Below are 56673 nucleotides of genomic sequence, written 5' to 3' on the forward strand. Positions count from 1 at the left end.
AAGAGCAGGCGCCCCTTCAGGGGCGCGGGGCTGTATCAACTTGCGGCTCCGCCGCGTGGGCGCGACCGACCCCCACCGGCCCGCAGCCAACAACTCAACCCGAAACGCCCCGCAAAGCCATACTCACCGCAGCCTCTGTAATCACCGAGGGATCCTCCGCAGCCCCCAGCTCGATCCTCCGCACAGCCGCATCGACAACCCCTTGCAGCAACATCGCCGCCAACCGCGGCTCCGCATGGCCCATCTCCGCCAACGCCTCGACGATCATCGCGACCAGCCCACCGTGCGCGGCACGGATCTTCTCCCGCGCCCCGGCGTCCAGTTCACTCGCCGAGATGGCGACCACGGCCCGATGCCGCCGGTCCCCGACCAGGGCCAGCTGCTGCCGCACATACGCCTCGACCTTGCCCTCGGCGGAGCCGGCCCGCTCCATCGCCGCCGACACGTCCGCCGCCCAGACGGGGAAGTCGACCTCGCACAGCTCCTCGACGACGGCGGCCCGCGAGCGGAAGTACTCGTACACGGAGGACCGTGCGAGACCCGTCCGCTCGGCCAGGGCCGGGAAGGTCAGCGCCTCCGTCCCGCCCTCGGACAGCAGGGAACGAGCCGCGTCCAGCAGGGCGGCTCGCTGCATCGACCGGTGCTCGGCCACGGAGGCCGCTCGAATCCTTGGCACGTCAACCACTCTACGGACGGTCCACCCCCGGCGGGAGTGACCTGGGCCATGCAGGCACGATTCTGCGAGGTCGAGAAGGCGGTACGGCTTTCGCTCAACGGCCGAAACTGGCCAGCTTGGCGCGCAGCTGCAGCACGGACTTGGTGTGGATCTGGCTGACCCGGCTCTCGGTCACCCCGAGCACGTTGCCGATCTCGGCGAGGGTCAGCCCCTCGTAGTAGTAGAGCGTGACGACGGTCTTCTCCCGCTCGGGCAACGTGTTGATCGCGCGCGCCAGGAACCGCCGCAACTCCCGCCCCTCGGCCACCTCCACCGGGTTGTCGGCGGCGGTGTCCTCCAGGGTGTCCATCAGGCTGAGCCGGTCGCCGCCCTCGCCGCCGGCGTGCAGCAGCTCCTCCAGCGCCACCACGTTGGCCAGCGACAACTGGCTGAAGACGGCGTGGAGTTCGTCCACCGCGATGCCCATCTCGGCGGCCACCTCGCCCTCGCTGGGGGTGCGCCTGAGCCGCGCCTCCAGCGTGGCGTACGCCCGCTCCACGTTCCGCGCCTTCTGCCGCACCGAGCGCGGGATCCAGTCCAGCGCGCGCAACTCGTCGATCATCGCGCCCCGGATGCGGGTGATCGCGTACGTCTCGAACTTGATCTCCCGCTCGATGTCGAACTTCTCGATGGCATCGATCAGTCCGAACACCCCCGACGACACGAAGTCCGCCTGCTCGACATTGGGCGGCAGCCCGACGCTCACCCGTCCCGCGACGTATTTCACGAGCGGCGAGTAGTGCAGGATCAGCTGCTCCCGCAGCCGCTCGTCGCCCGTCGTCTTGTACGACCGCCACAGCTCGTCGAGCGTCGAGGGAGCGGGCGGCCGGACGCTGCCACCGTCACGGGCGGCTGGGGGGATAGCCGCCCGGTCGGACCCGGAGGTGTGCTGGGGCATTCGTCGCCTTGTGCCGTTCTGCCGTGAAGTGGGGTTGCCTGGGTGAGCTGTCGGAGTGATGGGGAGTTACCGGTCTGTTTGCCGGTCTGTGCCGGAATCCCCGTGAGCGTAGCGTGACTGGAGTGTCGCGGTGTGCGAAGGGAAGGGCTCGGACCGGCCACGGACGCGTTCGACAAGGTGCCGGAACGGGTCACTCCAGTCGCTCTGCGTGATCATCGGAATGCGCCAACTGCGGGAATTCCCAAGGGTGTCGGGGTTCCCCCGGACGGCCGAACACACTCGGTCAGCGGCGCCCCCGATCCGGCCGGACCGAGATCATCGCCTGGCGTGTCAACTTCCAGCCGTCGCCGTGTCGTTCGACGTAACCAAGTGCTCGGAGTTCGTACAGTCTCGCGACCGCGTCGTCCTCCGTGGTCTGCGCACCGCGCGCGATCTCCCGCGCCGCTGCCGCCCTGTTGCCGGGGAGTGCGGCGAGGATGCGGCGGGCGGCCGGTTCCAACAGGTCGCGCGGGAGCACCGGTCCGCGTCGGTCCGGGGCCAGTTCGCCCATGTCGCCGACGAGTTCGACGACTTCGGCCGCGTCGGTGACCAGCACCGCGTCCCCGCGCAGGAGTTCGTGCACACCGGCGGACAGCCCGCTGGTGGCAGGGCCGGGCACCCCTATGGTGTGGCGCCCCAACCGCTGCGCCGCCCGGGCCGTGACGAGCGATCCGCTGCGGTACGCGGCCTCGACCACCACGGTGCCCCTCGTGAGCGCGGCGATCACCCGGTTCCGGAGGATGAACCTGCTCGGTGTCGGGTGCTCGCCGGGCGGCAACTCGCCCACCACGAGCCCCTGTTCGGCGATCCTGCCGATCAACTCGGTGTGGCCGAGCGGGTAGGGCCGGTCCACTCCGCAGGCGAGTACGGCGACGGTGGCACCGCCCGCGCCGAGGGCGCCGCGATGTGCGGCACCGTCGACGCCGTAGGCACCCCCGGACACGACGATCCAGCCGTCCTGCGCGAGGTCGGCGGCGAGGGTGGCCGCCATGTGGGCGCCGTACTCGGTGCAGGCGCGGGCTCCCACGACGGCGACGGACTTGAGCGCCCACACCCGCAGGCTGGGCCGGCCGCGCACCCACAGTCCGACGGGCCGCGCGTCCCCGAGGTCGTCGAGCTGCGCGGGCCACTCGGTGTCGCCGGGGCACACGAACCGCACCCCGGCCTCCTCCGCGGCCTCCAGGTCCCGCCCCGGCTCGACCGACTCGGCCCGCGCGCACAGCCCGGCCCACCGCTTGTCGGTGACCCCGGTGAGCTGTGGCCCTCCGTCCCGCAGCCGGCGGGCCACTTCCACGGCTCCCAGCTGACGGATCCACCGACCGGCCACTTCGTCGCCTGGTTCGACGACCCGGGCGAGGAGGACACGGGCGTGGAACTCGTCGCCCGTGTCCTCGTGCGCGGTCATACCAGCGCCCCGAGGGTCATCGACGCGCCTCGTGAGATGCCGGTGCGCAGTTGCAGGGCGAGGAGCACGTCGGTGTCGTCGGGCCGGTCGTGACCCTTGAGGTCCGCGACCGTCCAGGCGACCCGCAGGACCCGGTCGATCCCGCGCGCGGTCAGCGCGCCCCGCTCCAGACTGCGTTCGGCCTCGTCCATCGCCCCGCGCACGGCGTGCCAGCGGGTGCGCAGTTCACTGCCGGGGACCTCGCTGTTGGTGTGCCAGGGAGTGTCCGCGAGGCGTGCCGCCGCCCGCTCCCTCGCCGCCCGCACCCGGTCCGCGACCGTCGCGGTGGTCTCTCCTCGGGCGCCGTACACGCTGAGCTCTTCCCGCGTGACGCGGTCCACGGTGACCCGCAGGTCCACCCGGTCGAGCAGTGGGCCGGAGAGCCGGGCCTGATAGCGGCGGATCGACATGGGCGGGCAGTCGCAGAGGTCGTCCTTCTGGGAGTAGCGGCCACAGGGGCACGGATTGGCCGCGAGCACCATCTGGAACCGCGCAGGGAACCGCACCACACCCGCGCTGCGGGCGATCACCACGTACCCCGACTCCAGCGGCTGCCGCAGCGCGTCGAGCGCCTGGCCGCTGAACTCCGGAGTCTCGTCGAGGAAGAGAATTCCCCTGTGCGACAGGGACACCGCTCCGGGCCTCGCCATATGCGATCCGCCGCCGACGAGGGCCTGCATCGTGGCCGAGTGGTGCGGGGCGCAGTAGGGGGCGACGTCGATCAGGGGTTTGCCCGGAGGCAGCAGACCCGCCACCGAGTGGACCGCCGTGACCTCCAGGGAGTCCTGCCGGCTGAGGCGGGGCAGGATCGCGGGCATCCGCTCGGCCAGCATGGTCTTGCCGGCACCCGGCGGACCTTCGAGGAAGAGGTGGTGTCCGCCGGCCGCGGCGATCTCCGCCGCTGTGCGGGCCGCGCACTGCCCGACGACATCGGCGAGGTCGTGACCGGCGTCGTACTGTGCCGCTCCCATGCTGTGCATGCCGGTGGCCGCCCCGGTGCCCGGCATGCGCAGGCCGGCGAGGAGCGGATCGGGCCGTCCCAGGTCGTCCGGTTCCTCGTCGGGGACAGGCTCGTCCGCGAGCACGGCGATCAGTTGCCGCAGGCTGCGGACGCCGAGCACGGACACCCCGGGCACGAGGGACGCCTCGGCGGCGGCGCACTCCGGCACCACCACCTGCTCGTACCCCGCGTCCGCCGCCGCCAGCACCGCGGGCAGGATCCCGCGGACCGGGCGGACCCTCCCGTCGAGTCCCAGTTCGCCGATCATCACGATGTCGGCGAGCACGCGGGGGTCGATCCGTTCGGCCGCGCCGAGTACCGCCGCGGCGACGGCCATGTCGAAGCCGCTGCCGCTCTTCGGTACGGACGCCGGGCTCAGGCCCACCGTGAGTTTCTTCTGCGGCCACGCGGCGCCCGAGTTGACGACCGCGGCGCGCACCCGGTCCTTGCTCTCCGTGAGGCTCTTGTCGGGCAGGCCGACCAGGGTGAACGCGGCGACGCCTGGTTCGAGGTCGGCCTGGACCTCGACGACCACACCCTCGACGCCCACCAGCGCCACCGAGCACGTACGAGCGAACCCCATCTCAGACCACCCCCCGCGCGTGCTCGACGACGGCTGCGCCGCGGCCGGTCACCAGCACGCCCACCAGGTCGATGCGGACACCGCCCGGTGGCGCGCCTCCGTGGGCGTGGATCCAGCATGCGGCGAGGCCGCGCAGGCGCTCCGCCTTCTCGGGGGTCACGGCGGCCATCGGGTGCTCATAGGCACCGGCCCGCCGTGTCTTGACCTCGCAGACGACCAGGACGTCGCCGTCCCGCGCCACGATGTCGATCTCGCCGGTCCTGCCCCAGCGCCAGTTGCGCTCCAGGACCGTCATACCGGCCGCGACCAGCCGCCGTGCGGCCACCGTCTCGCCGTACCTGCCGAGTGCACTGCGTGCGTTCATGTCGGCACCACCTCCGGCGCCAACCGTCACGCAGAACGGTCCACCGAGTGGATCTTGGTGGACCGTTCAGTGCTTGTGGAGAACTCCGTCACCCACACGAGCGACGGATGCCCCGCGAAGAGCCGCCGTCAGCCGCCCGGCAGCTCCAGATCGCTCTTGTTCAGCTCCTCGATGTTCACGTCCTTGAATGTGAGCACCCTGACCTGCTTGACGAAGCGAGCCGGTCGATACATGTCCCACACCCAGGCATCCGCCATGGACACCTCGAAGAAAACCTCGCCCTGGACCGAGTGCACCTGCATCTCGTAGTCGTTGGTGAGGTAGAAGCGCCGTTCGGTCTCGATCACGTATTTGAACAGACCGACGACATCGCGGTACTCCCGGTAGAGCTTCAGCTCCATCTCGGTCTCGTACTTTTCGAGGTCCTCGGCGCTCATGGCATGTTCCCCTTCAGCCGTGCGATCCCACCATTGTGCGCCAGTCCCGTGCGCCCCTAGACGATTTCCGTGTCAAGGGTCACCGGCCCGGCCGGGGGCCCTTCGTCGATCAGCCTGCGGAGCAGCTCGGCGAGTCTGGTCGGATACACCGTCTCATGCGCCCGCTCCAGTTCCCGGCACGTCCACCAACGTGCTCCGGAGACGCTGCGCCGCTCCAGCTCGGTGAGGGCCGTGGCGCCGGGCACCCCGTCAGCCGTGGCGGACGTCCTGGCCAGGTAGTACCACTCGTCCTGGTCCCAGCGGCGGCCCGCGAAGGGGAAGGAGCACGTCCGGGTCCACAGCACCGGGCCGAGCTCCACCCGGGTGATCCCGGTCTCCTCCGCGAGTTCCCGCAGCGCGGCCTCCTCGTGGGTCTCGTCGCCCTCCAGGCCACCGCCCGGCGTGAACCACCAGTCGTCGGCCGGATCGTCCGGCTCGTGGCCGTGGAGCAGCAGGATGCGGTCCTGCGGGTCGAGGAGGATCACCCGGGCGACCCTGCGCAGCCCGCCCTCGTACGAGTCGCCGTAGGAGCCCTCCTCGGTGGCCTCAGCGGGCACCGGCGGGCTCCGTACGGGTGCGGGTGCGGCGGCCGGCCAGCAGCTTGGCGACGGGGCCGTAGGCGCCGCCGCCAAGGACGAGCACCGCGCCCGCGACGATGAGGGCGACGACCGTGCGCAGCGGGCCGGGCTGGGAGATGCCACCGAGTTCCTCGAAGCCGGTGGGGCGCTCCAGCATGCCCTTCATGGGCCATACGACGGCGTCCACGCGGGCGTTCACGGCGCTGCTCGCGACGGTGCCGCTGGCCACGTCCGTGAGGTGGGCGCTGGAGTCCAGTGAGCCCTGGCGCTCGTCGCCGAGCAGGAACAGGCGGCCCTTGGGGACTTTCACCGTCGGGATGGTCTTGATCTCGGCCGGGCTGCCCTTGAGGTAACCCTCGGCGATCTGCTTGCCGTTGACGACCAGCTTGCCGTCGGTGCAGCAGGAGACGGTGTCCCCGCCGACCGCGACGACGCGCTTGACCACGGGCGCGTTCGTCACCCAGGTCTTGTCGGTGAAGACGACGACGTCGCCCCGGTGCACCTCGCTGCCGTCGATGCGCTGCGCCAGCACCCGGTCGCCCATGTCGATGGTCGGCGTCATGGAGCTGGTGGGCACCGTGTACGGCCGGTAGACCACCGCTCCCCAGCCGAATCCGCCGAGGAACAGCACAAGGCCCAGTGCGACGGCCAGCCCGGACAACCGCTGTCCGGTCCGGCTGCCCACCGGGCCCTTGCCAGTGCCACCGCCGGTACGCGGGGCCGTACGTGTTGCGCTCTCGCCACCCATGGGTCCGCACCCTACCCGGCGGTACCGAGGGTGGTCAGCCCTTCCTCCGGGACCAAGGTCACAAGCTCTACAAGGCCTTTACCAGGCCTTGGCGGACCGGGACCGCTTGCGGCGCCACAGGGCCAGCGGCAGCACGCCGACGAGGGCGAGGCCCTCCGGAGCGGCCGTCAGCAGCCGGGAGGCCGAGGCCTGGGTGTTGATGCCGGTCTGGTCGAAGGTGTCCGGGATCGGCAGGGTGCCCCAGCGGTTGATGGGCCAGGCCTTGACGATCGCGCGGCCGACGACCTCCTTCACCGGGACCATGCCGTGGTGCTTGTCGGACTGGTTGTAGCGCGAGTCCCGCGAGTTCTGCCGGTGGTCGCCCATCACCCAGATGTCGCCCTTGGGGACCTTGACGGTGAACTGACCGCCCTGGTCGTCGTTGGTGCACGGGGTGTTGCCCGGGTAGACGTACGGCTCGTTCAGCGCCTTGCCGTTGACCATCAGCGGGCCGGTGCCGCTGCAGGAGACCGTGTCGCCGCCGACGCCGATGACCCGCTTGATCAGGTCCTTCTCCTGAGCCGACGGCATCAGGCCGATCCAACTCAGTACCGTCTGCAGGGCGTTGGGGTTCGCCGTCGGCTCGCCCGCCAGCCAGTCGTCCGGGTCGTGGAAGACGACGACCTCACCGCGCTCGGGCTCGGAGCCGAACCACGGGGTGAGCTTGTCGACCAGGACGCGGTCACCCTGCTGGAGGGTGTTCTGCATCGAGTCGGAGGGGATCGAGAACGCCTGCACCAGGAACGTCTTGATCAGCAGCGCCAGGACGAGCGCGATGACGATGAGGATCGGCAGCTCCTTCCAGAAGGAGCGCGGCTTCTTCACCGGTGGGGTCGAGTCGCCCGACCCCGCTTCCTCGGTCCGGGTCGCGTCGCCCGGCGCCGTACCGTCCTCGTCCGCTCCGGCGTCACTCCCGGAGGTCACGGCGCTGTCCGCGGCCGGGACGGGTGCTTCCACGGGATGTCCCTGGTGCTCCTCGCCGTCGTGTCCGGACCGTGCGCCAACCGCCACATCCCCCACGCCAACTCCTTACTCTGTGCCGCCGCCTGCCCCATCCTCGGCGCAGGCCCACCACTCCCATAACGAGCGGGAGTTCCGCAGGGCTCGGGAGTTGGACCGATCCGTTCGGATCGACCGGGGCAACCCTATGCGACAGTTCGGGACCGGCGGTCGTCCCCGACCCGGAGTTGGAAACCGATGCGAAGGTTTTAGGTTCGTTCAGGCTGGTCCAGTGGCCCATCGGCCAGGCGATCACCTTGGCCCGCCCCACCACCGAGGAGAGCGCGACCGTGCCGCCGTAACTGGTGTTCTGGTGTGCCCGGGAGTCGGCCGAGTTGCCGCGGTGGTCGCCCATCACCCACAGCCGGCCCTTGGGGACGGTGATGTCGAACGCCGTCTCGGAGGGCGCGTTCCCGGGATACAGGTAGTCGGCCTCGGTCAGGGGAACCCCGTTGACGGTCACCCGCCCTTCCGAGTCGCAGCACTTGACGTGGTCGCCGCCGACGCCGATGACCCGCTTGATGAGGTCCTTCTCGTTGTCGGACGGCAGCAGGCCGATGAACTGGAGGCCTTCCTTGAACTGCTTGACCACGACGGGGTCGTTCTTCTTGGTGGTCTGCTCGTCCGCGAGCCAGCCGCCCGGGTCGTGGAAGACCACGACGTCGCCGCGCTTGGGCTCGGAGCCGAACCACGGGGTGAACTTGTCGACCAGGACCCGGTCCCCGATGCGGATCGTCTGCTCCATGGAGCCCGACGGGATCACGAACGCCTGGACGAGGAAGGTCTTCAGGACGAGCGCTATGAGGACCGCGACGCCCACCAGGAGCGGTATCTCCCGGACCGCGCCACGCCTGCGCCGCCGCTTGACCTTGCGCTGGAGCTTGCGCCGCTCGGCCCGGCTGCGGCCGGCACCGCCCGCCGGGGCCAGCGCACCCGCGCGCCGGAAGCCGGTGGGCAGCAGGTTCTCGTTTCCGAAGTTGCCGCCCGGCGCCGCGCCGCGCGGTCGGCCGCGGTTACCCATGGGCGCCGTCCGCGGCGGGTACGCGCGCGTAGGCACCGGGTCGGACGAGGTGGGTCCAGTGCCCGGCGGGCCAGATGACCCAATCGGCTCGTCCGATGACGTCACCAACGGGAATCATGCCTCCGCCCGGGTCGCCCAGGTGATCCCGGGAGTCGCTTGAGTCGCTGCGGTGGTCACCGAGGACGAAGAGTGTGCCGGAGGGCACCACCACGTCGAACGGCACGCTGGACGGGGTGTCACCGGGGTACAGGAACGCCGTCTCGTCGACCGACCGCCCGTTCACCTGGAGCCTCCCCTTCTCGTCGCAGCAGACCACGCGGTCTCCCCCCACACCCACAACGCGCTTGATGTAGTCGGCGTCCCCGAAATAGCCGGTGCCGTCGAACACAACGATGTCGCCGCGCCTCGGATGGGCACCAAAACGGTACGCCAACTTATTTACGAGAACGCGGTCGCCGATCCTCAATCCGGATTCCATGGATCCGCTGGGAATCTGGAAAGGCTGGACCAAGAACGTGTTGAGCAGCAGCAGAAACACCAGACAGACCAGGGCAGTCAGGGTGATCCGGCCACCGGGCAGCCACTCGACGGCACGCGACAGCAACGCGAAACGCGACCGTCCCTCCGGTCCTCCGGTGTCCGAGATGTCCTCGGAGTCGGAAGGGCGGGAGGAGCGGTCGCGCTCTGTCGGCTGTGGTTCGGTGTCCATCGGAGCCAGATGCTATCCGGCCCCGATATGAACTCCGCAGGGCGACTACTTGTCGCGCTTCTCCTTGATCTTCGCGGCCTTGCCGCGCAGGTCACGGAGGTAGTACAGCTTCGCGCGACGGACGTCGCCACGGGTCACGAGCTCGATCTTCTCGACGATCGGGGTGTGCACCGGGAAGGTGCGCTCCACGCCGACGGAGAACGAGACCTTGCGGACCGTGAAGGTCTCGCGGACACCAGAACCCTGGCGACGGATGACTACGCCCTTGAACTGCTGCACACGGGAGCGGTTGCCCTCGATGACGCGGACGTGGACGTTGACGGTGTCACCCGGACGGAAGGCCGGGATGTCGGTGCGCAGCGAGGCGCCGTCGACGATGTCGAGCACGTGGGACATTTCGTCTGCTTTCTTCATCGATGCCACAGGTCACCGACGGGAGATAGGTGAGGTGAAGGATGTTGTCCGTGTCGGGGCGGGCGTCGTGTCCCCCTGTGGCAGGGGCGCACGCCGGACGACGCACAACAGCGACCTATTCTTCCACGCCGTCCGGCCTGCGCCAAAATCGGCCGTACGGCTCCCCCGCCGGGTCCGGGGACCAGCCCAGGATCGAGAGCATCTCGCGGTCCTTCTTGTCGAAGGCCTTGGGCTCGCAGCGCTCGATCAGGTCGGGCCGGTGGGCGGCCGTGCGCTTCAGCGCCTCGTCGCGCCGCCAGCGGGCGATCTTTCCGTGGTGGCCGCTGAGCAGCACGTCCGGGATGTCCCGGCCGCGCCAGACGGGCGGCTTGGTGTAGATCGGCCCCTCCAGGAGGTTGGCCATGGCCCCGGGCGCGAAGGAGTCGTCGCGGTGGGACTCGGCGTTGCCCAGGACACCGGGCAGGAGCCGTGCCACGGCCTCCGTGACGACCAGGACGGCCGCCTCGCCGCCGGCGAGCACGTAGTCGCCGATGGACACCTCGTAGACGGGCACACGGGTCGCGTACTCGTCGATCACCCGCCGGTCGATGCCCTCGTAGCGGGCGGGCGTGAAGACCAGCCAGGGGCGCTCGGAGAGCTCCACGGCGAGTTCCTGGGTGAAGGGCCGGCCGCTGGGCGTGGGCACGACGATCGCGGGCGCGCCGGAGCCCGTCTCGTAGCCGTCGGCCAGGACGGAGTCCAGGGCGTCGCCCCAGGGCTCGGTCTTCATGACCATGCCGGGGCCGCCGCCGTAGGGGGTGTCGTCGACCGTGTTGTGGCGGTCGTACGTCCAGGAGCGCAGATCATGCACGTGCACATTCAGCTGTCCACGCGCGCGTGCCTTGCCGACGAGGGAGACGTTCAGCGGTTCGAGGTACTCGGGGAAGATCGTGACGACGTCGAGCCTCATGCGTCCGCGTCCTCCGAGGAGTCGTCCCGGCTCGACGCGATCTCCGCGCGGTCGTCGATCAGCCCGGGCGGCGGGTCGATGACCGCGCGCTGCTCCTCCAGGTCGATCTCGATGACGATCGACTCCACGAAGGGGATCATCACCTCGCTGCCGTCGGGACGCTCGACGATGAAGAGGTCCTGGGAGGGCAGGTGCGAGATCTCGGTGATCCGGCCGACCTCCTCGCCGTCCTTGGTGACGACGTCGAGGTCCATCAGCTGGTGGTCGTAGTACTCGTCCTCTTCCTCGGGCAGCTCCTCCGGGTCGATCTCGGCGATCAGGAGGGTGTTGCGCAGGGCCTCGGCGCCGGTGCGGTCGCTGACGCCCTCGAAGCGCAGCAGGAGCCGGCCGCTGTGGACCCGGCCGGTCTCGATGGTCAGGGGCCCGGTGGCGGCGGGTTCGGTGGCCAGGACGGCTCCGGGGGCGAGCCTGAGTTCCGGCTCGTCGGTGCGTACCTCGACGGTGACCTCGCCCTTGATGCCGTGGGCGCGGCCGATGCGAGCGACTACCAGCTGCACTGTGCTTGCTCTCCTGTTTGCGACGAGTACGACGACCAGTGCGAGGACTGGTTACGACAACGGGCCGGGGACGGCCCGCAGGCCCTCCCCGGCCCGAGCCGGTTTGCGAAATACGTCAGCGGACGTGATCCACGTCGACGAGGTCGACGCGTACACCCCGGCCACCGATTGCGCCCACGACGGTGCGCAGAGCGCGAGCGGTGCGGCCGTTGCGGCCGATCACCTTGCCGAGGTCGTCGGGGTGCACCCGGACCTCCAGCACGCGCCCGCGACGCAGGTCGCGCGAGGCGACCTGCACATCGTCAGGGTTGTCGACGATGCCCTTCACGAGGTGCTCGAGAGCCTCCTCGAGCATGCTCAGGCCTCGGTCGACTCGGACTCGGCGGCAGCCTCGTCCTTCTTGTCGGCCTTCTTCTTCTGGGTGATGGCCTCACCCTTGCTCGCGTCGTCGCCACCGAGGGCGTCGAAGACGGGGCGTGCGGCCTTCGGCGCGGCCACGAGCAGCGGAGCCGGGGCCGGCAGGCCCTTGAACTTCTGCCAGTCGCCGGTGAGCTTCAGGATGGCGAGGACGGGCTCGGTCGGCTGCGCGCCGACACCCAGCCAGTACTGCGCGCGGTCGGTGTCGACCTCGATGCGCGAGGGGTTCTGCACCGGGTGGTACAGACCGATCTCCTCGATGGCCCGGCCGTCACGGCGGGTACGGGAGTCGGCGACGACGATGCGGTAGTGAGGCGAACGGATCTTGCCCAGACGCTTCAGCTTGATCTTGACTGCCACGGGAGTGGGTTCTCCTGGTTTTGACGTGGTTGGGCACGGCGAGATGGCCGCGTGGGGTTGCGGTACCCGAGTGCCCGATGGACGCGTCAGCCGGAGGCGAGAGGGTTCCTGTGCGGCTGTCGAGTACAGCTAGCCATTGTGCCACACCCTGGCGGTTCGCCCGACCGGGGAGCATGCCCCCGCATGCTCCCGGCCATGCGGAAGCGACACCCGGCGCCGGGAGGTGACCGGCGCGGGTGCACGCAACCCGCCCTGCGGGATGCGGCTGCCACGAGCAGCCGCACCCTCAGGCCGCGCCCACGACCTCCGGGATGCGGAAGGGCTTGCCGCAGCCCCCGCACACGATCGGCGCCTGGGCCAGCACCGACGGGACGACCCGTACGTTACGACCGCAGTCGCACACCGCCTTGACGCGAACCCCGCCACCGGACGAACCGTGCCGGGCGGCCGGGCCGCGGAAGGTGCGGGAGGTGTCCGCGGAGGTGGCGACGGTGTGCGCCTTCAGCGCGCGCTGGAGACGCTCCATCGTCGGCCGGTAACGCCGCTTGGCCTCGGGGTTGAGCTGGACCAGCGAGAAACCGCTGCTGGGGTGCGGTTCGTCGGGGTGGTCCAGGCCCAGCTCCTCGGCGATCGCGAGGAATCTGCGGTTGTGGTAGCGGCCGGCACGGGACGTGTCGCGCACGCCGCGCGCGGCGGCGATGCCATGGACTGCCTCATGGAGCAGTCGCTCGAAGGAGAGCTCGTGTCCGCAGGCGGACGACGACTCTCCGATCAGGGACTCGGGCGCGGCCAGATCGGGCAGTTCGGGGTGGTACCGCTGAATGTCGGCCCACGCCTCTGCCAGCTCTGCGGCGAGAACAGGTGGTGTCTGTGTCGTGCTCACGTAATGACAACGAGCCGGAGTGCCCCTGTGTTCCGATTCCGGGCCATCCCAAATAATTTGCACGTACCCGTCAGTTGGCACTGATGCGTCCTGACGAGGGCAGGTGCGCTGATCTGCGGAGAAGCCTCACAGCTCATACCAAGCTGGTGCGTAGTCCGAGATACGACCCGGCGCGTAGACGGTGTCCGCGCGCCGGGGGAGCTGTTGTCCGCCGTTGCGCAAGAGGCCTTTCGGTCGCTCTGCCGCCGGAGCCCGCTGCTTCAGTAAGCGCGCGCGACGACCGCGACGTTACCGGGTGCCTTGTCGGCGTCCGGTACCGACCCGTCCTCGGCGACCAGACACCGTACGGTGACCGCGTGCTCGGCCAGCTCGGCCTCGCCCTCTTCACCCAGTGTCGCCCACGGGATGCGCGCCCAGCCGCCGGCGGTGGCGGCCTCGACGGCCTCCCCGATCGTGGACACCTCGGAGGTGCGGGACTCGCGCAGCTCGCGGGACTGCTTCAGGAGCAGCGCCTGGTCCTCCTCGAGGATGACGGGAAGCAGCTCTACGAGGGAGTCGATCGCCACCGGCTCCTTGCCTCCCGGGATCCGTCGGGCCAGCATCGCGGTGCCGTTCTCCAGGTCACGGGGCCCGATCTCGATCCGTACGGGTACGCCCTTGAGCTCCCAGTCGACGGCCCGGCGCCCGAAGGGAACGTCCGTGCGGTCGTCGACACGGACCCGTACGCCCGCCGCCTTCAGCCGGGCCCCGAGCTCGCGGACCTTGGCCAGAACCGCCTCGTCGCCCTTGATCGCGAGAACGACGACCTGGATGTGCGCGAGACGCGGCGGCACCCTCAGCCCGTCGTCGTCGCCGTGCATCATCACCAGGGCGCCGATCATGCGGGTGGTGGAGCCCCAGGAGGTCTGCCAGACCAGTTCCTGTTTGCCTTCCTTGGACAGGTACTGGGTGTTGAAGGCCTTGGCGAAGTTCTGGCCCAGCTCGTGACTGGTCGCCATCTGCAGCGCCTTGCCGTCGCCCATCATCCCTTCGAGGGTGAGGGTGTTGATCGCGCCCGCGAACCGCTCCTTGGCCGTCTTGCGTCCCGGTACGACGTCCATCGCGAGGACGTTGACCATGAAGTCCTCGTAGACCTTGCGGTGGATGTGCGCGGCGAAGTCGCGCGCCTCCTCGTGGGTCGCGTGCGCCGTGTGGCCCTCCTGCCAGAGGAACTCGCTCGTACGGAGGAAGAGCCGGGGGCGCAGTTCCCAACGGACCACGTTCGCCCACTGGTTGATCAGCAGGGGCAGGTCGCGGTAGCTCTGCACCCACTTCGAGAAGTACTCGTTGATGATCATCTCGGAGGTGGGCCGGACGACCGCGGGCTCCTCCAACTCCTTGCCTCCGCCGTGCGTGACCACGGCCAGCTCGGGCGCGAAGCCCTCGACGTGGTCGGCCTCGCGGGCGAGGTAGGACTGCGGGATCAGCAGCGGGAAGTACGCGTTCTCGGTGCCCGTCTCCTTGATCCGGGCGTCCATCTCGGCCTGCATCCGCTCCCAGAGGCCGTACCCGTACGGTCGGATGACCATGGAGCCGCGCACCGGGCCGTTGTCGGCCAGCTCGGCCTTGCTGATCAGATCCTGGTACCAGCGGGGGAAATCTTCCGCCCGCGGTGTGAGTACGGGTGCCTTCGCCATGGCGCGATGGTACGGGCCCACGTTGCCGTCATGTGAATTCTCGCCACTCCCACAGAGAAGGCACAAGCCGGGCCACACAAACCCTGGACGCCGTAGCGAGCGCGGAGTTTGCTGGCATACGGGGGAAGTGCGAGCGCACATCACGGGGGCCTCGGAAACGGGCACGGCCACAACTCTCGGCGGATTGGGGCGCTTTCGATGACACCTACGCTCGTGCGGCACTACCTGCCTCATGCGGGGCCCGCGCCCCGTGTGGACCTGGGTGCACGCGCGCGTGACTGGTCCGAGATCCAGGAGCGGATGCTGGTACCGCTCTACGAAGCCGTCTACGAGCGACTCGAAGTGGGGCCCGGCACCCGGCTGCTCGGCCTCGGCTGCGGCTCCGGGCTCGCCCTGCTGATGGCGGCCTCCAGAGGCGCGTCGGTCACCGGTGTCGAGCGCTCCTCCCCCGAACGGCTGGCCCTCGCCCGGGAGCGCCTGCTGCCGGACCCGTGGTCCCCACGCGCGCGTGCGCACACCCGGCTCGTCTACGGCTCCTCCAGGGACGCGGCCGACGCGGAGACGCCCGCGTACACCCTGGTGACCGCCTTCGAGCCCATCGGGTGTCTCGCGGGCGACGCGGAGGGACTCGGCGAACTGCTCGCGTCCGCCACGCCGTCGACCGAGCACGGGGCGCCGGTGGTGCTGGCCGGCTGGGGTCCGCCGGAGCGCTGTGCCACGTCGTCCGTGCTGCGGGTGGCGGCCAGGATGGCGGATCCGCTGCGCAGCGCGGGCAGTTGGCGCCCCGCCTTACGTGACGACCTGGAGGAGGTCGCCCAGCGCGCCGGTCTGCGGCCGGACGGCTCCGGGCGGGTGTCGTGCCCCTTCGGGTACGCCGATGTGGAGAGTGCCGTACGAGGGCTGCTGTCGACCGGGCTCTTCGACGCGGCGATCACCGCGACGGACCAGGTGCAGGTGGAGAAGGAGTTGGCGGAGGCGTTGCATCCGTATCGGCGGCAGGACGGCACGGTGTGGATGCCGAACGTCTTCCGGTATGTGATCGCGCGTACGACCTGAGGAATAGAGAACTACGGCTCTAGGAGTCCTCCTTGAAGAGGCGCGTGACGCCCGCGATGCGGTACGCCTCCGTCTCCTCCAGCGTCTCGTTCTCCAGGAGGGCTTCGGCGAGCGAGTCCAACTGGCCGCGGTGGTCGCGGAGTTTGCGGCAGGCCTCGTCGTAGCACTCGTCGACGATGCGGCGCATCTCGTGGTCGATCACGTCGAGGGTTCCCGGGGCCGCCGCGAGGCCGTAGGCCTGCTGGGCGTCGTTCGGGAGGGCGGAGAGGCGGCCGACGCGCTCGCTCATGCCCCAGCGGGCGACCATCCCGCGCGCGATGTTGGTGACCTGTTCGAGGTCGTTCTCGGCGCCGGTGGTGATCACCCCGTAGACGACCTGTTCCGCTGCCATGCCGCCGAGGGCGCCGATGATCCGGCCGCGCAGATACTCCTCGGTGTACGCATACTTGTCCGAATCCGGCGTCGACAACGTGACGCCTAGGGCCCTCCCGCGCGGGACGATGGTGATCTTGCGGACCGGGTCGGCTCCGGGCTGGAGCATGCCGAGGAGGGCGTGGCCGCTCTCGTGGTAGGCGGTGCGCCGGCGCTCCTCCTCGGGCATCACCAGGGGCCGCTCGGCGCCGAGTTGGACCTTCTCCAGGGCTTCGGAGAGGTCGGACTGGGTGACCTCGCTCTGCTTGCGCTTGACGGCGAGGAGGGCGGCCTCGTTGGCGAGGTTGGCGAGTTCGGCGCCGGTCATGCCCGGGGTCGTACGGGCGACCTGGGCGAGGTTCACGTCCTTCGCGAGCGGGATCTCGCGGGTGTGGATCTCCAGGATCGCCTCGCGACCGCCCCGGTCGGGCGGCGAGACCACGACGACCCGGTCGAAGCGGCCGGGGCGGGTCAGCGCCGGGTCCAGGACGTCGGCGCGGTTGGTGGCCGCGATGACGATGACGCCCTCGGAGCCGGAGAAGCCGTCCATCTCGGTGAGGATCTGGTTGAGGGTCTGTTCGCGCTCGTCGTGACCGCCCATGCCCGAACCGCCGCCCCGCGCGCGGCCGATGGTGTCGATCTCGTCGATGAAGATGATCGAGGGTGCCACCTTGCGGGCCTCCGCGAACAGTTCACGCACGCGTGAGGCACCGACACCGACGATCATCTCGATGAACTCCGAGGCCGAGGCCGAGAAGAACGGCACCCCCGCCTCCCCCGCGACCGCCCGCGCGAGCAGCGTCTTGCCGGTGCCGGGCGGACCCGCGAGGAGCACGCCCCGGGGCATCTTGGCGCCCATCTTCCGGTATTCGTCGGGGTTCTTGAGGAAGTCGACGACGTCGTTCAGCTCACCCTCGACCTCGTCGATGCCGGCCACGTCCTCGAAGGTCGTGCGCTGCTTGCCAGGCTCCAGCTCGACCGGTTTAGGCGGGGCCTTGCGGCCGAGCATGCCGCCCGCGCCGCCGAGCCCCGAACTCATCCGCCGCGCGATGAAGAGCCACAGGACGACCAGGAGCAGCATCGGGGCCAGCGAGATCAGCAGATTGGCCAGAAAACTACGGTGTTGTACGACCGGTTCCGCCGTGACCGTGACGTTGTGCTTGGTCAGGTCCTCCCAGAGCTGGTCGTCCGCGAAGGTCGGCCGCTCGGTGTCGAACTTGGTGTACTTGCCGCCGCCGTCCGGGTTGTCCTGGCCCTTCTTCAGCTGGCCCTGGATCGCGTTGCCCTTGGCGTAGATCTTGGTGACGTTGCCCGCGTCGACCTGCTTGCTGAACTCCGTGTAGGAGATCGTCGGCTCGTCGCCCTCGTTGAAGAAGGAGAGGATGAGGTTCGCGACGAGGTACACCACGAGCGCGGTGAGGATGAGGCTCCACCAGCCGCCGCGCATCTTCTTCCCGCCCGGCGACGGCTTCGGGGGCTCGTCGGGGGTGCCCTCGGTACGCCAGGGCTGATCGGGGGACTTGCGCGGCGGCGCAGGGTTGGTCATATCGGGACGTTACGACACGAACCAACCCTCGGCATGTGCACTCGGTGAACTCAGGGCATGGACCCTGTGAAGGCTCAGCCCATGAACTTCTTGAACTCGTCCGGGAGCTCGAAGTCCTGGGCGCCCTGCTGGGGCAGCCCCAGCGGGTTGCCGCCCTGGGCTCCGGCCTCGCGGCGCTGAGCCTCCTCCAGCTCCTGCTGCTTGCGCTTCATCGGGTTGCCGGAACGCTGCTTGCCCTTGGCCTGCTTGGGCTGCTTCTTGGTGCGGCCGGGGCCGCCACCCATGCCCGGCATCCCCGGCATGCCGGGCATCCCGCCACCCTGCGCCATGCGGGACATCATCTTGCGGGCCTCGAAGAACCGCTCGACCAGGCCCTTCACGGCGCTGACCTCGACGCCGGAACCCTTGGCGATACGGGCGCGGCGCGAGCCGTTGATGATGGTCGGCTCGGCGCGCTCGGCCGGGGTCATCGACTTGATGATCGCGGCCGTGCGGTCGACGTCCCGCTCGTCCAGGTTGTTGATCTGGTCCTTGATCTGGCCCATGCCCGGGAGCATGCCGAGCAGCTTGCTGATGCTGCCCATCTTCCGGACCTGTTCCATCTGGGACAGGAAGTCGTCGAGGGTGAAGTCCTGGCCCTTCTTGGACGCCAGCTTGGAGGCCATCTTCTCGGCCTCTTCTTGGCTGAACGTCTTCTCCGCCTGCTCGATCAGGGTGAGCAGGTCACCCATGTCGAGGATGCGGGAGGCCATCCGGTCCGGGTGGAAGGCGTCGAAGTCGTCGAGCTTCTCGCCGTTCGACGCGAACATGATCGGCTTGCCGGTGACCGAGGCGATCGACAGGGCCGCACCACCGCGGGCATCGCCGTCGAGCTTGGAGAGCACCACGCCGTCGAAGCCGACGCCGTCGCGGAAGGCCTCGGCGGTGTTGACCGCGTCCTGGCCGATCATCGCGTCGACGACGAACAGGATCTCGTCCGGGCTGACCGCGTCGCGGATGTCCGCGGCCTGCTGCATCAGTTCCTGGTCGATGCCGAGGCGGCCTGCGGTGTCCACGATCACGATGTCGTGGACCTTGGACTTGGCGAACTCGATGGAGTCCTTGGCGACCTTGACCGGGTCCCCGACGCCGTTGCCCGGCTCGGGCGCGTAGATCGCGACACCGGCGCGCTCGGCGACGACGCTCAGCTGGTTCACCGCGTTGGGGCGCTGAAGGTCGGCGGCGACGAGCAGCGGCGAGTGCCCCTGGTCCTTGAGCCACTTGCCGAGCTTGCCCGCGAGGGTCGTCTTACCGGCACCCTGGAGACCCGCGAGCATGATCACGGTCGGCGGGTTCTTGGCGAACCGCAGGCGCCGGGTCTCGCCGCCGAGGATCGTGACGAGTTCCTCGTTGACGATCTTCACGACCTGCTGGGCCGGGTTGTTCAGCGCCCGGTTGAGATCGGCGCCGAGAGCACGCTCCTTGACGTTCTTGATGAACGTACGGACGACCGGCAGCGCCACGTCCGCTTCCAGCAGCGCGATCCGGATCTCACGCGCGGTGGCGTCGATGTCCGCCTCGGAGAGCCGTCCCTTGCCGCGCAGGTTCTTGAAAGTGGCTGAGAGGCGATCAGAGAGAGTATCGAACACGGCGCTCGCGGTCCTCGGGGTCGGTGGCTATTGGGGAATCGCCCTCCAGGGTATCCCGGTCGCACAAGACCGGGTCACGGGTCAGCCGCGCAGGGTTTCCTCCAGTTTGCGTGCGACCGCCGTGGCCTCCTCCGTCGGCAGGGGGGTGCCCTCGGCTCCGGTGACGTAGAACGCGTCCACCGCGTTCGACCCCAGCGTGCTGACGTGCATGCTCCGCACCCGCACCTTCGCCTCGTCCAGCGCCCGCCCGATCCGGTGCAGCAGCCCAGGTGCGTCGTGCGCCCGCACCTCGATGACCGTGGCGTGCCGGGAGGCTGCCGGGGCGACCGTGACTCGGGCCGCCGGTGCCACGACGCCCCGGCGGCGCGGGTACGCCGCGTCCCGCTCCGCCAGCCGCCCCGCGATGTCCAACGACCCGTCCAGGGCCCGTACGAGATCCGCGCGCAGCCGGGCCGCCTGGGGCAGGGAGCCGTACTCGGCGGCGACCCGCCAGTTCAGCAAGAGGACCGAGCCGTCCACGCCGGCCGGGAGGTCCAGCGCGCGCAACTCCGCCGTACGGACCGTCAGGCGGTGCATCGCCAGGACGCCCGCCACCGCGGGAAGTACGCCCGGCTGGTCCGGTACGGCGATCAGGAGTTCCACGCCGAGGGGTTCGGGGTCGCCGGAGGGCTCGTCCTCGGACGGGGGTTCGGTCTGGGCGCGGAGTGCGAGCACGGGACCGCCCGTCGCCACGGCCTCGATCGCCAGGCGCTCCTGCTCCGCCGTGGCCGCGCCCGCCTCGGGCTCCTCGGGGGCGTCCCCGGAGAGGACCGCGGCGACCCGCTTCACCAGGTCGGCGACGAGGGATGCCCGCCAGGACGACCAGGCGGCCGGGCCGGTGGCCAGCGCGTCCGCCTCGGTCAGGGCGTGCAGCAGCTCCAGCGTGCCCGTCGTACCGACCGCCTCGGCGACCGAGCGGACCGTCGCCGGGTCCTCCAGGTCGCGCCGGGTGGCCGTGTCGATGAGGAGGAGGTGATGGCGTACGAGCGTGGCGAGCACGGCGACGTCCGCTCGGTCGAAGCCGATGCGGGCGGCCACGTCCTTGGCGATGATCTCGCCGGCCACGGAGTGGTCGCCGGGCCAGCCCTTGCCGATGTCGTGCAGCAGCGCGGAGACCAGCAGGAGGTCGGGGCGGCTGACACGACGGGCGAACTCCGAGGCGCGGACGGCCGTTTCGATGAGGTGCCGGTCGACGGTCCAGATGTGCACGGCGTTGCGCTGCGGACGGCAGCGCACCCGCTCCCAGTCCGGGAGGAGCCGCGTGATCAGGCCTTCCGCCTCCAGCGCCTCCCACACGTCCACCGTCGGCTGTCCGGAACCGAGCAGCGTCACGAGCTGTTCGCGCGCCTCGGCGGGCCAGGGCGTGGGCAGCGGGCGCACGGTGGTCGCCATGCGCCGTACGGCGTGCAGGGAGAGCGGGAGTCCGGCCTGCGCGGCGGCAGCGGCGGCGCGCAGCGGGAGGACGGGGTCGCGTTCGGGGCGGGCGGCGCGGGCGAGCACGACCTCGCCGTCCTGCTCCACGACGCCTTCGGCGAGCGGGGAGCGCTCGGCGGTCGGTTTGGCACCGCCCCCGAGCATGGCGCGCAGCCTCGGCCGCACGGCCCGCGACCGCAGCACGCGCCCCACCTCGCGCCAGGTGACATCACTGGCGTACGACACGACGCGTGCCGCTTCGTAGACCTGGCGCAGCAGGGTGTCCGCGTCGAGGAGGCCGAGTTCGGCGGCGACCTGGTCCTGTTCCTGGAGCGCGAGCCGGTCGGTGGCGCGGCCGGTGGTGAGGTGCAGGGCGTCGCGCACGTCGAGGAGGCGGCGTCTGGCGTCGGCGAGGCCCTCGCGCGGGGCGTCGGCGAGCCACGAGGCCGCTACGGCGCGCAGCGCGGTGGCGTCGCGGAGGCCGCCGCGGGCCTCCTTGAGGTCGGGTTCGAGGAGGTACTGCAACTCGCCCTGGCGCTCGGCGCGTTCGGCGCAGAGTTCCTGGAGTTCGGGGAGGCGTTTGGGCGCCTGGTTGCGCCAGTCGGCGAGGACGGCCGTGCGCAGGGAGGCGGTCAGGCCGAGGTCGCCTGCGATGTGGCGGGCGTCCAGGAGGCCGAGCTGGACCTTGAGATCCTCGCCGGCGGTCTTGCGGGCCTCGGCCGGAGTGCGGACCGAGTGGTCCAGGGCGAGGCCGAGGTCCCAGACGGGGTACCAGATGCGGTCGGCCAGGGCGGCCACCGCGCCGGAGTCGGAGCCGTCGTGCAGGAGGAGCAGGTCGAGGTCGCTGCGCGGGGAGAGTTCACCGCGGCCGTAGCCGCCTACGGCGACCAGGGAGACGCCCTTGAGTGCTTCGTTGCCGGCGGCGAAGAGGCCGGTCAGCCAGTCGTCGGTCAGTTCGGCGAGGGCGGCACGGCGCGGCGGCCCGGACCGCGCCCCCTCAGTGAGGAGGCGCAGCCGGGCCGCCGCGTAGCCGCTGGGTCCGGAGTCCTCTGCATCCTTGCGCACGTCCGTACTCGTCACCCAGCGACTCCTGTTCGTTTCTTTTTTAGAGCGCGTCCGGTCCGCGCTCGCCGGTCCTGACCCGGACGGCCGTCTCGACCGGGAGGGACCAGACCTTGCCGTCACCGATCTTGCCGGTGCGGGCGGCCTTGACGATGACGTCGATCAGCTGCTCGGCGTCGTCGTCCTCGGCCAGCACCTCGATGCGGATCTTGGGGACCAGGTCGACCGTGTACTCGGCGCCCCGGTAGACCTCGGTGTGTCCCCGCTGACGACCGTAGCCGCTCGCCTCGGTGACCGTCAGACCGTGGACCCCGAAGGCCTGGAGGGCTTCCTTGATCTCGTCGAGCCGGTGGGGCTTCACGACGGCGGTGATGAGCTTCATGCGTCCACCTTCTTCGTCTCCGTGGCAGCGGTGAGGGTGCCGCCGCTGAGGCCGCCGCCGGCGCCGCTGAAGTCGTATGCGGTCTCGGCGTGCTCGGCCTGGTCGATACCGGAGATCTCCTCGTCCTCGGTGACCCGCATACCGATGGTCTTGTCGAGGAGGAAGGCGAGGATCGCGGAGGCCACCAGGGAGTAGCCGAGGACCGCGCCGACACCGGCGAACTGCTTCCACAGCTGGGTGAAGGAGTGGTCGCCGTAGAAGACGCCGGTCGCGGCGGACTGGCCCTTGCCGGTGGCGAAGAAGCCGATGAGCAGGGAGCCGAGGATACCGCCGACCATGTGGACGCCGACGACGTCGAGGGAGTCGTCGAAGCCGAACTTGTACTTGAGGCCCACGGCCGCGGCACAGCCGACACCGGCGATGGCGCCGACCGCGATCGCGCCGAGCGGGGAGATCGCGCCGCCCGAGGGGGTGATGGCGACCAGACCCGCGACGGCACCGGAGGCGGCACCGAGCGTGGTGAACGCGCCGTGGCGGATCTTCTCGTAGGCGAGCCAGGCGAGCATGGCGGCGGCGGTGGCGACCTGAGTGTTGACGAACATCAGCGCGCCGACGCCGTCGTCGTTGCCGAGCCACGAACCGGCGTTGAAGCCGAACCAGCCGAACCACAGGAGACCGGCGCCGAGCATGACCAGCGGAAGGCTGTGCGGACGCATGGGGTCACGCTTGAAGCCGACGCGCTTGCCGATGACCAGGATGACGCCGAGGGCGCCGGCACCGGCGTTGATGTGGACCGCGGTACCACCGGCGAAGTCGATCACACCGAGCTTGAAGGCCCAGCCGTCGGCGCCCCACACCCAGTGGGCGACGGGGACGTAGACGACGGTCAGCCAGAGGGCGACGAAGAGGCACCAGGCCGAGAACTTCACGCGGTCGGCGATGGCACCGCTTATCAGGGCCGGGGTGATGACGGCGAACATCATCTGGAAGACCATGAACACGAAGATCGGGATGGTGTAGCCGGGCCAGAGGTCCGTCAGTCCGACGTCGCTCATGCCGAGCCAGTGGGAGTCGTAGCCGATGAAGCCGTTACTCGAACCGAAGGCGAGCGAGAAGCCGTAGAGGACCCACAGGATGGTGACGATCCCGATGCTGATGAAGCTCATCATCAGCATGTTGAGGGTGCTCTTGACGCGGACCATGCCGCCGTAGAAGAAGGCGAGTCCCGGTGTCATGAGCAACACCAGGGCGGAACAGATGAGCATGAAGCCTGTGTTCGCGGAGGACAGTTTGGGTGCCTCCGCGGCAAGCGTGATGGCGGCTGATGCCATCGGCGTCTCCTCGTCGGTTGTACGGCCCCGTGCGGGCGAAGCCTGGATGCGGTCCGGTCAAGGCGGGGGGTCCGGTTATGCGCCATGAGATTGGCGCAGCGCGGTTTCGGTCGAAGCCCCACGTTGTTTCGCCGGGGTGACGAAGGCGCCGTGCGTGTTACGCGTCGATGAACTGCCGGATCTCCGGCCGGGCGATCGTTATCGTCGCGCAACCTTCCCCGGCGGCGGGAAACCGGCCGCGGCCGGAGTTCCGGCGGCGGGCGCGGGGGCGCCGGGGCATGGGGTCCTGGCCCCTTCGGCACGCTCCCCGGGCCCTGTCGGGGGTCCCCCGGCGAGGCCGACGATTCCGGCCGGACCACCGGCGCCGCGCACCACCCCGCGGACGGTCTTTCGAATACGAGTCAGGAAGGGCCGGACGGTCCTGTGACCACCCGGCCCGCACCGCCGTACCGGCCGCCGCGCGATCCGCGGACGCACAAGAAACCGGCCGCGGTCGGCCTTCCGATGACCTGGCATGGGGGAGCCGAGTCGGGCTGTTCGGGAAGGCCGGCCGCGGCCGGGGTCTGGGTGGGTCAGACCGCCTCGGCGGTCTCGGGGAGCTCGATGGCGAGCCGGTCGGTGAGGTCGATGACCTCGGCCAGTTCGCCGAAGTCGCGGACCGCCGTGTCGATCGTCTTTCGGATACGAGTGTTCACGCGCTCGGAGCGCACCTTCTTGGCGACGGTCATCGCCTCGGCCGCGAGCACCGCGCCCTGCTCCGGCTCCCGCTGCAGCAGGTGCACGGTGGCCATGCCGATGAGATTGAGCGCGTACGACCGCTTGTGGTCGTCGTCCTTGGCGAAGAGGTCCACCGCCCGCTGCATGACGGGCTCGGCCAGCGAGGCGTAGGCGGGGCTGCGGCCGGCGACGTAGGCGAGGTCGCGATAGGAGTGCGAGTTCTCGCCGTACAGCTCGGCCTCGGAGAAGAAGCGGATCCAGTCCGGGTCCGGGTCGTCCCACTCGTGTACGTCGGCGAAGGTGTCCTCGGCCATCCGGACGGCCCGCTTGCACTTCCCGGGCTGCCCCATGTTGGCGTAGGCGCGGGCCTCCATCGCATACAGCATCGACTGGGTGCGCGGGCTCGCGCAGTCCCGGCTGCCGTACTGCGCGAGGTGGATCAGCTCCAGCGCGTCGTCGGGCCGGCCGAGGTGGATCATCTGACGGCTCATGCTGGACAGCACGTACGACCCGAGCGGCTTGTCACCCGCCTCCTTCGCGGCGTGCAGGGCGAGCACGAAGTACTTCTGCGCGGTGGGCTGGAGCCCCACGTCGTACGACATCCAGCCCGCCAGCTCGGCGAGTTCGCCGGCGACCTTGAACAACTTGCGGTTGGTGGCCTCGGGTTGGGGCTCCTGGAGGAGGTCGGTCACCTCGTGCAGCTGCCCCACGACGGCCTTGCGGCGCAGACCGCCGCCGCACTGGGCGTCCCACTTGCGGAACATCGCCGTGGTGGACTCCAGGAGCTCCAACTCCGGCTTGGAGAGCCGCCCGACGTGCCGGGAGGAACCCGCCGGCTCGGGCTCCGGCGGGAGGGCCGAGGGGCCGGGGACCAGCCAGCGCTGCATGGGCTCGATGAGGGACGGCCCCGCGGACAGGGCCAGCGAGGTTCCGAGGAAGCCGCGCCGCGCCAGCATGAGGTCGCTGCGCGAGAACTCGCTGAGCAGCGCCACCGTCTGCGGGGCCGTCCAGGGCAGGTCGACGCCGGACACGGACGGTGCCTGGCGGGCGGCGCGCAGGCCCAGGTCCTCGACCGAGACGACACAGCCGAAGCGCTCGGAGAACAGCTCCGAGAGGATCCTCGGGATCGGCTCGCGCGGGTTCTCGCCGTCCAGCCAGCGGCGCACGCGGGAAGTGTCCGTGGAGATGTGGTTGGCGCCCAACTGGCGTGCCCGGCGGTTCACTTGGCGCGCCAGTTCGCCCTTGGACCAGCCGCTGCGCACGAACCACGAGCCGAGCAGCTCATTGGGGCGCTTGTCCGTACTGGCCGCGGTCGTCCCGCCTCCGCCGTTGCCGCCCACTGGAACGCCCCCATCCCTGGAACCACTTGTCGCCGCTGTGCGCCAAGCCCTATCAGAATGCCGGTAAATACGGCTTCCCGTCCCGCACTTGTCACCCTTCGAACGAGATGACGAGTTGCCTCCGGCATACCCACGAGTGCATGTGCCCCGAGGACTTGTGCACACAAAGTAATCCTACGATCACGGGTCCAGCCACGGCGATCCCGGAAACGCCACCATTCGCCACCCCTTCGAATGAACCTACGGTTGCCTCCGCACGATTCACTTGACATAGGACGGCCGGAGGTGGGCGTAGCGGTGCACGCAGGGGCGCGTGCCGCCGAGCACACCACCCGGGATGCTCCTGGGCGCCGCCTGGACCCAGCGGCACCGGGTAGGCGTGGACGCAGAGTGACGATCCGCATCCGTCTCGTAACCACCGGTGCGTCGGACCCGTTGGAGGGGGCATGGGCTTCACGATCGGCAGCAGCCGGGGTATCCGCGACATCCGGTCCGGCACGCGCCGTCGCGGCCGCACCTCGGAGTGCACGGCCGTGGCCGAGTTCACCGGGCTGTGGGGCTGGGACGTGGTCGCGGGCGCGCGGGCCGCGGGCGGCGCGTGCTCCTGCGGCGACACCAAGTGCCCCGCGCCGGGCGCGCATCCCCTCGCCTTCGCCCCCGAGGTACGGGCCGGCGCGACCCTCGACGAAGTCACCGAGGCCTGGGCCGAGTTGCCGGGCGCGTCGGTGATGCTGCCGGTGGGCCGCGCCTTCGACGTCATCGAAGTGGCCGAGCCCGCGGGCCGCCGCGCACTGGCCCGCCTGGAGCGCATGGGCCTCCCCCTCGGCCCGGTGGCGGCGACCCCCGACCACCGCGCCCACTTCTTCGTGGCCCCCGGCGCAGCCGCCGAACTCCCCTCCCTCCTCTACCGCATGGGCTGGGACGACCCCACGTCCCGCGACCTACGCGGCCTGGGCCCCGGCACCCACATCACGGCCCCACCCTCCGACCGAGCAGGCCAGGGCCCGGTCCGCTGGCTCCGCTCCCCCGCGCTCGACTCGGCGACGAGGCCGCCTGCGGCCCGCTTGTTGCTGGGCACACTGGCGTACGTGGCACACAGGTCGCGCGCATAGCCGTAGAACGACGAAGTGCCCGTCCCCAACGGCGAGTTGAGGGACGGGCACTTCTTGGAAGAGGGCCGACCAAAGCGCGCCCTTCAGGGGCGCGGGGCTGTGACCTTTGCGGCTCCGCCGCGTGGGCGCGATCAGCCCCCACCGACCCGCAGCCAACAAACAGCCGATCAGTCCCCAATAAGGGCATCGACAAACGCCTCCGGCTCAAAGGGCGCCAAGTCATCCGCCCCCTCACCCAGCCCGATCAACTTCACCGGCACCCCCAACTCCCGCTGCACGGCAACCACGATGCCCCCCTTGGCCGTACCGTCCAGCTTGGTCAGCACAATGCCCGTGATGTCGACGACCTCGGCAAAGACCCGCGCCTGCACCAGCCCGTTCTGCCCAGTGGTCGCGTCAAGAACGAGCAGCACCTCGTCGAGCGGCGCATGCTTCTCCACGACTCGCTTGACCTTGCCCAGCTCATCCATGAGCCCGGTCTTCGTGTGCAACCGCCCGGCCGTGTCGATGAGGACGACGTCGACCCCCATCTCCTTACCCTCCTTCACCGCGTCGAACGCGACGGAGGCAGGGTCACCGGCCTCGGGCCCGCGCACGGTGTGGGCCCCGACCCGCTCACCCCAGGTCTGCAACTGATCGGCCGCGGCGGCCCGGAACGTGTCGGCGGCACCGAGCACGACGGTACGGCCGTCGGCGACAAGCACCCGGGCGAGCTTGCCGGTGGTCGTGGTCTTGCCCGTGCCGTTGACCCCGACGACCATCACGATGCCGGGCTTGCGGTCCTCGGGCTCGGTCTTCACGGTCCGGTCGACATCCGTGCCGACCAGCTTGAGCAGTTCCTCGCGGAGCAGCGCGCGCAGCTCCTGCGGGGTCCGGGTGCCGAGCACCTTGACCCGCTCGCGGAGCGCGTCGACCAGCTCCTGGGTGGGCGCGACGCCGACGTCCGCGGTGAGGAGGGTCTCCTCGATCTCCTCCCACGTGTCCTCGTCGAGGTGCTCGCGGGACAGCAGCGTGAGCAGCCCCTGGCCGAGCGCGTTCTGCGAGCGGGAGAGCCGGGCGCGCAGCCGGACGAGGCGTCCGGCGGTCGGCTCGGGGACCTCCAGTACGGGGGCTTCCGGTGCGGGCGGTTCCTCGACGGCGACCGGGGCCGACCCGTCGGGGAGATCCACCTCCTCTATGGTCCGGCGCGCTTCGTCGCGCGGCGTCTCGGCCTCGTCGCCGATGTGCGGCTCGGCCGGCGGGGCGGTGATGTCGGGCACGGAGGTGGGCGGCGGGGGCAGCGGCTTCTTGCGCCGACTGCCGACGACGAGCCCGCCGAGCGCACCGAGCACGACCACGGCGATGACTACAGCAAGGATGACGGTTTCCATAACCCACCCAGTATCAGCCATGGGCCTGGCCGGGGCCCAGCGCGGGCGCGCGGCCGAGTGGTCACCGTCGGTGTCGCCACGCCCTGGGCCGGCCCCGAACCGCTGCGGTCATGCCCATGGCCATCTGACATACCGTCAGCTAACGTCCCCCACCACACACGGAAGGGGGACCTCCCATGCCCGTCTCGGTCGTCCGCTTCAACCTCGTCGAACCCGGCGCCACCCCCGCCTCGCTGAGCGCCCGCTACCGGGCCGCCCTGGAGATGACCGCGTACGCCGACGAGCACGGGATCACCACCGTGCAGACGGAGGAGCACCACGGCGTCGCCAACAACTGGATGCCGTCGCCGTTCGCCTTCGCGGGCGCGGTCTTCGGCGCGACCCGGCACATCGCGGTGACCGTCTCCGCGGTCATCGGCCCGCTGCACGACCCGCTCCGGCTGGCCGAAGACATCGCCGTACTGGACCTGTTGAGCGGCGGCCGACTGGTGACCGTGGCCGGGATCGGCTACCGCCCGGAGGAATACGCCCAGTTCGACGTGGAGTGGAAGCAACGCGGCAGGCTCCAGGACGAGTTGCTGGAGACGGTCCTCAAAGCGTGGTCCGGCGAGGAGTTCGAGTACCGGGGCCGTACGGTACGGGTCACCCCGCGCCCCTTCTCCGACCCGCACCCCCTGCTGCTGGTCGGCGGCTCCTCCAAGGCCGCCGCGCGCCGGGCCGCCCGGCTGGGTCTGCCGTTCTTCCCCAGCGCGCATCTGCCCGACCTGGAGGCGTACTACAAGGACCGGCTCGTGGAGTACGGCACCGAGGGCTGGACGATGATGCCGGGCGCGGAGACCCCGCTGCTGCACATCGCCGAGGACCCGGACCGGGCGTGGGCCGAGTACGGCGCACACTTCCTGCACGAGGCGCGGACCTACGCCTCCTGGCAGTCCGGGGAGATCCGCTCGGCGGTGAAGTCGGGGGCCACCACCGTGGCCGAGCTGCGCGCGGAGGGCGTCTACCGGATCCTCACGCCGGACCAGTGCGTGGCGCTGGGTCTCGACAATCTCGTACTGCATCCGCTGGCGGGCGGAATGCCGGTCGACGAGGGATGGCGCAGCCTGCGGCTGTTCGCGGAGCGGGTGCTGCCGGTGCTCGGGGAGTGAGCACCGAGTGACTCTTACCCGTAACCGGTGGACCGGCCGGTCCACCGGTGGTCCACTGCGGTCATGACCTTGGCAGTGGATGTGTTCCTGCGTGACGCGGACGGCCAGTGGAACGTGCTCGACGTTCCCGAGGGGTGCAACGACTCGGCCGGCTTCGAGAACTGGCGCGAGACCGTGTGGGGTTCCCCGGCCGTACGGTCGCTCGGCGCCACGTATCTTCCCGTGCTGGCCAGCAGCGACCTGTACGTCGAGGCCTCGGACGTACCGGAGTTCCTGCGCGAGGTCGCGCTGCTGCGGGCGCATCTCGAAGCCGTCGCCGCGGCCGTGGGAGAGGCTCCCGACCTGGTCGGGAGCCGCCTGGACAACATCGAGTCGGCCGCCCTGCGCGCCCGGGAGATCGGCGGCGGCGTCCTGATCTGGTGAGCTCATCGCCGTAGGACGGAAAGGGATTCGGGGAGACGGGCGGCGGGGGATGGAGCCCGTCTCCCCGAGCTTGTGGGAGGGCTTGGTCAGCCCATGTCCTCCAGCTTCTTGCCCTTCGTCTCCTTCACGAACTTCAGGACGAACGGGATGGAGAGCGCGGCGAAGACCGTGTAGATCACATAGGTCGCGGAGAGGTTCCAGTCGGCCAGCGACGGGAAGCTCGCGGTGATGGCCCAGTTGGCGATCCACTGCGCGGAGGCGGCGACACCGAGGGCGGCGGCGCGGATCTTGTTCGGGAACATCTCGCCGAGGAAGACCCAGACCACGACACCCCAGGACAGGGCGAAGAAGAGGACGAAGACGTGGGCCGCGATCAGCGCGGTCCAGCCCTGCGCGGAGGGCAGCTTGCCGTCGACCAGGTCGTAGGAGAAGGCCCAGGCCTCCAGCGCGAGACCGACGACCATGCCGACCGACCCGATGAGGGCCAGCGGCTTACGGCCGATGCGGTCCACGAAGATCATGGCGATCACGGTGCCGATGATGTTCACGATCGACGTCGTGAAGGAGTAGAAGAACGACTCCGTGGGGTCGACGCCGACGGACTGCCACAGCGTCGAGGAGTAGTAGAACGCGACGTTGATGCCGACGAGCTGCTGGAAGGCCGAGAGGCCGATGCCGACCCAGACGATCGGCTTGAAGTAGAAGCCGCCACCGCCGAGCAGATCCTTGAAGGTCGACTTGTGCTCGCTCTTCATCGCGTGCTCGATCTCGGCGACGCGGGCGTCCAGGTCGATGTCGTCGCCCTCGACCTCACGCAGCACCGCGTGGGCGCGGTCCAGCTTGCCCGCCGAGATCAGGAAGCGCGGGGACTCGGGGATCGCGAACGAGAGCAGGCCGTAGAGGACGGCCGGGATCACCATGACGCCGAGCATGACCTGCCAGGCCTCCAGGCCCATGAGCTTGCCGCGCTGGTCGCCGTCGGCGGCGTTCAGCAGACCCCAGTTGACCAGCTGCGAGATCGCGATGCCGATGACGATCGCGGCCTGCTGGAAGGAGCCGAGCCGGCCGCGGTACGCGGGCGGGGAGACCTCGGCGATGTAGGCGGGGCCGATGACGGAGGCCATGCCGATGGCGAAGCCGCCGATGATCCGCCAGAAGGCGAGGTCCCAGAGCGCGAAGGGCAGCGCGGAGCCGACGGCGCTGATCGTGAACATCACCGCGGAGATCTGCATACAGCGGATACGGCCGATGCGGTCGGCGATACGGCCGGCGGTCGCGGCGCCGATCGCACAGCCGATCAGGGCGATCGCGATGACCTGGGCGAGGGCCGCGGAGCCGATGTCGTAGCGACTGCGGATCGCCTCGACGGCGCCGTTGATCACGGAGCTGTCGTAGCCGAAGAGGAAGCCGCCCATCGCGGCCGCCGCCGCGATGAAGATGACGTGCCCGAGATGTTCGGGATGAGCCGACCCGGCTCCTGACTGAGGTGCCTGCGCAGTGCTGGTCACGTGTAACTCCTGAGGCCACCGGCGTCGCTGCCGGGGTGCGGGGGGCGACCCTTCCAGTGGCGCACAGCTTCCCGCTGCCCACCACCTGAAGGTAAAAGCAACGCTGAAGAGACTATGCCTTCAAGTTTCGAAGTCAACAGGGGGTCTCTTGTGAACTTCAGCGCCACAGATAGCCGCAGGCGATGGCTCTGAATTCAAGACTTGAATGATTGGTGGAGGTCTAGCGAAGGCGCTGGGAGATGACCTTCGACACCCCGTCGCCCTGCATGGAGACGCCGTACAACGCGTCGGCGACCTCCATGGTGCGCTTCTGGTGGGTGATCACGATCAGCTGCGAGGCCTCCTGCAGCTCCTGCATGATCCGGATCAGCCGCTGCAGGTTGGTGTCGTCGAGCGCGGCCTCGACCTCGTCCATCACATAGAACGGACTGGGCCGCGCCTTGAAGATCGACACCAGCAGCGCCACGGCGGTGAGGGACCGCTCCCCACCGGACAGCAGGGAGAGCCGCTTGACCTTCTTGCCCGGCGGACGGGCCTCCACATCGACACCCGTGGTCAGCATGTTGTCGGGATCGGTCAGGATCAACCGCCCCTCACCACCCGGGAACAGCCGGCTGAACACACCCTCGAACTGGATCGCCGTGTCCCGATACGCCTCGGTGAAGACCTGCTCGACGCGCTCGTCGACCTCCTTCACCACTTGAAGCAGGTCGGCGCGGGTCTTCTTCAGGTCCTCCAGCTGCTCGCTGAGGAACTTGTGCCGCTCCTCCAGCGCCGCGAACTCCTCCAGCGCGAGGGGGTTCACCTTTCCCAGCTGCTGGTACGCCCGTTCGGCCGACTTGAGCCGCTTCTCCTGCTCCGCGCGGTGGAACGTACGGGGCTGGTTGCGCGGGTCCTCCGGATCCTCCGGCAGCACCTCGCCCTCGGCGGCGAGCGAGGGCGGCACGAGCTGATGCGGCCCGTACTCCTCGATCAGCCCCGCCGGCTCCACCCCCAACTCCTCCAGCGCCTTGGTCTCCAGCTGCTCGATCCGCATCCGCTTCTCGGCACCGAGCACCTCACCCCGGTGCACCGAGTCCGTCAGCTTGTCGAGCTCGCCCTTGAGGTCACGCCCCTGGTTACGGGCGGCGGTCAGCTCCTGCTCCCGGCGCGCCTTGGCGGCATCGGCGGCGGTCCGCTCCGCGTCGGCACGGCCGAGGGACACCTCGACGTGCGCGAGGAGTTGCCGTGCCCCGAAGGCAACGGCCTCGGCGACGGCGGCCTCGTGCCGCAACCTCGCGAGCCGCTGCTCCGCCCGCGCCCGCGCCTCGCGCTCCGCTCGGGCGGCGCGGTCGAGCGAATCGGCCCGCCCGGCAAGCCCCTTGACCCGCTCCTCATGCGTACGGACCTGAAGCCGCGCCTCCATCTCGGTCTGCCGAGCGTTGGCACCGTCAGCCGCGAGCCGGTCCCGCACGGAGGTGTCGGGCTCCTCCTCGACCGGCATCTCCTCAGCCACAGCCAGCCGTTCGGCCAGCACTTCGGCCTCTTCTACGGCCTTGTCGAGCGCGTCCTGGGCCCGTGCGGCGGCAGCGGTCGACCGCTCGGCCTCGCCTGCCGCGCCGCGTGCCTGCCCTGCCAGTCGGCCCAACTGCTGTGCCACGGCCGACTTTTCACGCTCGGCGGCCCTGCGCCGGTCCCCCAACTCCTCGACCAGCGCGGCACATTCCTTGCGGCGCTCGACTGCGGTCTGCTGCGCGCCGGTCAACTCCTCGCAGCGGACGGCGAGTTCTTCGAGTTCGGCGGCGGCTTCGTCGACGGAGGCCTGGACTTCGAGGAGGCTGGGGGCGCCTGCGGAGCCGCCGTGGGCGAAGTGGGCGCCGAGCAGGTCGCCTTCGGCGGTTACCGCGGTCAACTCGGGGTGCGTATATACGAGTTGCTCGGCGTCTTCGAGGGTGTCCACTACGACGATGTTGTGGAGGAGGCGGCGGACTGCGGGCAAGAGGTCGGCGGGGGCGCGGACCAGATCCGCCGCGAAAGGTTGGTGGGCGGGTGCGGGTGAGTCGTGGCTGGGCGCGCCCCGCGGCGGAGCCGCAAATGGATGCTGCCCCGCGCCCCTTTGGGGCGCCTCAGCGGGCGGAGTTGAATCTGCGGCCAGTAGCAAAGCAGCCCTGCCCCCGTCCTGCTTGCGCAGCAGGCGGATCGCGTCGGCCGCCGATGACGGGGTCGTCACCGCGATCGCGTCCGCCGCCGCCCCGAAGGCTGCCGCCAGGGCGACCTCGTGGCCCGGCGTGACCGTCAGCAGTTCCGCCGCCGGGCCCAGCAGGCCCGTGAGGCGGTCCCGGGCGCCGAGCAGTATCCCCGTGCCGTCCTTGCGCCGTAGGCCCAGTGCCAGGGCGTCGCGGCGGGCCTGGGTGGCGGCGCGTTGGCGTTCCGCGGCGGTGGACGCCTCGCGGGCTGCGGACTGGGCGGCCTCCGCCTCCGCCAGTGCGGTCCGGGCCGCCTTGTGCTGTTCGGAGAGTTCCTCGTCGCCCGCGTCGAGGCCGTCGACCTCGGCCTGGAGCGTCTCGTACTCCTCCTGTGCGGCCGTGGCCCGTTCCTGGGCCTCGTCGCGGGCGGAGGCGAGGCGGTCGATCTCGGCCTGGGCGGAGGCGGCGCGTGAACGGGCCGCGTTGACCTGGCCGTTGAGCCGGGCGAGCCCCTCTCGGCGGTCGGCGATGGAACGGGCCAGATCCTTCAACCGCCGTTCCTCGGCGGTGAGTTCACGCTCCAGTTCGGAGCGGTGGGCGACCGTGTCCTCCAGCGCGTGCTCGGCCGCCTCCAGGGCCGCTTCCAACTCGGCCTCCTGCTCGCGGATCCGGGCGGCCTCGCGCTCCATGTCCTCGGGGTCACGACCGCGCCGTTCCTCGGGGGGAGCGGAGGTCGCGCTCTTCACGCGGGCGTCGGCCAGTGAGATCGTGCCGCGTACCCGCTCGGCCAGCTGGGACAGCTCGTACCAGGTCTGCTGGGCGCGCTGGAGGCGCGGGGTGAGCTGCCGTACCTCGTCCTCCAGGAGTCCCTCGCGCTGGAGCGCCTTGCGCAGCTCCAGTTCGGCGGCTTCCTTGCGTTCCTTGAGCGCGGCCTCGTCGGCGATCTCGGTGTTCAGCGCCTGGCGGAGTCGTACGAGATCGTCGGCGAGCAGGCGGAGGCGGGCGTCTCGGAGGTCCGCCTGGATGACGGCGGCGCGGCGGGCGACCGCGGCCTGGCGGCCCAAGGGCTTGAGCTGGCGGCGGAGTTCGTCCGTGAGGTCCTGCACGCGGGCGAGGTTGGCCTGCATCGCGTCCAGCTTGCGGAGCGCCTTCTCCTTGCGCTTGCGGTGCTTGAGGACGCCGGCCGCCTCCTCGATGAAGGCGCGGCGGCCCATGGGGTCGGCGTGCAGGACGGAGTCGAGCTGGCCCTGGCCGACGATGACGTGCATCTCGCGGCCGATGCCGGAGTCGGAGAGGAGTTCCTGGATGTCGAGGAGGCGACACGTGTCGCCGTTGATCTGGTACTCGCTGCCGCCGTTGCGGAACATGATCCGCGTGATGGTGACCTCGGCGTACTCGATGGGCAGCGCGCCGTCGGAGTTGTCGATGGTCAGGGACACCTCGGCGCGGCCCAGCGGGGGGCGGCCGGTGGTGCCGGCGAAGATGACGTCCTCCATCTTGCCGCCGCGCAGCGACTTGGCGCCCTGTTCGCCCATGACCCAGCTGAGCGCGTCCACGACATTGGACTTGCCCGAGCCGTTCGGACCGACGACGCACGTGATCCCCGGTTCGAACCGGAGCGTGGTCGCCGAGGCGAACGACTTGAACCCGCGCAGGGTCAGGGCCTTGAGGTGCACGGCGCTGGACTCTACCTTCCGCTGCTCGCTCTCTCCATGAACGTCCGGTTCCCCGCGGTTTCGCCCTTGAACGTGCAGGGCACACCAAACGTTAAAGAGGGTGGAGGCTTGCGGGGGAAAGAAAGAAGGGACGCCGAAGCGTCCCTTGCAAACTCTGACAACTTAGCGGTTGATACAGGCCGCCCAACCACTGCTTGTCATGATGCGGTGCAGTGATCAGGTGAGCGCGGGCTCCGCCTGGCGTGCGTCGAGCTCGAGAAGCGAATCGTGAGTTGCGGCAGCCGTCAGCGCGTCGTTCTCTTCCTGGATCCGAACGAGCTCGGATTCCAGGTCCTGGACGCGCTGCTGGAGCCGTCGCATCTCGGCGAGGAGTCGCGGGTCGGAGCCGCCGACGTAACCGAGAAGCGCCTTTGCCATGATGGATGGTCCTCCACACTGAGTGACCGACCGAAGCGGTGTGGGTCGTGAGGGAATCGCACCCGCGATGCTTGACACACTCAAGGGTTGCTCTGCTGTTCTTCCATGCCAAACAGCTAAGGTGCGCGGGGTTTTCAGCGTCTCACCAAAATGTTTGACGGTCAACACGATCACGCCCCGTATTGGCGGGCGACCCGGGGGCGCGCGGCCCTGACCGGGCGGCGCTGCGGCTCCTGCGGGGCCTGACGGGACTGGCGATCATCCTTAGGTGCGGAGCCTGCCAGAGCGAGCCGTTCTTGGCAACCACCAGGTCGTTTCCGCTGTGGGCAGGTGCGGGTGGCATGTCCCGGCGCTTCCGCCAGGGCCGCTTTACACCTTTTCGCAGAATGTGCTCAGCGGATCGCGAAGCCGTCGTAGCCGCCGCGAGGTGTGTCCCAGATCTCGGTGACGCCGTCCACGCGCCCGGGCGTGTCGTATCCCTGGAGCCAGTCGAGGAGTCCTTCGCAGCCCGCGCGCGATCCCTCCGCGACCACTTGTACGCGTCCGTCGCCCAAATTGAGAGCAAAACCACTCAGGCCCCCGATCTCCAGGGCCTTGGCACGGGTAAACCACCGAAAACCCACACCTTGCACACGCCCTCGCACCCAGGCGACCAACCGCACATCCTCGCTCATGGCTGCAACCTAACCGGCCAATGTCTCTCCGGACACTTGCTCCCCTCGCGCCATGCGGTACCGTCCGCCCCAATGAATCTCATATGAAACTCACTCGATCGAGTGAGCTGGGTCACCGCACGGACGAGTTGACCGCAAGGACGAAAGGCAAGGACATGGGACGCCACCGACGCTCCGCCGCCGGCCGCGCCGCCACGAGCCGCGCCACGGGGGTCACAGAGACGCACGGCTCATACACGAGCGGCTACGACCCGCACGACTCGTACGACTGGAACGACCACGCCGACGGTTCCGGCTGGAACGCCGCCGACGGCTCGACGATCGGCATGGCGCCCTATCTGCACCCGGAGGGCCCCGCCGAGTTCCACCCGAACCGCCAGGCCCACACCGACCACCAGATGCACCCCGACAGCCAGGTCCGCGCGAACCGCGGGGGCGAGGCCGGCTACGAGGCCCCTCCGAAGTCGGAGGCCCGGCTGCGGGCCGAGAGCCGGCTGAAGTCCGACTCCCGGCTGAAGAGCGAGGCCTACCTCTTCGCCACGGAGGAGGACTACGCCGTGGTCTTCCCCGAGGCGGCCGCCTCCCGGGGCGACGGCTCACGCCCGGGCAACGGCCGTGGACGCCGCCGTAAGCGCAAGAGCGTGACACCTGTCAAGACGGGCCTGATCGGGGTCTCCGCCGCCGTCGCCATCGGTACGGTCGCGGTCGCCGCGGGCGCGATGCCGGGGCTGGACAACTACAAGCTCGGCGGCGGCAACAAGAGCGACAACGTGCAGGCCGCCGGCTCCCCGTCCAACTCGGCGACCGAGCAGGGCGGTACCTCCGGCAGCGCGGAGTCCCGCGACTCCGGCTCGTCCACGAGCCGCGACGCGAACCGCGCGGCCTCCCCGTCGGCGGCTCCGACCAAGTCCGCCACCGCTCCCGCCACCAAGGCCCCGGCGAAGAAGCCGGCGGCCACCCCGACCGAGGAGCCGACGACGTCGACTCCCTCGGCGAAGCCCACCCCGACGCCGACGCAGTCCGCCGACACTCCGGTGACGGTCTCCGCGGAGGCCGCCGCCGAGGCCGAGGTGCTGAAGCTCGTCAACGAGCAGCGCGCGATCGCCGGCTGCAGCCCGGTGGCCGCCAACAGCTCGCTGACCACGCTGGCCGAGAACTTCAGCCAGCAGATGGCCGACGAGGACTTCTTCGACCACACCGACCCCAGCGGGGCCACCCCGTGGGACCGGGCGGAGAAGCTCGGCATCACCAACCTCGGCGGCGAGAACATCGCCCGCGGCCAGGCGGACGCCGCCGCGGTCATGGACGCCTGGATGAACAGCCCCGGCCACAAGGCCAACATCCTGAACTGCGATTTCAAGACCCTGGGCGTCGGTGTGCACTTGGGCACCGGCGGTCCGTGGTGGACGCAGGACTTCGGGTACTAGTCCGACGCCGACAGGCACCGACAGGCACCGACAGGCACCGACAGGGAGCGCTAACCAACGGTTAGTGCTCCCTTCTGGTTAGCGCTGCGTTCGCGTACGCTGAAGAAATGGACAGCACCCAGGAGCGTACGGAGGAGCAGAACTACCCGTACAGCGTGTTCGCCAAGGCCTGCCCCTCCCGAGCCACCCTGGAGCACATCACGGGCCGCTGGGGCGGACTCACCCTGTGCGCGCTGCAGGGGGGCTCGCTGCGCTTCAACGAGCTGCGGCGGCGCATCGACGGCGTGAGCGAGAAGATGCTCTCGCAGACCCTGCACCAGCTGGAGCGCGACGGCCTGGTGCTCCGCGACGCCCAGCCGACGAACCCGCCCCGCGTGGACTACGAACTGACCCCGCTCGGACGCGCCGTCGCCGAACACCTCAAGGGACTCGTCGACTTCATGGAGAGCCGTATGGACGACGTCCTCGCCGCCCGCACGCGCTACGACGAGACACGGGACGGCCGCTAACTCCTCGGCGCCCGCTGGCACTTCGGGCAGAAGTAGCTCGACCGGTTCATCCACGCCTGCCGCTTCATCGGCGTACCGCAGCGCCGGCACGGCAGGCCCTCGCGGCCGTACGCGTCGAGCGAGCGGTCGAAGTAGCCCGACTCCCCGTTCACGTTGACGTACAGGCTGTCGAAGCTGGTGCCGCCCACGTCGAGGGCCGCGGTCATCACATCCCGTGCGTGGCCCAGGAGTTCGGCGGTGCGCGGGCGGGTGAAGGCCGCGGTCGGGCGTTCGTAGTGGACGCGGGCCCGCCAAAGGGCCTCGTCCGCATAGATGTTGCCGACTCCGCTGATCAACGACTGGTCGAGCAAGGCCCGTTTGATGGTCGTGCGCTTGCGGCGCAGCGCCTGGTGGAACAACTCGTCGTCGAACAGCGGGTCCAGGGGGTCACGGGCGATGTGCGCGATGACGTCCGGTAGCCCGTCCGGGGTGGTGTCGTGCAACGACAGCCCGCCGAAGGTGCGTTGGTCGACGAAGCGGAGTTCGGTACCGAGGGTGTCGGCGAACCGGACCCGGATGCGCAGGTGCTTCTCGTCGGGGAACTCGTGCTGCTGGACGAGGAGTTGACCGCTCATCCCGAGGTGGGCCAGTACCGCCTGGTGGGTGTCCTCGAGCGGCAGCCACAGGTACTTGCCGCGGCGGCTCGGGGTGCCGATGCGATGCCCCTTGAGCCGGTGCGCGAAGTCGTCGGCGCCGGCGACATGGCGTCGTACCGCACGCGGATGCAGCACCTCGGTGTCGGTGACGGTGCGCTGGGCGACCCACCGCTCCAGACCGCGCCGGACGACCTCGACCTCGGGCAACTCGGGCATGGCATCCCCTGCTGGTCACGGGTGTGAATGAACCGAGCGCCCGCCCCACTCGGGGACGGGCGCTCGGGTCGCGCTGTTCGGTCAGGCGGACGCCGACGACTGGTCGGCGCTCTCCTCGGCAGGCTGCTCAGCGGCCTCGGCGACGACCTCGACGGCCTGCTCGGCCGCCTCCTTCGCCTTCTTGGCGCGCTCGTCCGCGTCGGCCCGGATGGACCGCCAGGCGGACTCGGCGGCCTGCTGCTCCGCCTCCTTCTTGCTGCGGCCGGTGCCGGTGCCGTACGAGACGCCTCCGACGCGGGCGGCAGCAGTGAAGGTCTTCTCGTGATCGGGGCCGGTCTCCGTGACCAGGTACTCGGGAACACCGAGTCCTTCGGTCGCGGTGAGCTCCTGGAGACTGGTCTTCCAGTCCAGGCCGGCACCGAGGTTCGAGGACTTCTCGATGAGCGGGTCGAACAGGCGGTGCACCAGTTCGGAGGCCGCGTCGAGGCCCTGGTCGAGATAGACCGCGCCGATCACCGCTTCAAGGGTGTCGGCGAGGATGGACGCCTTGTCCCGGCCACCCGTGCCCTCTTCGCCCCGGCCGAGCCGGATGAAGGAGCCGAGTTCCAGACCGCGACCGACCTCCGCCAGCGCACGAGAATTGACCACCGCGGCCCGCAGCTTGGCCAGTTGGCCTTCGGGCAGGTCGGGGTGGGTCGTGTACAGCGTGTCCGTGACGACGAGGCCGAGCACGGAGTCCCCGAGGAACTCCAGCCGCTCGTTCGTCGGCAGACCGCCGTTCTCGTACGCGTACGAACGGTGGGTCAGCGCACGCACCAGAAGGGCGGACTCGAGGTGATACCCGAGCCGCCCTTCCAACAGCGTGGGGGACGAGGCCGTGTCCGCCTGGTTCTTGGCGACTGAGTCCGCCTTGACGTCAGACATGGAGCCTCTCACCAGCCGCTCAGACCTCGAGAACCTGGCGCTTGTTGTACGTGCCGCAAGAAGGGCACGCGATGTGCTGCTGCTTGGGCTCGTGGCAGCGCTCGCACGCAACCAGAGGGGTGACCGCAGCCTTCCACTGCGACCGGCGGTGGCGCGTGTTGCTGCGCGACATCTTCCGCTTCGGAACAGCCACGGCTACTTCTCCTGCTTCTCGTTGGCGCGCGCCGGTCGGGGCGCTTCGCCACTGATCTCGTCCTTCTCGCCGTCTTCGAGTGAACCGGCGAGTCCCTGCAGTGCCGCCCAACGGATGTCGACGGCGTCATGGTGGTGGTCCGGGTCGTCCGCGAGCCGCGCTCCGCACTCGGAGCACAGGCCCGGACAGTCGTCCTGGCACACCGGCTGCATCGGCAGTGCGAGCACCACCGCATCGCGCAGCACGGGTTCGAGGTCGAACAGGCCGTCCTCGATGAAGAGCCTGTCCTCGTCTTCCTCGGCGTCGTCGACCGGTTCCGCTTTCACACGGCCACGGTCGTCGGCGTCAGGGTACGAGAACATCTCCTGGAATTCCGCTTCGAGCGACAGCTCGAGCGGCTCCAGACACCTTACGCACTCCCCCTTGGCCTGTGCACGGGCGGTGCCTGTGACAAGCACCCCTTCCATGACCGACTCAAGGCGGAGGTCGAGCTTCACCGGGGCGCCTTCCGGCACTCCGATGACTCCCTGGATCCCGAGATCCTTGGGAGCGTCGATCGAACGGGTCAGGCGCTGCAGCGCACCAGGACGCCGCCCCAGCTCGTGAGTGTCGAACACGAGAGGGTTGCGGTGGTCAAGGCGGGCGTTCAGGGCCATTCCTGTCTTTCGGGTTGCTGAGCTCAAGGAGCGCTGCCCTTCGGTGCTTCCGGGCAGCGTGGATCGCGGACGTACACGCGACCGAAGAGCCAGGATACTGGACCTTTCGCTCACGGCCCAATCCGGTGGTCCCTTACAGGCCTCGGCCCTGCTCGTACGCCCGCAGCTGCTCGGCGCTGATCATGCCGGTGTCGAAGAGGCTGGTCTCGTCGAGCGCGTAGCCCTGCTGCGCCTGCTGCGCCTGCTGGTCGAGCTGGGCCTGCTGCATCTGGTTCGGGTCGTACACGGGCTGCTGGCCGGTGTCGTAGCCCTGGTAGGCGTAGGGGTCGGCCTGCTGGTACCCGTACGGGTCCTGCTGCTGGGGCTGCTGGGCGTACTGCTGCTGATAGCCGTACTGGTCCTGCTGCTGGCCCGGCTGCTGGTAGTCGTAGGCCGCCTGCGGCGCGTAGTCCTGCTGCTCGGGCTGGACCGGGGTGTTCGAGACCGGGGTGTCCGTGACGGTCGCGAGGTCGGCGAGGTAGTCGGCGTCGCTGGTGTGCTGGACCTGGCTGCCGTCGGCGTCGAAGGCGAGGGCGCCGAGGTCGTCGCTGGCGATCCGGCCGTGCAGCTTCTGCCGGCCCTTGCCCACGGCCTCCAGGGTCTTGGCGAGGACAGCCTCGAAGGCGCCGAGCTTGACGTCCACGTACGCGTCGGCGTCGCGGCGCAGGGTCTCCGGGTCGTGGCTGCGCTCGGGGGCGTCCTCGTCCTCGTAGCCCTGGTCGTCGATGCCGGGACCGGTGCCGAGCAGCTTCTCTCGGCCGCGGCCGACCGACCCGAGGGTCTTGGTGAGGACGACCTCGAAGTTGGCGAGCTTGGAGTCGACGTAGTCGTCGGCCTCCGCGCGGACCTCCTCGGCCTCCTGGCGGGCCTCGGCGAGGATACGGTCCGCCTCGTTCTGCGAGCGGCGGGCGACCTCGGTGTCGGAGATCAGCGAGCCGCGCTCGGCGTGCGCGGTCTGGATGATCCGCTCGGCCTCCTGACGGGCCTGCTCGACCATCTCGTGCCGGCCGCCGATCAGCTCCTGCGCCTCGGCCAGCGAGTCCGGCAGTGCCGCGCGCACCTCTTCGAGCAGCGTGAGCAGCTCGGCGCGGTTGACCACGCAGGAGGCCGACATGGGCATGGACCGGGCGCTGGAGACCGAGGCGACGATCTCGTCGAGCTTCTTCTGCACGTCCACCGTGTGCTCGCCACTCTCTACCGACGTGTTGGAGACGGACGGGTCGACTGTACGACCCCTCCCGTCCCGCCCGACACCGGGTGACGCACAGTCAGTCCCTCAGGCCTTGCCGATCCGGCCCTTGAGCGCGTCCAGGACCACCGGCGGCACCAGGTGGGAGATGTCGCCGCCCCAGGTCGCGACCTCCTTGACCAGCGAGGACGACAGGAAGCTGTAGGTGGGGCTGGTCGGGATGAACAGGGTTTCGACGCCCGAGAGTCCGTTGTTCATCTGGGCCATCTGCAACTCGTAGTCGAAGTCGCTGACCGCGCGCAGGCCCTTGACGATGGCCGGGATGTCGCGCTGCTTGCAGTAGTCGACGAGGAGGCCGTGGTAGGCCTCGACCTGGACGTTGCCGAACTCGGCGGTGACCTCGCGGATCAGTTCGATCCGCTCGTCGACGGTGAACAGGCCCTTCTTCGACTGGTTGATCATCACGACGACGTGCACGACGTCGTACAGCCGGGAGGCACGGGCGATGATGTCGAGGTGGCCATTGGTGATGGGGTCGAAGGACCCCGGACAAACAGCGCGGCGCACTTGATTTCCCTCGCTCTCCGGTCCGGTCATCGTGCGTCTTCGCACGTAGAGGCGGCGCGACCGTACCAAAAGGTCCCCTCGCCGTAACGACGGGCCCGGATCCCCTCGAAACCGTCCGGCCACCCGAATTCGCCGCCTCTGGTGCTGCGCTCCACGGTGACGAGCGCGTCCGGCGCGAGCCAGCCCCCCGACCGGAGTGTGAGGAGAATCTCCCGAAGATCGTGATCTGCGACAACATAGGGCGGATCGAGAAAGACGATGTCGTACGGCTCTGCTGGCGCCGGTGTCTGGACGACCTGTTCGGCCTTGCCCGCCCTGACCTCGGCGCCGGGGAGGCCGACGTTCTTGACGTTCTCCCTGATGACCCGGGCGGCCTTGGCGTCGGCCTCGACGAGGAGGGTGTGGCCGGCTCCTCGGGACAGGGCCTCCAGTCCTACGGCTCCTGAGCCCGCGTAGAGGTCGAGGACCCGTTCGCCGTTCAGGGGGGCGCCCAGGAGGGACTGCCAGGTGGAGAAGAGGCCCTCGCGTGCGCGGTCGGAGGTGGGGCGGGTGCCTGTGCCTGGCGGCACGGCGAGTCGACGTCCGCCGGCTTCGCCGGCGATCACGCGGGTCATGTGGGGTCCTTGATCGTGGGTGAGTGCAGGTCCATTGTGGCTGGTCGCGCTCACGCGGCGGTAGCCGCATATGGAGTACAGCCCCGCGCCCCTAGGTTCATCACCCTCAGCCCTTTTCCAAGTACTGCTCCCTCTCCTCGTCCAGCAGCGCGTCCAGCGCCACACGCAGGCCCGGGAGGCGCTCCAACTCGGGATCGGCCTCGACGACTGCCGTCGCCTCCTCCCTCGCCTCCGCGATGACCTCCTCGTCCTCGATGACCGACAGCACGCGCAGGGACGTACGGGCACCGGACTGCGCCTGTCCCAACACATCGCCCTCTCTGCGCTGTTCGAGGTCGATACGGGAGAGCGCGAAGCCGTCGAGGGTCGAGGCGACGGAGTTGAGGCGTTGGCGGGCGGGGCTGGCCTCGGGCATCTCGGAGACCAGGAGACAGAGGCCGGCCGCGGAACCGCGCCCCACCCGGCCGCGCAGCTGGTGGAGTTGGGAGACGCCGAAGCGGTCGGCGTCCATGATCACCATGGCGGTGGCGTTGGGCACGTTGACGCCGACCTCGATGACCGTGGTGGCGACCAGGACGTCGGTGTCGCCGGCGGCGAAGCGGCGCATCACCGCGTCCTTGTCGTCGGGGTGCATACGGCCGTGCAGCACCTCGATCCTGAGGCCCTGGAGGGGGCCCTTCGCGAGCTGGGCGGCGACGTCGAGGACGGCGAGCGGTGGGCGCTTCTCGGCCTCGTCCTCGGCGGACTTCTTCTTGCCGGCCTTCTTGGGGTCGTCCTCCTCGTCGCCGATGCGCGGGCAGACGACATAGGCCTGATGGCCGTTGCCCACCTCCTCGCGCACGCGCTCCCAGGCGCGGGCCAGGAAGTGGGGTTTGTCGGCGGCGGGGACGACATGGCTGGCGATGGGTGAGCGGCCGGCCGGGAGTTGGTCGAGGACCGAGGTCTCCAGGTCGCCGAAGACCGTCATGGCGACCGTGCGCGGGATGGGGGTGGCGGTCATGACGAGGAGGTGCGGGGGTTGTTTGCCTTTTCCGCGCAGGGCGTCGCGCTGCTCGACGCCGAAGCGGTGCTGTTCGTCGACGACGACCAGGCCCAGGTCATGGAACTGGACCTTGTCCTCGATCAACGCGTGCGTGCCGATCACGATCCCGGCCTCGCCGGTGACGAGGTCGAGGAGCGCCTGTCGCCGGGCGGCCGTCCCCATGGATCCGGTGAGCAGCGTGACCTTCGTGGCCCGCTCGGCCCCGCCCAGCATCCCGCCCTCGGCCAGCTCCCCCATCATCTCGGTGATGGACCGGTGATGCTGCTGCGCGAGCACTTCGGTGGGCGCGAGCATCGCGGCCTGCCCGCCCGCGTCGACGACGGCGAGCATGGCTCGAAGGGCCACCATGGTCTTCCCACTACCCACCTCCCCCTGCAACAACCGATGCATCGGATGCTCGGTCGCCAGGTCGTCGAAGATCTCCTTGGAGACCTTCAACTGCCCGTCCGTGAGGGTGAACGGCAGGCGGTCGTCGAAGGCCGTGAGGAGGCCGTCGGTCGATGGTTTGCGGGCCACCGCCGGGAGTTGGGCGTCGGTGTGGCGGCGGCGGGCCAGGGCCACCTGGAGGACGAAGGCCTCGTCCCACTTGAGGCGGTCGCGGGCGGCGGCGATGTCCGCCTTGGTGTGGGGGCGGTGGATCTTGAGGAGGGCTTCCGGGAGGGAGACCAGGCCGCGGCCCTCGCGGAGGGAGTCCGGGAGGGGGTCGACGGCCTCCTGGGCGCTGGGCAGGGCCGTCTGGAGGGCCTTGCCGATCTTCCAGGACTCCAGTTTGGCGGTGGCGGGGTAGATGGGGATCAGGGTGCCCGCCCAGGTCTCGACCGTCTCCTCGGCGTCGCCCTTCAGCAACTCGTATGCCGGGTGGGCGAGTTGCAGTCGGCGGTTGAAGACGGAGACCTTGCCGGCGAACATCGCGCTGGTGCCTGGCAGGAGTTCCTTGTGGGGTTTGTGAACTCCCGAGCCGAAGAAGACGAGTTGGAGCCGGCCGCTGCCGTCCGTGATCGTGACTTCGAGTCGCTGGCCCTTGCCCCGGGGGGCCTTGCTGGACGCGAAGGTGTGCAGCCGGGCGTCGGCGACCTGGGCGACCACGGTGACGTGCTCGTCCATCGGCAGGTCGGCGAGGTGCGTGAGCTGGCCGCGCTCCTCGTATCTGCGCGGGTAGTGGTGCAGGAGGTCGCCTACTGTGTGCAGGCCGAGATGCTCGGCCATCACCTTCGCGGTGGCGGGGCCGAGCACCTTTTTCAGCGGTTCTTCCAGTGCGGGCACGAGATCCATTCCACACCACGCCACTGACAATGCCGTATACGTCTCCCGAAACCCCTGGTCAGGCGGGTCGTTCGGGCCTAGGATGACGCGCTCCGGCCATCCCCCGCGGTCACCGCCTCACAGGGACCGCCCGACCCTCGCGCCGTTCGCACCTTCCCCCACCTCGGCGCTGCGACGATGGATTCCCAGACCTCACAGTCATCCCAGGCATCACAGTCACCTCACACGTTCCAGGTCGACCTGCGCGGTCTGGTGGACCTGCTCTCCCATCACCTCTACTCCAGCCCCAAGGTCTATCTGCGCGAACTGCTGCAGAACGCCGTGGACGCGATCACCGCCCGCCGGGCCGAACAGCCCGACTCCCCTGCTCTGGTGCGGCTGTACGCCGACGGGGGCACCCTGCGCGTCGAGGACTCCGGCGTCGGGCTCACCGAGGCGGACGTGCACAACCTCCTCGCGACGATCGGCCGCAGCTCCAAGCGGGCCGAGGGGCTCCAGGAGGTCCGCTCCGATTTCCTCGGGCAGTTCGGCATCGGGCTGCTGGCCTGTTTCGTGGTCGCCGAGCGGATCCGGGTCGTCAGCCGCAGCGCCCGTACGCCCGACGCGCCGCCCGTGGAGTGGACGGCGACCGACGACGGGTCGTACACCGTGCGGACCCTGCCCGACACCGAGCACCCCGAACCGGGCACCACCGTGCACCTGGTGGCGCGTGCCGGGGCCGGCGAGTGGCTCACCAAGGAGCGGGTCCTCGCGCTGGCGCGGGACTTCGGGGCGCTGCTGCCGTACGACGTGCGGGTGGACGGTGAGGCGATCACCGATCTGCCGGCGCCCTGGGACCGGTCGTATCCGAGCCCCGGTGCGCGCAGGGTGGCGCTGGCTCGGCACTGTCACGAGTTGTTCGGGTTCACGCCGTTGGACTCGATCGAGCTGTCCGTGCCGCTCGCCGGGATCCGCGGGGTCGCCTATGTGCTGCCGTCGGCGGTGAGCCCGGCGCAGCGTGCCACGCACCGGGTGCATCTCAAGGGCATGCTGCTGACCGAGCGGGCCGAACAGCTGCTGCCGGACTGGGCGTTCTTCGTGCGCTGTGTGCTGGACACGGACAGTCTGCGGCCCACGGCCTCGCGCGAGTCGCTGTACGAGGACGAGACGCTGGCCGCCGTACGGGAGGCCCTGGGGGAAAGGATTCGCTCCTGGCTGACCGGGCTGGCGGGCGGTGATCCGGAGCGGCTGGCCGCGTTCCTGTCGGTGCACCACCTGGGGGTGAAGTCGCTGGCGCGGCACGACCCGGAGATGTTGCGCACGATGCTGCCGTGGCTGCCCTTCGAGACGACCGACGGGCGGGTCTCCCTGGAGGAGTTCGCGCAGCGGCACCCGGTGGTGCACTTCACGCGGACCGTCGAGGAGTACCGGCAGGTCGCCCCGATCGCGTCGGCGCAGGGCATCGGGGTGATCAACGGCGGTTACACCTACGACGGCGAGCTGGTCGAGGCGCTGCCGTCGGTGCGCCCGGGGACGGTGGTCGCCGAGCTGGACTCGGACACCGTGACCGCGCACCTGGACTCGGTCGACCCGGCCGAGGAGCTGGCGCTGGCGGACTTCCTGGCCGCCGCACGGGCCAAGCTGGACCTCCTGGGGTGTGATGTCGTCCTCCGGGCGTTCCATCCGCTGTCGGTGCCCGCGCTGCATCTGGACGACCGCTCGGCCCGGCACGAGCAGGCCCGCGCGGAGGCCGAGGAGCAGGCCGACGACCTGTGGGCGGGCATCCTGGGCTCGCTGCGGGGCAGCGCTCCGCGCGCGCGTCTCGTGCTCAACCATCTCAACCCGCTGATCCGGCGCATCAGTTCACTCAGGGACCGGGACCTGATCGGGACGGCCACGGAGTCGCTCTACGGGCAGGCACTCCTGATGGCGCAGCGACCACTGCGCCCCGCCGACTCGGCACTGCTGAACCGGGCGTTCATCGGCCTCCTGGAGTGGGCCACACACGGGGAGGGCGACCACTGATGACAGGGATCACGGACTTCGACGCGCTGCGCCGGGCGATGGCCGAGAACTCCGAGGAGCCGGAGGGACCGGCCCGCAACGCGCGCGCGGAGCAGCTGCTCGCCGAGGCCGAGAAGCTGGACATCCCGCTCGCGGTGATCGAGGCGCTCGGGCACCAGCTGAAGGTCTACAACTACAGCTCCGAGAAGGACAAGATGTTCGTCCCCTTCGCGCGCCTGCTGCGCATGTGGGACGAACGGCCCGAGGACTTCGACGAGTACGAGATCCACTCGCTGCACTGGGTCTTCAAGTGGATGTCGTCCGGAATGCTCGGCCAGCCGCACATCCCGCTCGCGTCGATCGAGAAGTGGCTCGCCGAGATGGAGCACCGCTACCGGCTGGCCGGACACTCCGAACGGGCGGTGCGCAGCGCCGAGTTCAGTGTCGCCTCGCACATCGGGGACCTGGCGCGGGCCGAGCGGGCGTACACCGCGTGGCTGGCCGCCGACCGGGACACCATGGCCGACTGCCACGCGTGCGAGCTGCACGGCCAGGGCGCGTGGCAGGTCGAGCGGGGGCGGGACGCCGAGGCCCTCGACCTGTGGAGTCCGGTCCTGGAGGGCGAGTTCAGCTGCGCCCACGAACCGCACACCGTCCTCGCGTCCTCCCTGGCCCCCCTGCTGCGCCTGGGGCGGGCCGACGAGGCGCGCGCCCACCACCTGCGGGGCTTCCGGCTCGTACGGCCCATGGAGAGCATGCGGGGCGCGTACGCGGACCATGTGGAGTTCTGCGCGCTGAGCGGCAACGAGGCGCGCGGTCTGGAGCTGCTGGCGGAGCGTCCGGCGTACTTCACGGACTCCGGGAACCCGCGCAGCGGGCTGGAGTTCCTGTCCGCGGTGACACTGCTGATGGACCGGCTGACGGAGCTGGGGCTCGGCGACCAGCGGGTGCCGGGACCGGCCGGCCGGCCCTGGACGGCACGTGAACTCGCCGCCCACGCGCGCGTGGAGACCCTCGCGCTGGCCGCCCGCTTCGACGAGCGCAACGGCACGACCCATGTCGGCGACCGGGCACGCGCGCGGATGGATCAGCGTCCCCTGGTGGAACGGCTTCCCCTGGGAGTGCGTTCGGCGGGCCGACCGACCGCGGCACCGGTGACCGTCCCCGCCCCCGAACCGGCCTCGGAGAAGGACCTCTCCGCGCTGCTCGCGGAGGCGCGACGGCTGTCGGACACCCTGCAACCGCACGCCGTGGAGGCCTGGTTGACGGTCGCGCGGGCCGCCGAGGGCGTCGAGCTGGCCGCCCTCGACCGCGCGGAGATCGCCGACCACCAGGCGATGGACCGGGGCCCCGAGGGCCTCGCCCTCTTCGAGCGCGCGGCCGAGCTGTACGCCGAGGCGGGCGATCCCGGGGAGGCGTGGGCGGCACGCGCGCGTGGGGCGTACGTACGCGCTCTCACGGGCGAGCTCGACGAGGCCCTCGCGGCGATCGCCGAGCCGTACGACGGGGTGCTCGCGCTGTACGCCGAGGGCGCCACGGGCGTACGGCAGACGGCGGGCGTGCTGATGAGCCGGGCGCGCGTCCTGATGCGGGGCGTGCACGAGGACCCCTCGGGCGACTCCCCCGACGGCGAGGTCCTGGCCGCCGCCGAGGCCGCGGTCCGGGAGGTGCTGGCCCTGGTCGAGGGGCACACCGGGGACGATGTCCGGCTGGCCGCGCGGGCCGCCGAGGGGCAGGCCATGCTCGCCGAACTCGCCCTGCGGGGCGGGGACCCGGTGACCGCCGCCCGGCTGTTCGCGAAGGCGTCGACGGCGTTCGTGGGCGCGGGGCTGCCGTGGTTCGCGGTGGAGTACGAGGCCCGGCTGGCCGGGCTCGCCCATCAGCTCGGCGACATCGCGGAGACGGAGCGGGCGCTGCGGGCCGCCCTGGAGCACGGCGGGCCGTATCTGGAGGCGCCCGGACGGGCGCAGCTGCACCTTCAGCTCGCCGAGGTGCTCGGCGGCCGGGGCCGGTCCCAGGAGGCGGCTGAGCACGCCCTGGAGGCCGCGCACTGGTCCGACGAGGCGGGCGAGGGCCCGACGCTGGGCGCCTGGGCCCGGCACCAGCTGGGCGGCTTCCTGCTGCGTCAGGGCCGGTGGGCCGAGGCCGCGGAGGTGCTGGAGTCGGCGCTGCCCGACCTGACCGCCGAGACGCACGGCGACGGCGCGGTCGTCCAGACGAAGTGGTGGCTCGGGGACTGTCTCAGCGAGCTGGGCGAGCACCGCGCGGCGGCCGAACGGCGGTTGCAGGCGGCCGAGATCGCCCGGCACTGGCCCGAGCAGCACGACCACGCGACGCTCGCCCATCTCGCCGCCGAGTCCCTGGGGCACGCGGAACTGCACACCGAGGCGGACCAGGCGTACACGCGCGCGGGCGACCTGTGGCGGTCCCTGGGGAACGTGCACGGGCTCGTGCGGTCGCTGCGTGCACGGGCCTGGCTGGCGTTGCGCGCCGACCAAGGGCTCGACAGCGCGCGGGAGTTGATGTCGGCCGCGATCGAGGAGTGCGAGGCGGCGCTGCTGGTGACGGACGACGAGGAGGCGCGGCAGCGGCTCACCGGTGAACTCGGCCACACACACCGGCAGTTCGGCGAGCTGCTGGCGCGTTCGGTCGCCGAGGAGGCCGAGGACACCGCGATCCAGGGCGCGTTCGAGGACGCCCTGACGCAGACCGCGGAGGCCGTCGCCGTTTTCGCGGCCCTCGGGGAGGGCGCCGTGCACACCCGTACCGCCGCCGAACTCGCCGCGGGCTGGCTGGAGGCGGACCTCAGCCGTCCCGCCGACGCGGCGGCACGCGCGCGTGGCGTGCTGAAGGCCTACGAGGGTGCCGACGACGGCGACGAGACGGTACGGGCCCGTCGCGCCGAGGCGGAGCAGCTGCTCCAGCTGATGGAGGAGCAGAACGACAACAAGTAGTCCCCTACTCGACGCCGATGAGCAGCAGGGCGCCCTGGCGGCCGCCCCGGTACACGACCGTGTCGACGGCGAGGTACGACTCGCGGACGTGGACTTCCAGGACGTCGGCGACGCTCTCTGGGGCCTCGTCGCCCAGGACGAGGGTGACGAGTTCGCCGCCGGCCGCGAGCATGCGGTCGAGGACGGCCCGGGCGGTGGCCGTGACATCGGCGCCGATCACCGCCACGTCGCCGTCGACGAGGCCCAGGACGTCCCCGGCCTGGCAGATGCCGGCCATGGTCCAGGACTGGCGTTCGGCGACGGCGACCTCGGCGTAGCGGGTCGCGCCCGCCGCCGAGGTCATGGAGACGACGTCCTCGTCGAAGCGGCGCTCGGGCTCGTGCACGGCGAGCGCGGCGATCCCCTGGACCGCGGAGCGCGTCGGGATCAGCGCGACCCGGATGCCCTCGGCACGGGCCTGCTCGGCGGCGGCAGCGGCCGTGTGCCGCAGATCGGCGTCGTTGGGCAGCAGCACGACCTCACGCGCGTGCGCCCGCCGCAGGGCCGCGACCAACTCCCCGCTGGCGGGCGGCTCCCCGGGGCGCGCGAGCACGGTGGTCGCGCCGGCCTCGCCGTAGAGCCCCGCAAGGCCCTCGCCGGGGACGACGGCGACGACGGCCCGCTGGGCGCGCTCCCTGGGCGGCCGTTCGGCACCGGTGGTGTGGACGTCGCCGAGCCCGAAGTGGGTGATCCGGATGCGGTACGGCCGCCCGGCCTCGACGCCCGCCTCGACGGCGGCGCCCGCGTCGTCGACGTGCACATGGACGTTCCACAGGCCGTCGCCGCCGACCACGACGAGCGAGTCGCCGAGCGCGTCGAGCCGGTCCCGCAGCCGCGTCACGGCCGTGTCCTCGGCCTCCAGGAGGTAGATCACCTCGTAGGCGGGCCCGCCCTCCTGGGGCGCCGTCGGGTCATCCTCACAGAGGAGGACGTCGTCGACCCCGGGAGCACCGGAAGCCGAAACAACCTCCACGCGCGCGTGCCCCCCGAAGACCGGCGCCTCCCGTGTGAACGTCTCCACCAGCGCGGCCAGCACCGCCACCAGCCCCCGGCCGCCCGCGTCGACCACTCCCGCGCGCTCCAGGACGGCCAGCTGCCCCGGGGTCGCGGCCAGCGCCGCGCACGCCCCGTCGTAGGCGGCCCGTGCCACCGTCCCGCAGTCGCCGTCGGTGTCGCCGGCCGCGTCGGCCGCCGCCGAGGCGACCGAGAGGACCGTGCCCTCGACCGGGTGGGCCACGGCCTGCCGGGCGGAGTCGGCCGCGTGCCGCAGCGCGAGCCGCAGCCCGTCCCCGTCCGTGTGAGCCGTCTCACCGTCGGCGGCGAGCACCTGGGCCATACCGCGCAGCAGCTGCGCGAGGATCGTCCCGGAGTTGCCGCGCGCCCCTATGAGGGCCCCGTGGGCCATCGCCCCGGCGGCGTCGGCCAGCGGCGGCTGCTGCCCGGTCAGGGTGCCGTGTCCGGCGAACACCGCCTCGACGGCCGTGACGGCGGACTCCATGGTCAGGTAGAGGTTGGTGCCGGTGTCCCCGTCGGCCACGGGATACACGTTGATGGCGTCGATCTCCTCGCGCGCACGCCCCAGCGCGCGCAGCGCGAGACCGCACCAGGTACGCACCGCGAGAGCATCGAAGAATGTCTGCGGCACCTGCGGCACCTGCGCCTCCTTGAGCTGCTGGACTGGCACGCAGCGTAGACCCCGGAGGGGGCCGGGCCCGAGGAGGGCCGGAGCAGGCCCTCGACCAGGCATGGTAGTTTCGTTGAACCGGCGCAGTCGTTGTATGCTGCTCCGGTTGCCCGATCCCGATCGGGCCATCCCCCCTGGCAGCGCCACATCAGATCCTAGATCCTGATCCCGGCATGCCGGGATCATCCGTAAGTGCATCTGTGCATCTGAAGTCTTTGGAGTGACCCGTGGCTGCCAACTGCGACGTCTGCGGCAAGGGGCCGGGCTTCGGCAACAACATCTCGCACTCGCACCGCCGTACGCCGCGTCGCTGGAACCCGAACATCCAGCGCGTTCGTACCGTGGTCGGCGGGACGCCGAAGCGCGTGAACGCTTGCACCTCGTGCATCAAGGCCGGCAAGGTCTCGCGCTGACGTACTGCTAGCGCGCGGCCACTGCTGGTTCGCTGCATCGAGCCGGTCCACCTCATGTGGGCCGGCTTTTTGCCGTGCCCGCTCAGACGTCCTCGCGCCGCAGCGCCCACCCGTGATCCACGGGTCCGATGCCCCCGCCGAGCGCGAACCCCGCCGCGATCGCCCCGGTGACGTACGCCTTCGCCGCCGTCACCGCCTCCGGCACCGACCGCCCCATCGCGAGGTGCGCGGCGATCGCCGAGGCGAGCGTGCAGCCCGTGCCGTGGGTGTGCCGGTTGTCGTACCGGGGCGCGCGCAGCCAGTGCTCCTCGGTGCCGTCGGAGAGCAGGTCCACGGCGTCGCCTGACAGATGCCCGCCCTTGACGAGCACCCACCGCGGCCCGTACGCCAGCACGGCCGCCGCGGCCTCCCGCAACCGCTCCTCCGAGTCGACCCGCACACCGGTCAGCTGCTCCACCTCGTCGAGGTTCGGTGTCGCCACGGTCGCCACCGGAAGCAGCTTCGTGCGTACGGCGTCCAGCGCGGAGTCCGCCAGCAGCGAGTCCCCGTGCTTGGAGATGCCGACCGGGTCGACGACCGCCGGGGCGTCCGTCCCCGCGAGCAACTCCGCGACGGTCTCGACGAGTTCGGCCGACGCCAGCATGCCGGTCTTCACGGCCTGTACGCCGATGTCGTCGACGACGCTGCGGTACTGGGCGCGCACCGCCTCCGCGGGAAGTTCCCAAGCGCCTTGCACACCAAGGGAGTTCTGCGCGGTGACCGCCGTGACGACGCTCATGCCGTGCACGCCGAGCGCGAGCATGGTCTTCAAGTCGGCCTGGATTCCCGCCCCTCCACCGGAGTCGGAGCCGGCCACCGTCAGCACCAGAGGCTTCACGACTCGATGTCCCCGAAGTGGTCCCAGCCGCCCTTGCTGGTCCACGGTGCCCCGTCGACCGTCACCTGGGGCAGCGCCGAGGGGTTGAGAACCTCGCCGATCACCTTCCAGCGGGCCGGCAGCTTCACGTCCGGGGCGAAGGTCGCCACGATGGCGTGGTCCTCTCCCCCGGTGAGCACCCACTGGATGGGGTCGACGCCGACGGCCTGCCCGATGTCGTGCATCTGGGTCGGGATGTCGATCGCGCCCGATCGGATGTCGATCCGGACCTTGCTCGACTCGGCGATGTGCCCGAGGTCGGCGATCAGTCCGTCGCTGACGTCACACATGGAGGTCGCGCCGAGCCCGGCCGCCGCCGGACCCGCGTGGTACGGCGGCTCGGGGCGCCGGTGCGCCTCGACGAACGCGCGCGGCGAGCGGAAGCCCCGCGACAGCACCGCGTACCCGGCCGCGGACCAGCCCAGCCAGCCGGTCACCGCGACCACGTCACCGGGCTGCGCGCCGGCCCGGGTGACCGGCTCCCGGCCGCGCAGATCACCGAGCGCGGTGATCGACACCATGATCGTGTCGCCTCGTACGACATCGCCGCCGACCACCGAGGCTCCCGCGACCTGGCACTCGTCGCGCAGGCCGTCCATCAGCTCCATGGGCCAGGTGACCGGGAGTTCGGCCGGCACGACCAGGCCCAGGAGCAGCGCGGTCGGTACGGCGCCCATCGCGGCGATGTCCGCGAGGTTCTGTGCGGCGGCCTTGCGTCCGACGTCGTAGGCGGTGGACCAGTCGCGGCGGAAGTGCCGGCCCTCCAGCAGGATGTCGGTGCTCGCCACGACCCTGCGGTCGGGCGCGGCGACGACCGCGGCGTCGTCGCCGGGGCCGACCCGGACCGAGGGAGTGGTGGTGAGCCGGGAAGTGAGCTCCCTGATGAGCCCGAACTCGCCCAACTCACCGACGGTGCCCTTCATCGTTCGTCCTCTTCTCGTGACGGCAGCGCCCGGTCGCGGGCCGTCGGTGTGCTCGGTACGGTCGAGGTGACCGTCGACTTCAGTCGTGCCCACGTCACGGCACGAGGGGAAGGGCTTCCGCGGGTCTCCCCGCGGTGAGCGGCGACGCGATACCGTGGCGTTCCTTTTCCCCACATGATCCTCGTGGCCGCCCTGGAGGTTCCGTGGTACAGGCGTACATCCTGATCCAGACGGAGGTCGGCAAGGCGTCGACCGTCGCCGACACGATCAGCAAGATTCCCGGAGTGATCCAGGCCGAGGACGTGACAGGACCGTACGACGTGATCGTGCGCGCCCAGGCCGACACCGTCGACGATCTCGGCCGCATGGTGGTCGCCAAGGTCCAGCAAGTGGACGGCATCACCCGCACCCTGACCTGCCCGGTGGTGCATCTGTAGCCCCCGTCTACCCTTGGCCGGTGAACTCTCTCCGTCACCGGCGCCGTTCTGTCATCGGGCTGTCCGTGCTCGCCCCGCTGATCGCCCTCGCGGGCTGCTCCTCGGCAGACGACAGCGCGTCGGCGGCGGTTCCCTCACCGGGCGCGAAGGTCACCGGGCTGTGCCGGAATCTGGACAAGGTGCTGCCGTCGAAGGTCGACGGCCGGGGCCGCCGGGATCCCGAGCCCGCGTCCGCGCTGACCGCGGGCTGGGGGAACCCGGCGATCATACTGCGCTGCGGTGTCGTGAGACCCGCGAAGATGAACGACCCGGAGGCCGACGGCGTCGAGGTGAACGGCGTCGGCTGGCTGCTGCAGAAGCAGGACGACGGGTCCTTCAGGTTCACCACGACGCTGCGGAAGGCGTACGTCGAGGTGACCATCCCGAAGGACCGCACCGGAGACGGTCTGGCGCCCCTGGTCGACCTGGCGAAATCCGTGCAGAAGGCGATCCCCGCGGGGATCGCCGACTAGCTCGACCGGACCGGCCCGGTCAGCGCAGTCCCGTGGACCTGCGCAGCGCGGCCTGCACCAGGAGGTCGACCAGCTCCCCGTAGGGGACGCCGCCGGCCTCCCACATCTTCGGGTACATCGAGATCGGCGTGAATCCGGGCATCGTGTTGATCTCGTTGATGACGAACTCGCCGTCCTCCGTGAGGAAGAAGTCCGCCCGCACCAGCCCCTCGCAGGAGGCCGCGTCGAAGGCGTCCACCGCGAGCTTCTGCACCTCGGCGGTCTCCTCCGGCGTCAGCGGGGCGGGCACGATCCCCGGAGTCGAGTCGATGTACTTCGCCTCGAAGTCGTAGTACGCGTGCTCCTGGGGCGGCGGGATCTCGGCCGGCACACTCGCGCGCGGCCCGTCCTCGAACTCCAGCACCCCGCACTCGATCTCGCGTCCGCGCAGCGCGGCCTCCACGAGGATCTTCGGGTCGTGCCGCTGCGCCTCCTCGATCGCCTCGTCGAGTCCGGACAGGTCGTCGACCTTGGTGATGCCGATCGACGAACCCGCGCGCGCGGGCTTCACGAACAGCGGCCAGCCGTGCTCACCGGCGAAGTCGACGATCTTCTTACGGGCGACGGACTGGTCCCGCGCCCACTCGCGCGGCCGGATCACCACGTAGGGGCCGACCTTGAGGCCGAACGAGGTGAACACCCGCTTCATGTACTCCTTGTCCTGGCCGACGGCCGAGGCGAGCACACCCGCGCCCACGTACGGCACCCCGGACAGCTCCAGGAGTCCCTGGAGGGTGCCGTCCTCGCCGTAGGGGCCGTGCAGGACGGGGAAGACGACGTCGACCTCGCCGAGGGCCTTGGGCACGGATCCCGGCTCGCTGATGACGACTTCGCGGTTTCCGGGGTCGAGCGGGAGCACCACTCCGCCCTCGCTCGACTCGGTGAGCTCGTCGACGTCCGGGGTACGGCGGTCGGTGATCGCCATGCGTTCCGGCGCGTCGGCGGTGAGGGCCCAGCGGCCTTCGCGGGTGATGCCGATCGGCAGGACGTCGTACTTGGTCCGGTCGATGGCCGCGAGGACGGCGCCGGCGGTGACCACGGAGATCCCGTGTTCGGAGCTGCGACCGCCGAACACGACGGCCACACGCGGCTTGCGAGGCGGCTGCTCAGGGCTCTGGGAGAGGTTCTCGGTGCTCATATCGCGATGAGCGTACCCGGTGGTACTGCCCTGAGTCAGCGTCCGTTGACCCGCGTTGCTCAGCGTCGCTCGGG

The 56673-nt window shown here is 70.4% G+C and carries 53 protein-coding genes (1 of these 53 only partly in view); 11 read left to right on the forward strand and 42 right to left on the reverse strand.

What is annotated here, in order from left to right:
• Positions 1-94: 94 nt before the first annotated feature.
• The 18 genes from JHN45_RS15400 to proS form a co-directional block, all read right to left on the reverse strand.
• Positions 95-652 (reverse strand): TetR/AcrR family transcriptional regulator, encoded by a 558-nt coding sequence (locus tag JHN45_RS15400; protein WP_200709745.1) that lies wholly within the window; start codon positions 650-652, stop codon positions 95-97.
• 118 nt (positions 653-770) lie between these two features.
• Positions 771-1613, reverse strand: a complete 843-nt coding sequence (gene whiG, locus JHN45_RS15405) for an RNA polymerase sigma factor WhiG (RefSeq protein WP_019068776.1) — start codon at positions 1611-1613, stop codon at positions 771-773.
• Positions 1614-1896: 283 nt separating this feature from the next.
• Positions 1897-3057, reverse strand: a complete 1161-nt coding sequence (dprA, locus tag JHN45_RS15410) for a DNA-processing protein DprA (RefSeq protein WP_201049376.1) — start codon at positions 3055-3057, stop codon at positions 1897-1899.
• Positions 3054-4679, reverse strand: a complete 1626-nt coding sequence (locus JHN45_RS15415) for a YifB family Mg chelatase-like AAA ATPase (RefSeq protein ID WP_201049377.1) — start codon at positions 4677-4679, stop codon at positions 3054-3056. The genes dprA and JHN45_RS15415 overlap by 4 nt, the downstream gene beginning before the upstream one ends.
• A gap of 1 nt (position 4680) precedes the next feature.
• Positions 4681-5043, reverse strand: coding sequence for a YraN family protein (locus tag JHN45_RS15420; protein WP_201049378.1), 363 nt, complete (start codon positions 5041-5043; stop codon positions 4681-4683).
• A 128-nt stretch (positions 5044-5171) separates the two neighbouring features.
• Positions 5172-5480, reverse strand: coding sequence for a DUF2469 domain-containing protein (locus JHN45_RS15425; protein ID WP_003965949.1), 309 nt, complete (start codon positions 5478-5480; stop codon positions 5172-5174).
• 56 nt (positions 5481-5536) lie between these two features.
• Positions 5537-6076 (reverse strand): NUDIX hydrolase, encoded by a 540-nt coding sequence (locus tag JHN45_RS15430; protein ID WP_200709740.1) that lies wholly within the window; start codon positions 6074-6076, stop codon positions 5537-5539.
• A complete protein-coding gene (gene lepB, locus JHN45_RS15435) occupies positions 6066-6845 on the reverse strand; it encodes a signal peptidase I (RefSeq protein WP_200709739.1) in 780 nt (259 codons plus the stop codon). Before lepB (JHN45_RS15435) ends, JHN45_RS15430 begins: the two co-directional genes overlap by 11 nt.
• Before the next feature lie 78 nt (positions 6846-6923).
• The gene (lepB, locus tag JHN45_RS15440) at positions 6924-7904 is read right to left on the reverse strand and encodes a signal peptidase I (protein ID WP_201049379.1); all 981 of its coding nucleotides are present in this window, start codon (positions 7902-7904) and stop codon (positions 6924-6926) included.
• Positions 7792-8904 carry a signal peptidase I gene (gene lepB / locus JHN45_RS15445; protein ID WP_201049380.1) on the reverse strand — a complete coding sequence of 371 codons (1113 nt, stop codon included), beginning with the start codon at positions 8902-8904 and terminating at the stop codon, positions 7792-7794. The genes lepB (JHN45_RS15440) and lepB (JHN45_RS15445) overlap by 113 nt, the downstream gene beginning before the upstream one ends.
• Positions 8897-9613, reverse strand: a complete 717-nt coding sequence (lepB, locus tag JHN45_RS15450; RefSeq protein ID WP_200709736.1) for a signal peptidase I — start codon at positions 9611-9613, stop codon at positions 8897-8899. Before lepB (JHN45_RS15450) ends, lepB (JHN45_RS15445) begins: the two co-directional genes overlap by 8 nt.
• 45 nt (positions 9614-9658) lie before the next feature.
• Positions 9659-10009, reverse strand: coding sequence for a 50S ribosomal protein L19 (gene rplS / locus JHN45_RS15455; protein ID WP_200709735.1), 351 nt, complete (start codon positions 10007-10009; stop codon positions 9659-9661).
• 133 nt (positions 10010-10142) lie between these two features.
• Positions 10143-10976 carry a tRNA (guanosine(37)-N1)-methyltransferase TrmD gene (trmD, locus tag JHN45_RS15460; RefSeq protein ID WP_200709734.1) on the reverse strand — a complete coding sequence of 278 codons (834 nt, stop codon included), beginning with the start codon at positions 10974-10976 and terminating at the stop codon, positions 10143-10145.
• On the reverse strand, positions 10973-11533 hold the full coding sequence (gene rimM, locus JHN45_RS15465; RefSeq protein ID WP_200709733.1) for a ribosome maturation factor RimM: 561 nt from the start codon (positions 11531-11533) through the stop codon (positions 10973-10975). The genes trmD and rimM overlap by 4 nt, the downstream gene beginning before the upstream one ends.
• Before the next feature lie 115 nt (positions 11534-11648).
• On the reverse strand, positions 11649-11888 hold the full coding sequence (locus JHN45_RS15470; RefSeq protein WP_005479813.1) for an RNA-binding protein: 240 nt from the start codon (positions 11886-11888) through the stop codon (positions 11649-11651).
• Between the two features lie 2 nt (positions 11889-11890).
• A complete protein-coding gene (rpsP, locus tag JHN45_RS15475) occupies positions 11891-12310 on the reverse strand; it encodes a 30S ribosomal protein S16 (RefSeq protein WP_200709732.1) in 420 nt (139 codons plus the stop codon).
• Between the two features lie 286 nt (positions 12311-12596).
• Positions 12597-13193, reverse strand: a complete 597-nt coding sequence (locus JHN45_RS15480; protein ID WP_019068763.1) for a hypothetical protein — start codon at positions 13191-13193, stop codon at positions 12597-12599.
• Positions 13194-13453: 260 nt separating this feature from the next.
• Positions 13454-14869: a proline--tRNA ligase gene (proS, locus tag JHN45_RS15485; RefSeq protein WP_200709731.1), complete on the reverse strand. Its 1416-nt coding sequence runs from the start codon at positions 14867-14869 to the stop codon at positions 13454-13456.
• A 198-nt stretch (positions 14870-15067) separates the two neighbouring features.
• Between proS and JHN45_RS15490 the strand changes: the two genes are divergently transcribed.
• Positions 15068-15925 carry a class I SAM-dependent methyltransferase gene (locus JHN45_RS15490; RefSeq protein ID WP_200709730.1) on the forward strand — a complete coding sequence of 286 codons (858 nt, stop codon included), beginning with the start codon at positions 15068-15070 and terminating at the stop codon, positions 15923-15925.
• A 19-nt stretch (positions 15926-15944) separates the two neighbouring features.
• On the opposite strand, the gene ftsH is transcribed toward JHN45_RS15490, so the two are convergent.
• The 6 genes from ftsH to JHN45_RS15520 all read right to left on the reverse strand — a co-directional run bounded on the left by ftsH (position 15945) and on the right by JHN45_RS15520 (position 25794).
• Complete coding sequence (gene ftsH, locus JHN45_RS15495) at positions 15945-17882, reverse strand: ATP-dependent zinc metalloprotease FtsH (RefSeq protein ID WP_200709729.1); 1938 nt, start codon at positions 17880-17882, stop codon at positions 15945-15947.
• Between the two features lie 74 nt (positions 17883-17956).
• Positions 17957-19510 carry a signal recognition particle protein gene (ffh, locus tag JHN45_RS15500; RefSeq protein WP_200709728.1) on the reverse strand — a complete coding sequence of 518 codons (1554 nt, stop codon included), beginning with the start codon at positions 19508-19510 and terminating at the stop codon, positions 17957-17959.
• Positions 19511-19591: 81 nt separating this feature from the next.
• Positions 19592-22042, reverse strand: a complete 2451-nt coding sequence (locus tag JHN45_RS15505; RefSeq protein ID WP_200709727.1) for a [protein-PII] uridylyltransferase — start codon at positions 22040-22042, stop codon at positions 19592-19594.
• Between the two features lie 25 nt (positions 22043-22067).
• Complete coding sequence (locus tag JHN45_RS15510; RefSeq protein ID WP_003997576.1) at positions 22068-22406, reverse strand: P-II family nitrogen regulator; 339 nt, start codon at positions 22404-22406, stop codon at positions 22068-22070.
• Complete coding sequence (locus JHN45_RS15515) at positions 22403-23737, reverse strand: ammonium transporter (protein ID WP_200709726.1); 1335 nt, start codon at positions 23735-23737, stop codon at positions 22403-22405. Before JHN45_RS15515 ends, JHN45_RS15510 begins: the two co-directional genes overlap by 4 nt.
• 572 nt (positions 23738-24309) lie before the next feature.
• Positions 24310-25794 carry a hypothetical protein gene (locus tag JHN45_RS15520; protein ID WP_200709725.1) on the reverse strand — a complete coding sequence of 495 codons (1485 nt, stop codon included), beginning with the start codon at positions 25792-25794 and terminating at the stop codon, positions 24310-24312.
• Between the two features lie 446 nt (positions 25795-26240).
• On the opposite strand from JHN45_RS15520, the gene JHN45_RS15525 reads away from it, so the two are divergent.
• A complete protein-coding gene (locus tag JHN45_RS15525) occupies positions 26241-26906 on the forward strand; it encodes a bifunctional DNA primase/polymerase (RefSeq protein ID WP_201049381.1) in 666 nt (221 codons plus the stop codon).
• 167 nt (positions 26907-27073) lie between these two features.
• On the opposite strand, the gene ftsY is transcribed toward JHN45_RS15525, so the two are convergent.
• Positions 27074-28276: a signal recognition particle-docking protein FtsY gene (gene ftsY, locus JHN45_RS15530; protein ID WP_201049382.1), complete on the reverse strand. Its 1203-nt coding sequence runs from the start codon at positions 28274-28276 to the stop codon at positions 27074-27076.
• A 176-nt stretch (positions 28277-28452) separates the two neighbouring features.
• On the opposite strand from ftsY, the gene JHN45_RS15535 reads away from it, so the two are divergent.
• Both JHN45_RS15535 and JHN45_RS15540 read left to right on the forward strand, forming a co-directional pair.
• Entirely contained in the window at positions 28453-29424 is a 972-nt protein-coding gene (locus JHN45_RS15535; protein WP_200709722.1) for an LLM class flavin-dependent oxidoreductase, read from the forward strand.
• Between the two features lie 63 nt (positions 29425-29487).
• The gene (locus tag JHN45_RS15540) at positions 29488-29847 is read left to right on the forward strand and encodes a hypothetical protein (RefSeq protein WP_234467721.1); all 360 of its coding nucleotides are present in this window, start codon (positions 29488-29490) and stop codon (positions 29845-29847) included.
• An 86-nt stretch (positions 29848-29933) separates the two neighbouring features.
• Here JHN45_RS15540 and JHN45_RS15545 read toward each other — a convergent pair whose 3' ends face one another.
• The 4 genes from JHN45_RS15545 to JHN45_RS15560 form a co-directional block, all read right to left on the reverse strand.
• Positions 29934-31355, reverse strand: coding sequence for a sugar porter family MFS transporter (locus JHN45_RS15545; RefSeq protein ID WP_201049383.1), 1422 nt, complete (start codon positions 31353-31355; stop codon positions 29934-29936).
• 220 nt (positions 31356-31575) lie between these two features.
• Complete coding sequence (gene smc / locus JHN45_RS15550; protein ID WP_201049384.1) at positions 31576-35196, reverse strand: chromosome segregation protein SMC; 3621 nt, start codon at positions 35194-35196, stop codon at positions 31576-31578.
• Positions 35197-35412: 216 nt separating this feature from the next.
• A complete protein-coding gene (locus JHN45_RS15555; protein ID WP_019068749.1) occupies positions 35413-35613 on the reverse strand; it encodes a hypothetical protein in 201 nt (66 codons plus the stop codon).
• A gap of 392 nt (positions 35614-36005) precedes the next feature.
• Complete coding sequence (locus JHN45_RS15560) at positions 36006-36287, reverse strand: acylphosphatase (protein WP_201049385.1); 282 nt, start codon at positions 36285-36287, stop codon at positions 36006-36008.
• 155 nt (positions 36288-36442) lie between these two features.
• Here JHN45_RS15560 and JHN45_RS15565 point away from each other — a divergent pair, with 155 nt between their 5' ends.
• On the forward strand, positions 36443-37714 hold the full coding sequence (locus JHN45_RS15565) for a CAP domain-containing protein (protein WP_200709717.1): 1272 nt from the start codon (positions 36443-36445) through the stop codon (positions 37712-37714).
• A gap of 107 nt (positions 37715-37821) precedes the next feature.
• Entirely contained in the window at positions 37822-38223 is a 402-nt protein-coding gene (locus tag JHN45_RS15570; protein ID WP_201049386.1) for a helix-turn-helix domain-containing protein, read from the forward strand.
• On the opposite strand, the gene mutM is transcribed toward JHN45_RS15570, so the two are convergent.
• The 8 genes from mutM to recG form a co-directional block, all read right to left on the reverse strand.
• Positions 38220-39074, reverse strand: coding sequence for a bifunctional DNA-formamidopyrimidine glycosylase/DNA-(apurinic or apyrimidinic site) lyase (gene mutM, locus JHN45_RS15575; RefSeq protein ID WP_201049387.1), 855 nt, complete (start codon positions 39072-39074; stop codon positions 38220-38222). The two genes, JHN45_RS15570 and mutM, sit on opposite strands and share 4 nt — an antisense overlap.
• A gap of 81 nt (positions 39075-39155) precedes the next feature.
• Complete coding sequence (gene rnc / locus JHN45_RS15580) at positions 39156-39998, reverse strand: ribonuclease III (RefSeq protein WP_201049388.1); 843 nt, start codon at positions 39996-39998, stop codon at positions 39156-39158.
• A 19-nt stretch (positions 39999-40017) separates the two neighbouring features.
• The gene (gene rpmF / locus JHN45_RS15585; protein ID WP_015657589.1) at positions 40018-40191 is read right to left on the reverse strand and encodes a 50S ribosomal protein L32; all 174 of its coding nucleotides are present in this window, start codon (positions 40189-40191) and stop codon (positions 40018-40020) included.
• A 2-nt stretch (positions 40192-40193) separates the two neighbouring features.
• On the reverse strand, positions 40194-40847 hold the full coding sequence (locus JHN45_RS15590; protein ID WP_201049389.1) for a DUF177 domain-containing protein: 654 nt from the start codon (positions 40845-40847) through the stop codon (positions 40194-40196).
• A gap of 133 nt (positions 40848-40980) precedes the next feature.
• Entirely contained in the window at positions 40981-42063 is a 1083-nt protein-coding gene (locus tag JHN45_RS15595; protein WP_200709713.1) for an ATP synthase F0 subunit B, read from the reverse strand.
• 99 nt (positions 42064-42162) lie between these two features.
• Positions 42163-42642: a pantetheine-phosphate adenylyltransferase gene (coaD, locus tag JHN45_RS15600; protein WP_019068740.1), complete on the reverse strand. Its 480-nt coding sequence runs from the start codon at positions 42640-42642 to the stop codon at positions 42163-42165.
• A 26-nt stretch (positions 42643-42668) separates the two neighbouring features.
• The gene (rsmD, locus tag JHN45_RS15605) at positions 42669-43256 is read right to left on the reverse strand and encodes a 16S rRNA (guanine(966)-N(2))-methyltransferase RsmD (RefSeq protein ID WP_201049390.1); all 588 of its coding nucleotides are present in this window, start codon (positions 43254-43256) and stop codon (positions 42669-42671) included.
• Positions 43257-43362: 106 nt separating this feature from the next.
• Complete coding sequence (gene recG, locus JHN45_RS15610) at positions 43363-45570, reverse strand: ATP-dependent DNA helicase RecG (protein ID WP_200709711.1); 2208 nt, start codon at positions 45568-45570, stop codon at positions 43363-43365.
• A 168-nt stretch (positions 45571-45738) separates the two neighbouring features.
• On the opposite strand from recG, the gene JHN45_RS15615 reads away from it, so the two are divergent.
• Positions 45739-47565 carry an HSP90 family protein gene (locus JHN45_RS15615; RefSeq protein ID WP_201049391.1) on the forward strand — a complete coding sequence of 609 codons (1827 nt, stop codon included), beginning with the start codon at positions 45739-45741 and terminating at the stop codon, positions 47563-47565.
• The gene (locus JHN45_RS15620) at positions 47565-50498 is read left to right on the forward strand and encodes a tetratricopeptide repeat protein (RefSeq protein ID WP_201049392.1); all 2934 of its coding nucleotides are present in this window, start codon (positions 47565-47567) and stop codon (positions 50496-50498) included. The genes JHN45_RS15615 and JHN45_RS15620 overlap by 1 nt, the downstream gene beginning before the upstream one ends.
• A 4-nt stretch (positions 50499-50502) precedes the next feature.
• On the opposite strand, the gene JHN45_RS15625 is transcribed toward JHN45_RS15620, so the two are convergent.
• Complete coding sequence (locus JHN45_RS15625) at positions 50503-52191, reverse strand: DAK2 domain-containing protein (protein ID WP_201049397.1); 1689 nt, start codon at positions 52189-52191, stop codon at positions 50503-50505.
• Between the two features lie 257 nt (positions 52192-52448).
• On the opposite strand from JHN45_RS15625, the gene rpmB reads away from it, so the two are divergent.
• Positions 52449-52634: a 50S ribosomal protein L28 gene (gene rpmB, locus JHN45_RS15630; protein ID WP_004924906.1), complete on the forward strand. Its 186-nt coding sequence runs from the start codon at positions 52449-52451 to the stop codon at positions 52632-52634.
• 82 nt (positions 52635-52716) lie between these two features.
• Here rpmB and thiD read toward each other — a convergent pair whose 3' ends face one another.
• Together thiD and JHN45_RS15640 are read right to left on the reverse strand one after the other, a co-directional pair.
• Positions 52717-53511, reverse strand: a complete 795-nt coding sequence (gene thiD / locus JHN45_RS15635; RefSeq protein WP_200709708.1) for a bifunctional hydroxymethylpyrimidine kinase/phosphomethylpyrimidine kinase — start codon at positions 53509-53511, stop codon at positions 52717-52719.
• Positions 53508-54473 (reverse strand): thiamine-phosphate kinase, encoded by a 966-nt coding sequence (locus JHN45_RS15640; protein ID WP_019068733.1) that lies wholly within the window; start codon positions 54471-54473, stop codon positions 53508-53510. The genes thiD and JHN45_RS15640 overlap by 4 nt, the downstream gene beginning before the upstream one ends.
• 203 nt (positions 54474-54676) lie before the next feature.
• Between JHN45_RS15640 and JHN45_RS15645 the strand changes: the two genes are divergently transcribed.
• Positions 54677-54910: an Lrp/AsnC family transcriptional regulator gene (locus tag JHN45_RS15645; protein ID WP_019068732.1), complete on the forward strand. Its 234-nt coding sequence runs from the start codon at positions 54677-54679 to the stop codon at positions 54908-54910.
• Between the two features lie 20 nt (positions 54911-54930).
• Positions 54931-55422 (forward strand): DUF3515 domain-containing protein, encoded by a 492-nt coding sequence (locus tag JHN45_RS15650; RefSeq protein ID WP_200709707.1) that lies wholly within the window; start codon positions 54931-54933, stop codon positions 55420-55422.
• A gap of 19 nt (positions 55423-55441) precedes the next feature.
• On the opposite strand, the gene JHN45_RS15655 is transcribed toward JHN45_RS15650, so the two are convergent.
• Entirely contained in the window at positions 55442-56599 is a 1158-nt protein-coding gene (locus JHN45_RS15655; protein ID WP_201049393.1) for a D-alanine--D-alanine ligase family protein, read from the reverse strand.
• A gap of 59 nt (positions 56600-56658) precedes the next feature.
• Positions 56659-56673: the final stretch of an NAD(P)H-dependent glycerol-3-phosphate dehydrogenase gene (locus JHN45_RS15660; protein WP_201049394.1), read on the reverse strand. Its footprint extends 996 nt past the window's final position; 15 of the gene's 1011 nt are visible here — the last part of the coding sequence; its start codon lies beyond the right edge, outside the window — the gene reads right to left on this strand; it ends in the stop codon at positions 56659-56661.

Origin of the sequence: Streptomyces sp. MBT53 (genome assembly GCF_016654115.1) — a bacterium.
In the GTDB taxonomy this organism is placed as follows: domain Bacteria; phylum Actinomycetota; class Actinomycetes; order Streptomycetales; family Streptomycetaceae; genus Streptomyces.

What these genes read in the sequence shown, in the direction of transcription:
- whiG (WP_019068776.1), bottom strand. Translation starts at nt 1,613, where the DNA reads ATGCCCCAGCACACCTCCGGGTCCGACCGGGCGGCTATCCCCCCAGCC.
- dprA (WP_201049376.1), bottom strand. Translation starts at nt 3,057, where the DNA reads ATGACCGCGCACGAGGACACGGGCGACGAGTTCCACGCCCGTGTCCTC.
- JHN45_RS15415 (WP_201049377.1), bottom strand. Translation starts at nt 4,679, where the DNA reads ATGGGGTTCGCTCGTACGTGCTCGGTGGCGCTGGTGGGCGTCGAGGGT.
- JHN45_RS15420 (WP_201049378.1), bottom strand. Translation starts at nt 5,043, where the DNA reads ATGAACGCACGCAGTGCACTCGGCAGGTACGGCGAGACGGTGGCCGCA.
- JHN45_RS15425 (WP_003965949.1), bottom strand. Translation starts at nt 5,480, where the DNA reads ATGAGCGCCGAGGACCTCGAAAAGTACGAGACCGAGATGGAGCTGAAG.
- lepB (WP_200709739.1), bottom strand. Translation starts at nt 6,845, where the DNA reads ATGGGTGGCGAGAGCGCAACACGTACGGCCCCGCGTACCGGCGGTGGC.
- lepB (WP_201049380.1), bottom strand. Translation starts at nt 8,904, where the DNA reads ATGGGTAACCGCGGCCGACCGCGCGGCGCGGCGCCGGGCGGCAACTTC.
- lepB (WP_200709736.1), bottom strand. Translation starts at nt 9,613, where the DNA reads ATGGACACCGAACCACAGCCGACAGAGCGCGACCGCTCCTCCCGCCCT.
- rplS (WP_200709735.1), bottom strand. Translation starts at nt 10,009, where the DNA reads ATGTCCCACGTGCTCGACATCGTCGACGGCGCCTCGCTGCGCACCGAC.
- trmD (WP_200709734.1), bottom strand. Translation starts at nt 10,976, where the DNA reads ATGAGGCTCGACGTCGTCACGATCTTCCCCGAGTACCTCGAACCGCTG.
- JHN45_RS15470 (WP_005479813.1), bottom strand. Translation starts at nt 11,888, where the DNA reads ATGCTCGAGGAGGCTCTCGAGCACCTCGTGAAGGGCATCGTCGACAAC.
- proS (WP_200709731.1), bottom strand. Translation starts at nt 14,869, where the DNA reads ATGGCGAAGGCACCCGTACTCACACCGCGGGCGGAAGATTTCCCCCGC.
- JHN45_RS15490 (WP_200709730.1), top strand. Translation starts at nt 15,068, where the DNA reads ATGACACCTACGCTCGTGCGGCACTACCTGCCTCATGCGGGGCCCGCG.
- ftsH (WP_200709729.1), bottom strand. Translation starts at nt 17,882, where the DNA reads ATGACCAACCCTGCGCCGCCGCGCAAGTCCCCCGATCAGCCCTGGCGT.
- JHN45_RS15510 (WP_003997576.1), bottom strand. Translation starts at nt 22,406, where the DNA reads ATGAAGCTCATCACCGCCGTCGTGAAGCCCCACCGGCTCGACGAGATC.
- JHN45_RS15515 (WP_200709726.1), bottom strand. Translation starts at nt 23,737, where the DNA reads ATGGCATCAGCCGCCATCACGCTTGCCGCGGAGGCACCCAAACTGTCC.
- JHN45_RS15525 (WP_201049381.1), top strand. Translation starts at nt 26,241, where the DNA reads ATGGGCTTCACGATCGGCAGCAGCCGGGGTATCCGCGACATCCGGTCC.
- ftsY (WP_201049382.1), bottom strand. Translation starts at nt 28,276, where the DNA reads ATGGAAACCGTCATCCTTGCTGTAGTCATCGCCGTGGTCGTGCTCGGT.
- JHN45_RS15535 (WP_200709722.1), top strand. Translation starts at nt 28,453, where the DNA reads ATGCCCGTCTCGGTCGTCCGCTTCAACCTCGTCGAACCCGGCGCCACC.
- JHN45_RS15540 (WP_234467721.1), top strand. Translation starts at nt 29,488, where the DNA reads ATGACCTTGGCAGTGGATGTGTTCCTGCGTGACGCGGACGGCCAGTGG.
- JHN45_RS15555 (WP_019068749.1), bottom strand. Translation starts at nt 35,613, where the DNA reads ATGGCAAAGGCGCTTCTCGGTTACGTCGGCGGCTCCGACCCGCGACTC.
- JHN45_RS15560 (WP_201049385.1), bottom strand. Translation starts at nt 36,287, where the DNA reads ATGAGCGAGGATGTGCGGTTGGTCGCCTGGGTGCGAGGGCGTGTGCAA.
- JHN45_RS15565 (WP_200709717.1), top strand. Translation starts at nt 36,443, where the DNA reads ATGGGACGCCACCGACGCTCCGCCGCCGGCCGCGCCGCCACGAGCCGC.
- JHN45_RS15570 (WP_201049386.1), top strand. Translation starts at nt 37,822, where the DNA reads ATGGACAGCACCCAGGAGCGTACGGAGGAGCAGAACTACCCGTACAGC.
- mutM (WP_201049387.1), bottom strand. Translation starts at nt 39,074, where the DNA reads ATGCCCGAGTTGCCCGAGGTCGAGGTCGTCCGGCGCGGTCTGGAGCGG.
- rnc (WP_201049388.1), bottom strand. Translation starts at nt 39,998, where the DNA reads ATGTCTGACGTCAAGGCGGACTCAGTCGCCAAGAACCAGGCGGACACG.
- JHN45_RS15590 (WP_201049389.1), bottom strand. Translation starts at nt 40,847, where the DNA reads ATGGCCCTGAACGCCCGCCTTGACCACCGCAACCCTCTCGTGTTCGAC.
- rsmD (WP_201049390.1), bottom strand. Translation starts at nt 43,256, where the DNA reads ATGACCCGCGTGATCGCCGGCGAAGCCGGCGGACGTCGACTCGCCGTG.
- recG (WP_200709711.1), bottom strand. Translation starts at nt 45,570, where the DNA reads ATGGATCTCGTGCCCGCACTGGAAGAACCGCTGAAAAAGGTGCTCGGC.
- JHN45_RS15615 (WP_201049391.1), top strand. Translation starts at nt 45,739, where the DNA reads ATGGATTCCCAGACCTCACAGTCATCCCAGGCATCACAGTCACCTCAC.
- JHN45_RS15620 (WP_201049392.1), top strand. Translation starts at nt 47,565, where the DNA reads ATGACAGGGATCACGGACTTCGACGCGCTGCGCCGGGCGATGGCCGAG.
- JHN45_RS15640 (WP_019068733.1), bottom strand. Translation starts at nt 54,473, where the DNA reads ATGAAGGGCACCGTCGGTGAGTTGGGCGAGTTCGGGCTCATCAGGGAG.
- JHN45_RS15655 (WP_201049393.1), bottom strand. Translation starts at nt 56,599, where the DNA reads ATGAGCACCGAGAACCTCTCCCAGAGCCCTGAGCAGCCGCCTCGCAAG.